This is a genomic window from Halomonas llamarensis (assembly GCF_023555005.1).
In the GTDB taxonomy this organism is placed as follows: domain Bacteria; phylum Pseudomonadota; class Gammaproteobacteria; order Pseudomonadales; family Halomonadaceae; genus Vreelandella; species Vreelandella llamarensis.
In genome coordinates this window covers 1-55,700 of record NZ_JAMJPJ010000004.1, presented here as the reverse complement: position 1 = coordinate 55,700, position 55,700 = coordinate 1, and the positions used below count along the sequence as shown (strand labels likewise).

At 55.6% G+C, this 55,700-nt stretch carries 58 protein-coding genes and 1 other RNA gene (1 of these 59 running past the window's edge); 30 read left to right on the top strand and 29 right to left on the bottom strand.

Features of this window, described 5'->3' with window-relative positions; genetic code table 11:
• Window positions 1-688, bottom strand: the 5' portion of a protein-coding gene (gene paaF, locus M8006_RS04220; RefSeq protein WP_250080217.1) for a 2,3-dehydroadipyl-CoA hydratase PaaF. 86 nt of this gene lie to the left of the window's left edge; only the first 688 of its 774 coding nucleotides appear in the window; it begins with the start codon at window positions 686-688; its stop codon lies off the left edge, out of view.
• A gap of 356 nt (window positions 689-1,044) precedes the next feature.
• Between paaF and paaN the strand changes: the two genes are divergently transcribed.
• The 5 genes from paaN (at window position 1,045) to M8006_RS04195 (ending at window position 8,005) form a co-directional block, all read left to right on the top strand.
• Window positions 1,045-2,724, top strand: coding sequence for a phenylacetic acid degradation protein PaaN (paaN, locus tag M8006_RS04215; RefSeq protein ID WP_250080216.1), 1,680 nt, complete (start codon window positions 1,045-1,047; stop codon window positions 2,722-2,724).
• 11 nt (window positions 2,725-2,735) lie between these two features.
• Window positions 2,736-3,350, top strand: coding sequence for a phenylacetic acid degradation protein PaaY (gene paaY, locus M8006_RS04210; protein ID WP_250080215.1), 615 nt, complete (start codon window positions 2,736-2,738; stop codon window positions 3,348-3,350).
• A 177-nt stretch (window positions 3,351-3,527) separates the two neighbouring features.
• Complete coding sequence (locus M8006_RS04205) at window positions 3,528-5,087, top strand: sigma-54-dependent transcriptional regulator (protein ID WP_250080214.1); 1,560 nt, start codon at window positions 3,528-3,530, stop codon at window positions 5,085-5,087.
• 244 nt (window positions 5,088-5,331) lie between these two features.
• The gene (gene hppD, locus M8006_RS04200; RefSeq protein WP_250080213.1) at window positions 5,332-6,423 is read left to right on the top strand and encodes a 4-hydroxyphenylpyruvate dioxygenase; all 1,092 of its coding nucleotides are present in this window, start codon (window positions 5,332-5,334) and stop codon (window positions 6,421-6,423) included.
• Window positions 6,424-6,544: 121 nt separating this feature from the next.
• The gene (locus M8006_RS04195; protein WP_250080212.1) at window positions 6,545-8,005 is read left to right on the top strand and encodes a sodium-dependent transporter; all 1,461 of its coding nucleotides are present in this window, start codon (window positions 6,545-6,547) and stop codon (window positions 8,003-8,005) included.
• A 254-nt stretch (window positions 8,006-8,259) separates the two neighbouring features.
• Here M8006_RS04195 and paaX read toward each other — a convergent pair whose 3' ends face one another.
• On the bottom strand, window positions 8,260-9,186 hold the full coding sequence (paaX, locus tag M8006_RS04190; RefSeq protein WP_250080211.1) for a phenylacetic acid degradation operon negative regulatory protein PaaX: 927 nt from the start codon (window positions 9,184-9,186) through the stop codon (window positions 8,260-8,262).
• A 584-nt stretch (window positions 9,187-9,770) separates the two neighbouring features.
• Here paaX and M8006_RS04185 point away from each other — a divergent pair.
• Window positions 9,771-11,507, top strand: a complete 1,737-nt coding sequence (locus M8006_RS04185; RefSeq protein ID WP_250080210.1) for a methyl-accepting chemotaxis protein — start codon at window positions 9,771-9,773, stop codon at window positions 11,505-11,507.
• Window positions 11,508-11,630: 123 nt separating this feature from the next.
• Here the strand turns inward: M8006_RS04185 and M8006_RS04180 are convergent, their stop codons facing one another.
• Genes M8006_RS04180 through M8006_RS04170 form a run of 3 tightly spaced genes read right to left on the bottom strand, consistent with a single transcriptional unit; the run spans window position 11,631 to window position 14,321 of the window.
• Window positions 11,631-12,272, bottom strand: a complete 642-nt coding sequence (locus M8006_RS04180) for a transglycosylase SLT domain-containing protein (RefSeq protein WP_250080209.1) — start codon at window positions 12,270-12,272, stop codon at window positions 11,631-11,633.
• Window positions 12,273-12,299: 27 nt separating this feature from the next.
• On the bottom strand, window positions 12,300-13,838 hold the full coding sequence (locus tag M8006_RS04175) for an FAD-binding domain-containing protein (RefSeq protein WP_250080208.1): 1,539 nt from the start codon (window positions 13,836-13,838) through the stop codon (window positions 12,300-12,302).
• Between the two features lie 24 nt (window positions 13,839-13,862).
• On the bottom strand, window positions 13,863-14,321 hold the full coding sequence (locus M8006_RS04170) for a copper chaperone PCu(A)C (RefSeq protein WP_250080207.1): 459 nt from the start codon (window positions 14,319-14,321) through the stop codon (window positions 13,863-13,865).
• Between the two features lie 159 nt (window positions 14,322-14,480).
• Between M8006_RS04170 and hmuQ the strand changes: the two genes are divergently transcribed.
• Window positions 14,481-14,783, top strand: coding sequence for a heme-degrading protein HmuQ (hmuQ, locus tag M8006_RS04165; protein ID WP_250080206.1), 303 nt, complete (start codon window positions 14,481-14,483; stop codon window positions 14,781-14,783).
• 176 nt (window positions 14,784-14,959) lie between these two features.
• Complete coding sequence (locus tag M8006_RS04160; RefSeq protein ID WP_250080205.1) at window positions 14,960-18,019, top strand: bifunctional diguanylate cyclase/phosphodiesterase; 3,060 nt, start codon at window positions 14,960-14,962, stop codon at window positions 18,017-18,019.
• Here M8006_RS04160 and M8006_RS04155 read toward each other — a convergent pair.
• The 5 genes from M8006_RS04155 to M8006_RS04135 all read right to left on the bottom strand — a co-directional run bounded on the left by M8006_RS04155 (window position 17,994) and on the right by M8006_RS04135 (window position 22,952).
• The gene (locus M8006_RS04155; protein ID WP_250080204.1) at window positions 17,994-19,046 is read right to left on the bottom strand and encodes a CobW family GTP-binding protein; all 1,053 of its coding nucleotides are present in this window, start codon (window positions 19,044-19,046) and stop codon (window positions 17,994-17,996) included. The two genes, M8006_RS04160 and M8006_RS04155, sit on opposite strands and share 26 nt — an antisense overlap.
• Window position 19,047: 1 nt before the next feature.
• Window positions 19,048-20,055, bottom strand: coding sequence for a GTP 3',8-cyclase MoaA (gene moaA / locus M8006_RS04150; RefSeq protein ID WP_250080203.1), 1,008 nt, complete (start codon window positions 20,053-20,055; stop codon window positions 19,048-19,050).
• A 121-nt stretch (window positions 20,056-20,176) separates the two neighbouring features.
• Window positions 20,177-21,457 (bottom strand): molybdopterin molybdotransferase MoeA, encoded by a 1,281-nt coding sequence (gene moeA, locus M8006_RS04145; protein ID WP_250080202.1) that lies wholly within the window; start codon window positions 21,455-21,457, stop codon window positions 20,177-20,179.
• A complete protein-coding gene (mobA, locus tag M8006_RS04140) occupies window positions 21,454-22,053 on the bottom strand; it encodes a molybdenum cofactor guanylyltransferase MobA (protein WP_250080201.1) in 600 nt (199 codons plus the stop codon). Before mobA ends, moeA begins: the two co-directional genes overlap by 4 nt.
• Window positions 22,050-22,952 carry a formate dehydrogenase accessory sulfurtransferase FdhD gene (locus M8006_RS04135; protein WP_250080200.1) on the bottom strand — a complete coding sequence of 301 codons (903 nt, stop codon included), beginning with the start codon at window positions 22,950-22,952 and terminating at the stop codon, window positions 22,050-22,052. Before M8006_RS04135 ends, mobA begins: the two co-directional genes overlap by 4 nt.
• A 135-nt stretch (window positions 22,953-23,087) precedes the next feature.
• Here M8006_RS04135 and M8006_RS04130 point away from each other — a divergent pair, with 135 nt between their 5' ends.
• The 11 genes from M8006_RS04130 to M8006_RS04080 all read left to right on the top strand — a co-directional run bounded on the left by M8006_RS04130 (window position 23,088) and on the right by M8006_RS04080 (window position 33,773).
• Window positions 23,088-23,528 (top strand): DUF3305 domain-containing protein, encoded by a 441-nt coding sequence (locus M8006_RS04130; RefSeq protein ID WP_250080199.1) that lies wholly within the window; start codon window positions 23,088-23,090, stop codon window positions 23,526-23,528.
• Entirely contained in the window at window positions 23,525-24,157 is a 633-nt protein-coding gene (locus tag M8006_RS04125; RefSeq protein ID WP_250080198.1) for a DUF3306 domain-containing protein, read from the top strand. Before M8006_RS04130 ends, M8006_RS04125 begins: the two co-directional genes overlap by 4 nt.
• A gap of 140 nt (window positions 24,158-24,297) precedes the next feature.
• Window positions 24,298-26,055: a 4Fe-4S binding protein gene (locus tag M8006_RS04120; RefSeq protein ID WP_250080197.1), complete on the top strand. Its 1,758-nt coding sequence runs from the start codon at window positions 24,298-24,300 to the stop codon at window positions 26,053-26,055.
• Window positions 26,056-26,058: 3 nt separating this feature from the next.
• Window positions 26,059-26,718 (top strand): TorD/DmsD family molecular chaperone, encoded by a 660-nt coding sequence (locus M8006_RS04115; protein WP_250080196.1) that lies wholly within the window; start codon window positions 26,059-26,061, stop codon window positions 26,716-26,718.
• 63 nt (window positions 26,719-26,781) lie between these two features.
• Window positions 26,782-26,982 (top strand): twin-arginine translocation signal domain-containing protein, encoded by a 201-nt coding sequence (locus M8006_RS04110; protein ID WP_250080195.1) that lies wholly within the window; start codon window positions 26,782-26,784, stop codon window positions 26,980-26,982.
• Window positions 26,983-27,005: 23 nt separating this feature from the next.
• Window positions 27,006-29,858 (top strand): formate dehydrogenase subunit alpha, encoded by a 2,853-nt coding sequence (locus M8006_RS04105; protein WP_250080194.1) that lies wholly within the window; start codon window positions 27,006-27,008, stop codon window positions 29,856-29,858.
• 60 nt (window positions 29,859-29,918) lie between these two features.
• Window positions 29,919-30,533 (top strand): formate dehydrogenase FDH3 subunit beta, encoded by a 615-nt coding sequence (gene fdh3B / locus M8006_RS04100; protein ID WP_179931114.1) that lies wholly within the window; start codon window positions 29,919-29,921, stop codon window positions 30,531-30,533.
• An 11-nt stretch (window positions 30,534-30,544) separates the two neighbouring features.
• Window positions 30,545-31,600, top strand: coding sequence for a formate dehydrogenase subunit gamma (locus tag M8006_RS04095; RefSeq protein ID WP_250080193.1), 1,056 nt, complete (start codon window positions 30,545-30,547; stop codon window positions 31,598-31,600).
• Between the two features lie 119 nt (window positions 31,601-31,719).
• The gene (locus tag M8006_RS04090) at window positions 31,720-32,052 is read left to right on the top strand and encodes a DUF1244 domain-containing protein (RefSeq protein ID WP_250080192.1); all 333 of its coding nucleotides are present in this window, start codon (window positions 31,720-31,722) and stop codon (window positions 32,050-32,052) included.
• Between the two features lie 4 nt (window positions 32,053-32,056).
• Entirely contained in the window at window positions 32,057-32,578 is a 522-nt protein-coding gene (gene moaB / locus M8006_RS04085; protein ID WP_250080191.1) for a molybdenum cofactor biosynthesis protein B, read from the top strand.
• Window positions 32,571-33,773, top strand: a complete 1,203-nt coding sequence (locus M8006_RS04080) for a molybdopterin molybdotransferase MoeA (protein ID WP_250080190.1) — start codon at window positions 32,571-32,573, stop codon at window positions 33,771-33,773. Before moaB ends, M8006_RS04080 begins: the two co-directional genes overlap by 8 nt.
• A 138-nt stretch (window positions 33,774-33,911) precedes the next feature.
• Here M8006_RS04080 and M8006_RS04075 read toward each other — a convergent pair whose 3' ends face one another.
• On the bottom strand, window positions 33,912-34,853 hold the full coding sequence (locus M8006_RS04075; protein WP_250080189.1) for a DHH family phosphoesterase: 942 nt from the start codon (window positions 34,851-34,853) through the stop codon (window positions 33,912-33,914).
• A gap of 127 nt (window positions 34,854-34,980) precedes the next feature.
• Between M8006_RS04075 and M8006_RS04070 the strand changes: the two genes are divergently transcribed.
• From M8006_RS04070 to M8006_RS04055, 4 genes are read left to right on the top strand one after another with little or no spacing between them, the layout of a single operon-like run.
• Complete coding sequence (locus M8006_RS04070; protein WP_250080188.1) at window positions 34,981-35,919, top strand: ABC transporter ATP-binding protein; 939 nt, start codon at window positions 34,981-34,983, stop codon at window positions 35,917-35,919.
• Window positions 35,916-36,677 (top strand): ABC transporter permease, encoded by a 762-nt coding sequence (locus M8006_RS04065; RefSeq protein ID WP_250080187.1) that lies wholly within the window; start codon window positions 35,916-35,918, stop codon window positions 36,675-36,677. Before M8006_RS04070 ends, M8006_RS04065 begins: the two co-directional genes overlap by 4 nt.
• 29 nt (window positions 36,678-36,706) lie before the next feature.
• Window positions 36,707-37,705 (top strand): nucleoid-associated protein, encoded by a 999-nt coding sequence (locus tag M8006_RS04060; protein WP_250080186.1) that lies wholly within the window; start codon window positions 36,707-36,709, stop codon window positions 37,703-37,705.
• Window positions 37,706-37,745: 40 nt separating this feature from the next.
• On the top strand, window positions 37,746-38,330 hold the full coding sequence (locus tag M8006_RS04055; protein WP_250080185.1) for an exopolysaccharide biosynthesis protein: 585 nt from the start codon (window positions 37,746-37,748) through the stop codon (window positions 38,328-38,330).
• Window positions 38,331-38,404: 74 nt separating this feature from the next.
• On the opposite strand, the gene M8006_RS04050 is transcribed toward M8006_RS04055, so the two are convergent.
• Window positions 38,405-38,710, bottom strand: a complete 306-nt coding sequence (locus tag M8006_RS04050; protein WP_250080184.1) for a hypothetical protein — start codon at window positions 38,708-38,710, stop codon at window positions 38,405-38,407.
• A gap of 211 nt (window positions 38,711-38,921) precedes the next feature.
• Here M8006_RS04050 and M8006_RS04045 point away from each other — a divergent pair, with 211 nt between their 5' ends.
• A complete protein-coding gene (locus M8006_RS04045) occupies window positions 38,922-39,200 on the top strand; it encodes a peptidylprolyl isomerase (protein ID WP_250080183.1) in 279 nt (92 codons plus the stop codon).
• Window positions 39,201-39,476: 276 nt separating this feature from the next.
• Window positions 39,477-39,728 (top strand): tellurite resistance TerB family protein, encoded by a 252-nt coding sequence (locus M8006_RS04040; RefSeq protein ID WP_250080182.1) that lies wholly within the window; start codon window positions 39,477-39,479, stop codon window positions 39,726-39,728.
• A 980-nt stretch (window positions 39,729-40,708) separates the two neighbouring features.
• Here the strand turns inward: M8006_RS04040 and M8006_RS18235 are convergent.
• The 14 genes from M8006_RS18235 to smpB form a co-directional block, all read right to left on the bottom strand.
• Window positions 40,709-42,547: a ClpP-like prohead protease/major capsid protein fusion protein gene (locus M8006_RS18235; protein WP_250080181.1), complete on the bottom strand. Its 1,839-nt coding sequence runs from the start codon at window positions 42,545-42,547 to the stop codon at window positions 40,709-40,711.
• A 2-nt stretch (window positions 42,548-42,549) separates the two neighbouring features.
• Window positions 42,550-42,774 (bottom strand): hypothetical protein, encoded by a 225-nt coding sequence (locus tag M8006_RS04030; RefSeq protein WP_250080180.1) that lies wholly within the window; start codon window positions 42,772-42,774, stop codon window positions 42,550-42,552.
• Window positions 42,775-42,868: 94 nt separating this feature from the next.
• Complete coding sequence (locus M8006_RS04025; protein WP_250080179.1) at window positions 42,869-43,237, bottom strand: hypothetical protein; 369 nt, start codon at window positions 43,235-43,237, stop codon at window positions 42,869-42,871.
• Window positions 43,234-45,183 (bottom strand): replication endonuclease, encoded by a 1,950-nt coding sequence (locus M8006_RS04020; protein ID WP_250080178.1) that lies wholly within the window; start codon window positions 45,181-45,183, stop codon window positions 43,234-43,236. Before M8006_RS04020 ends, M8006_RS04025 begins: the two co-directional genes overlap by 4 nt.
• On the bottom strand, window positions 45,180-45,374 hold the full coding sequence (locus M8006_RS04015; protein WP_250080177.1) for a hypothetical protein: 195 nt from the start codon (window positions 45,372-45,374) through the stop codon (window positions 45,180-45,182). Before M8006_RS04015 ends, M8006_RS04020 begins: the two co-directional genes overlap by 4 nt.
• A complete protein-coding gene (locus M8006_RS04010) occupies window positions 45,364-45,618 on the bottom strand; it encodes a hypothetical protein (protein ID WP_250080176.1) in 255 nt (84 codons plus the stop codon). The genes M8006_RS04015 and M8006_RS04010 overlap by 11 nt, the downstream gene beginning before the upstream one ends.
• Window positions 45,615-46,049 (bottom strand): hypothetical protein, encoded by a 435-nt coding sequence (locus M8006_RS04005; RefSeq protein WP_250080175.1) that lies wholly within the window; start codon window positions 46,047-46,049, stop codon window positions 45,615-45,617. The genes M8006_RS04010 and M8006_RS04005 overlap by 4 nt, the downstream gene beginning before the upstream one ends.
• On the bottom strand, window positions 46,046-46,372 hold the full coding sequence (locus tag M8006_RS04000) for a hypothetical protein (RefSeq protein WP_250080174.1): 327 nt from the start codon (window positions 46,370-46,372) through the stop codon (window positions 46,046-46,048). The genes M8006_RS04005 and M8006_RS04000 overlap by 4 nt, the downstream gene beginning before the upstream one ends.
• Window positions 46,369-46,575, bottom strand: coding sequence for a hypothetical protein (locus M8006_RS03995; protein ID WP_250080173.1), 207 nt, complete (start codon window positions 46,573-46,575; stop codon window positions 46,369-46,371). Before M8006_RS03995 ends, M8006_RS04000 begins: the two co-directional genes overlap by 4 nt.
• A gap of 278 nt (window positions 46,576-46,853) precedes the next feature.
• Window positions 46,854-47,072 carry a helix-turn-helix transcriptional regulator gene (locus tag M8006_RS03990; protein ID WP_250080172.1) on the bottom strand — a complete coding sequence of 73 codons (219 nt, stop codon included), beginning with the start codon at window positions 47,070-47,072 and terminating at the stop codon, window positions 46,854-46,856.
• A gap of 141 nt (window positions 47,073-47,213) precedes the next feature.
• Window positions 47,214-47,906: a hypothetical protein gene (locus M8006_RS03985; protein ID WP_250080171.1), complete on the bottom strand. Its 693-nt coding sequence runs from the start codon at window positions 47,904-47,906 to the stop codon at window positions 47,214-47,216.
• Window positions 47,899-49,140 (bottom strand): tyrosine-type recombinase/integrase, encoded by a 1,242-nt coding sequence (locus tag M8006_RS03980; protein WP_250080170.1) that lies wholly within the window; start codon window positions 49,138-49,140, stop codon window positions 47,899-47,901. The genes M8006_RS03985 and M8006_RS03980 overlap by 8 nt, the downstream gene beginning before the upstream one ends.
• A 165-nt stretch (window positions 49,141-49,305) precedes the next feature.
• Window positions 49,306-49,684: a transfer-messenger RNA gene (gene ssrA / locus M8006_RS03975) on the bottom strand.
• A gap of 44 nt (window positions 49,685-49,728) precedes the next feature.
• Window positions 49,729-50,223 (bottom strand): SsrA-binding protein SmpB, encoded by a 495-nt coding sequence (gene smpB / locus M8006_RS03970; RefSeq protein ID WP_250080169.1) that lies wholly within the window; start codon window positions 50,221-50,223, stop codon window positions 49,729-49,731.
• 121 nt (window positions 50,224-50,344) lie between these two features.
• Between smpB and M8006_RS03965 the strand changes: the two genes are divergently transcribed.
• Window positions 50,345-50,779 (top strand): type II toxin-antitoxin system RatA family toxin, encoded by a 435-nt coding sequence (locus M8006_RS03965; RefSeq protein WP_250080168.1) that lies wholly within the window; start codon window positions 50,345-50,347, stop codon window positions 50,777-50,779.
• On the top strand, window positions 50,769-51,089 hold the full coding sequence (locus M8006_RS03960) for an RnfH family protein (protein ID WP_250080167.1): 321 nt from the start codon (window positions 50,769-50,771) through the stop codon (window positions 51,087-51,089). Before M8006_RS03965 ends, M8006_RS03960 begins: the two co-directional genes overlap by 11 nt.
• 30 nt (window positions 51,090-51,119) lie before the next feature.
• Here the strand turns inward: M8006_RS03960 and M8006_RS03955 are convergent, their stop codons facing one another.
• Window positions 51,120-51,548 carry an outer membrane protein assembly factor BamE gene (locus tag M8006_RS03955; RefSeq protein WP_250080166.1) on the bottom strand — a complete coding sequence of 143 codons (429 nt, stop codon included), beginning with the start codon at window positions 51,546-51,548 and terminating at the stop codon, window positions 51,120-51,122.
• 72 nt (window positions 51,549-51,620) lie between these two features.
• Between M8006_RS03955 and fur the strand changes: the two genes are divergently transcribed.
• Window positions 51,621-52,076 carry a ferric iron uptake transcriptional regulator gene (gene fur, locus M8006_RS03950; protein WP_250080165.1) on the top strand — a complete coding sequence of 152 codons (456 nt, stop codon included), beginning with the start codon at window positions 51,621-51,623 and terminating at the stop codon, window positions 52,074-52,076.
• A gap of 51 nt (window positions 52,077-52,127) precedes the next feature.
• Here the strand turns inward: fur and ilvY are convergent, their stop codons facing one another.
• On the bottom strand, window positions 52,128-53,021 hold the full coding sequence (gene ilvY, locus M8006_RS03945) for an HTH-type transcriptional activator IlvY (RefSeq protein ID WP_250080164.1): 894 nt from the start codon (window positions 53,019-53,021) through the stop codon (window positions 52,128-52,130).
• Between the two features lie 175 nt (window positions 53,022-53,196).
• Between ilvY and ilvC the strand changes: the two genes are divergently transcribed.
• Together ilvC and pssA are read left to right on the top strand one after the other, a co-directional pair.
• Window positions 53,197-54,213: a ketol-acid reductoisomerase gene (ilvC, locus tag M8006_RS03940; protein ID WP_250080163.1), complete on the top strand. Its 1,017-nt coding sequence runs from the start codon at window positions 53,197-53,199 to the stop codon at window positions 54,211-54,213.
• Between the two features lie 146 nt (window positions 54,214-54,359).
• Complete coding sequence (gene pssA, locus M8006_RS03935) at window positions 54,360-55,217, top strand: CDP-diacylglycerol--serine O-phosphatidyltransferase (protein ID WP_250080162.1); 858 nt, start codon at window positions 54,360-54,362, stop codon at window positions 55,215-55,217.
• Window positions 55,218-55,482: 265 nt separating this feature from the next.
• On the opposite strand, the gene M8006_RS03930 is transcribed toward pssA, so the two are convergent.
• Window positions 55,483-55,700, bottom strand: a 218-nt coding sequence (locus M8006_RS03930) for a hypothetical protein (protein ID WP_250080161.1), incomplete at its 5' end; no start/stop codon positions are given.

The following is a 55,700-nucleotide window of genomic DNA, read 5'->3' as shown; positions in this document are numbered from 1 at the left end:
ACGCATGGCGTTCAAAGCGCAGGCCGGTGGCCAGGTCGGTATCCATCGCTTTGTGCAGCGATTCCCGCGCTAAGCGCACGGCCAGCGGTGCCTTGGAGGCGATGCGCGTCGCGATGTCTATGGCGCGTTCAAGGGTCAATTCGGGTTGGGTGATTTCGCTTATCAGGCCAGCTTCGAGGGCGCGGCGCGCGGAAATCGGTTCGCCAGTGAGTACCATCTGAGTGGCCAGGGATTTCCCCACCGCTCTAAGCAAGCGTTGGGTGCCGCCAGCGCCGGGCATGATGCCCAGGTTGATTTCCGGCTGGCCAAACAGGGCGTTTTCACCGGCAATGATGATGTCGGCATGCATGGCCAGTTCACAGCCACCGCCTAACGCATAGCCATTGACGGCGGCAATGATGGGTTTGCGAAAGCGCGTAATGGTGGCCCAGTGGTGCTGTCGTGGGTCTTCCAGCATGCCGACCAGATCGCGTTCAGCCATTTCGTTAATATCCGCACCTGCGGCGAAGGCTTTCGCACTGCCGGTAATCACTACGGCACGAACGGTGTCGTCACAATCAGCGTCGCTCAAGGTGTCGGCGAGCTCGCCGAGGAGCTGCGTATTAAGCGCATTCAGTGCTTCCGGGCGATTCAGCGTGATGCATAAAACGCCTTCCAGGGGCGTGGTTATTTTTAGAGTCGTGAGCATTGTTACCTCGGTTCGGCCTGTGGCGCACAGGAGGAATACCTGTCGAGTATAGGTTTATTTTGATACGCATCAATATTGATTGATTGTTATTAATGTGTCGCTTGTCGTCGTTTTTTATAATTTATGCCTTTTAACAACAGCTTGTATGTGGTTGGTGCGAAGAAAAAAGGGGTGTTAGACCATGGTATGAAAGACGGTTATGTAGCTCAATAAAGGGATTTATAGCCGGTATACATCGATTTTTTTGTAATCCTTAAGCAAGCAGCAACTGGGAAAGCGTTTGATGTTTTGTTACGGGAAAGATAGTCTTCAAAATAATAGCGTATCAAAAAAATAAGTGAGTGCAGGAGCGCCCCATGACGCAATCAGCGCAGCAGATGTTTGACCTTCATCGTGAGATTCTTGATCAGGCTGTCGACGCTATCGCTAGCCGTAATTTCTGGACGCCCTTTCCAGAAAGCATGCGCAAGTACCCCGAGGATGCCGTTAAAGCGGCGCCGTCTAAATTCGAGTCACTGCTCAATCAGCCATTTACGCTCAATAGTGGCGGCGGCAGTGCCCAACAAGTGGGTGATGAAGTGTCACCCTATGGCTTTGAACTCGGCATTACTTATGACCAGCCAGACCCCAGCGAGCTGGTAGCGGCCATGCAAGTGGCCATGCGCGACTGGCGGGATGTCGGGGCGCAAGCGCGTGTGGGGGTATGTCTGGAAATCCTGTCACGTCTTAATGCCATGAGCCCAGAGATTGCCCAGGCGGTGATGCATACCAGCGGGCAGGGGCCGATGATGGCATTTCAGGCGGGTGGGCCGCATGCCCAGGATCGTGGTCTTGAAGCCGTGGCGTATGCCTGGCAGGCAATGGCGCAGGTTCCCGCTACCGCGCAATGGGTTAAGCCCCAGGGCAAGCATGACCCTATCGTGATGGATAAGCGTTTTCACATCGTGCCTCGCGGTATCTCGTTGGTAGTCGCCTGTTCTACGTTTCCTACCTGGAACACCTATCCTGGCCTGTTTGCCAGTTTGGCGACGGGCAACCCGGTCATTGTTAAGCCGCACCCCGGCGCTATTCTGCCGCTGGCGATGAGCGTACGGGTGGCTCAACAGGTGCTTGAAGAGGCAGGCTTCGACCCCTGCCTGGTCAGCTTAATGCCCGACAGCGTCGATGCGCCGCTCACCAAGACGTTGGCGCTTGATCCTGCGGTTAAGCTGATTGATTTCACCGGCTCGAACGCTTTCGGTGATTGGCTGATACAAAACGCCACTCAGGCCCAGGTGTTTGCTGAGAAAGCCGGTATTAATTCGATCATTATCGACAGTGTGGATAACCTTAAAGCCGTCACGGCGAACCTTGCCTTCTCGCTTAGCCTTTATTCTGGGCAGATGTGCACGACCCCTCAGGCTATTTATGTGCCCAGGGATGGTATTGAAACGGCGGATGGCCATTTAAGTTTTGACGACGTAGCGGCAGCGCTTGCGAAAGCTGTTCAGGCATTTCTAAGTGATAACGACCGCGCCTGCACGGTGCTGGGGGCTATACAGTCGTTGGAGACGCAAGCACGCATTGATGAGTGCCGTGGCTTAGGCGACATAGTGCTGGACAGCGAGCAACGCGAGCACGCGCATTTTCCTAACGCCCGTATCCATACGCCGCTGATTCTTAAGGTCGACGCAGAGCAGAAGGCTGCCTATAGCGAGGAGCGCTTTGGCCCCGTTAGCTTTGTTATCGCAACGGATAACACCGCGCACAGTATTGCGCTAGCGCGAGACGTCATCGCAAAAAAAGGCGCGATAACCCTAGGCGGCTATACCACGGACGAGGCAGTGGCCGAGCAGCTCGAAGCGCTGGCGATGGACGTAGCGGCGCCGCTCTCGCTGAATCTGGATGGGGGAATATTCGTTAACCAGTCGGCGGCTTTCAGTGACTTTCACGCCACAGGCGGTAATCCGGCGGCGAATGCTTCTCTGTGTAATCAAGCCTTTGTCGCCAACCGCTTCGTGGTGGTGCAAAGCCGTCGCCACGGCCAATCCAACTAACGGAGAGCGTGATGCCTTGCTATCGACTTGAAGGGGTGACACCGGTGGTGCATCCGACAGCCTATGTTCACCCGACGGCGGTGTTGATTGGAGATGTGATTGTGGGCCCCGGCTGTTATGTAGGCCCTGGCGCGGTGATGCGCGGCGATTTCGGCCGTCTTGTGCTGGAAGAAGGTTCAAACCTTCAGGATACCTGCGTGATGCACGGCTTTCCGGGGTGCGTCACCAAGGTCGAGAAAGATGGCCATATCGGCCATGGCGCGGTACTCCATGGCTGCGTAATTGGGTGTGATGCCATGGTGGGCATGAACGCCGTGGTGATGGACGGTGCCAACATTGCTGAGCGGTCTATCGTGGCGGCAGCCGCCTTCGTTAAGGCAGGTTTCGAATGTGAGCCCCAGTCGCTGGTGATGGGGGCACCTGCAAAGGTTAAGCGCCCGTTGAGTGATGAGGAGTTTGCCTGGAAACAGCAGGGTACCCAAGAGTATCAGCGCTTAGTGACTCGTTGCCGTGACAGCCTGGAGCCGTGTGAGCCGTTAGCTGAAATTGATGCTGACCGCCCAACCTTACTGGCCGGTGATACGCAACCTAAACAGCAGCTTGGCTCCAAAATAAATCAGTCCTGATGCGTTATGCCGGGTAAAAAGCTTTACGCTGATAGCACGTAGCGCCTCCTGCTGAGCAGGGGGCGCTTTTACTTGAAATTAGCTTTTAAAGCCTCTAGCCATGTGTGTTTGGTACGGTGAAGTGTCAAAATATCGTTACACGAATGCCGCACGCTTGTTTTGCGCCTTGAGGGATCTATGCGCCTTAAGTTTCACTGCCAGAATCGAATCGGAATTCTTCGCGATATCGTGGCCCAGTTCGCCGACTACCGCGTCAATGTGGCGCGAGGAGAAGTGGGCGGAGAACACGGCAACACCATTTATCTGCATGTGCCACAACTGCTCAATGCCCAGCTGGCTACATTAAAACCGGCCTTGGAGGCGACTCCTGGGGTGTTCGGTGTTAAGCGTGTCAGCCTGATGCCCAGCGAGCGGCGCCATCTGGAGCTGGATGCGCTGCTTTCATCACTTTCCGACCCGGTGATGTCGATTGATATGCAGGGGCGTATCGTCGCTGCCAATCGCACGGCGGTACAGATGCTCGGCGTGCGCATCGACGAAGTGCCGGGGCTGTCGCTGGATCGCTACCTGGAAGACCTGAACCTTCCCGATCTGATTCGGCGCAACAACTCGCGGATCAACGGATTGCGCATCAAATTGAAAGGCGATACCTACCTTGCCGATATCGCCCCGCTGCATACCGAAAATAATGATGTGGCGTCGTTGGCTGGCGCGGTGGTGACCTTGCACCGTGCCGACCGAATCGGTGCGCGTATCTATCAGGTACAACGTCAGGGGTTGCAAGGCTTCGAAGCTATCTTTCAGTCGAGTCCATGTCTGGAAGCCTTGATCCATGAAGCGCGACGCATGGCGCCGTTGGATGCACCCTTGTTAATCGTGGGTGAAACCGGTACCGGAAAGGAGCTGGTCGCCAGAGCCTGCCATCTGGCAAGCCCGCGTGGGCAAGCACCGTTTATGGTGCTCAATTGTGCCGGGCTTCCTGAATCGATGGCCGAGACCGAATTGTTTGGTTACGCACCGGGCGCCTTCGAAGGGGCTCGGCCCGAAGGCAAGCTGGGTCTTCTGGAGCTTACCGAAGGCGGCACCATCTTTCTCGATGAAGTCGGCGAAATGAGCCCGCGCTTACAGACTAAATTACTGCGATTTCTCCAGGATGGTGGCTTTCGCCGCGTGGGTAGCGACGAGGAAACCTATCTTGATGTCAGAGTGATTTGTGCTACCCAGCAAAACTTGCCGCAACTCTGTGCCGAGGGGTTGTTTCGACCTGATCTTTACCATCGACTCAATGTGCTCTCGTTGCAAGTGCCGCCCTTACGCGAATGCCTCGATGGTATCGAGGAGTTGGCGGCCTACTTTCTGGATCGTGCCGCGCGTCAGATCGGCTGCCCTTTGCCCCGTCTTGCGCCGGCGGCACTGGAAAAACTCGCGCACTACGATTGGCCGGGCAATGTGCGCCAATTGGAAAACGTCCTGTTTCAGGCAGTGTCGCTGTGCGAGGAGCAAGTCATTCACCCGGTGCACCTGCGGCTTCCGCAAAGTGGCGGTGCCCCTGAACTTTCCGGCATTCCACTGGAAGGAAGTCTGAGCGATATTTTGGGAAGTGTGGAGAAACGCATCCTGAGCAATCTGTATCGACAACACCCTTCCAGTCGTCAGTTGGGTAAACGCTTAGGGGTATCGCACACCACCATTGCCAATAAACTCAAGCGTTATGGCATTGAGGCACAGAATGACTAAATTGACTGTCAATTTTTCTTTACGGGGTGTCAGTAAAACACAACGACAAGTCGCCATTACTCAGCACTTAGGCTCAGGTGTAACGTTTTCTTTACGTTAATCGCGCGTCGACACGGCCGGTGCTGCCATGAAAGCGCTTTAATACCATTCTCGGAGCATGGTTAGCCCCCTAGACTCTTTATCACTGGCTTGACTGCAGTTGGTCGGCCTGATTGAAAAACAATTATCTGTCTAGAGGTTTATTATGAACGCCCCAGCAACCACATCTCTGTCTACGCATAACCCCATTGGTACCAATGGATTCGAATTCGTTGAATATACCGCGCCGACCAGCGAGGGTATCGAGAACCTACGCACGCTGTTCAACCAAATGGGGTTCACCGAAACGCGCAAACACCGTTCCAAGCAGGTTTTTCTGTTCCAACAGGAAGGCGTTAACTTTGTGCTCAATGCCGAACCGGGAAGCCATGCCGCGACATTCGCTGAAGTGCATGGGCCTAGCGCCTGTGCCATGGCCTGGAAAGTGGCCGATGCGCAACAGGCCTTCGAGCATGCTGTGGCTCAGGGCGCCGAGCCAGTGGAGAACTCGGTCGGCCCTGATGAAGTGGGTATCCCCGCAGTGCGTGGTATCGGTGGCTCGCTGCTGTATTTCGTCGACAACAAGGTCGACGACCAGGGCCGCACCATCTATGACATCGACTTCGAGGCGATCCCCAATCGTTCGCCCAGCGATAAGAGCGTCGGCCTCAAGGTGCTAGATCACCTGACCCACAATGTTGACCGAGGACAGATGGATGTTTGGGCCAATTTCTACATTGATGTCGCCAACTTTCGTGAGAACCGCTATTTCGATATCAAGGGCAAAAAGACCGGTCTGCACTCCCGCGCCATGACCGCGCCTTGTGGAAAAATGCACATCCCTATCAATGAATCCGCCGACGATAATTCTCAGATCGCCGAATTTCTGCGTGAGTATAACGGCGAGGGCATCCAGCACTTGGCCATGTCCACCGATAACATTTATGCCACAGTGCGTGCGCTGCGCGAAAATGGCATGACGTTCCTTTCGACCCCGGACACCTACTACGAGAAGGTTGATAAGCGCGTACCCAATCACGAAGAAAACGTAGAAGACTTGCGTAAACTGAGCCTGCTGGTCGACGGCGGCCCAGATGAAGGGGTGTTGCTGCAGATCTTCACGGAAACGGTAATTGGCCCGATCTTCTTTGAAATCATCCAGCGCAAGGGTAATGATGGTTTCGGAGAAGGCAATTTTAAGGCACTGTTCGAATCGATCGAGGAAGACCAGATCCGTCGTGGTGTACTCAACGATTAAAAAACAAGGCCACCCGCCCTGCGTGGGCGGTCTTTTTATGCAGCCAAACCGGCTTTTCATTGGCCGGTTGTGCTGTTCATAATCAATAACCTAAAACAATTAAATCTATAAGGTTTCCTCAATGTCGACAACAAATATACCCACCAATACGCTGTGGTTAGGCCGCTGGGGGTTTGTACTGGCTGCCACTGGTTCCGCAGTGGGCCTGGGTAATATCTGGAAGTTCCCCTACATCACCGGTGAATTCGGTGGTGGTGCCTTCGTACTGGTCTATCTGGCATGCATTCTGGCGGTAGGGGTCCCCATCATGATGGCTGAAATCAGTTTCGGCCGTCGTGGCAGGGGTAGCCCGGTTGACGCTATCCGCCGTGTGGTGAATGAATCTGGCCATGGCGGGTTCTGGTCGGTCTTCGGCTGGATGGCCATGCTGTGTGGCTTCATGATTCTGTCTTTCTACGTGGTGGTCGCCGGCTGGGCGTTTTCCTATCTATGGAAAATGCTGAGTGGTGGGCTGGCAGGAACCAGTGTCGATGACATGGCAGCGATTTTCGCGGCCAATAACGCCAACCCTTTCAACCTGGGCGCCTGGAGCACACTGGTCACCGTGTTGACCATGCTGATCGTGGGCAAGGGTGTGCAAGCTGGTATCGAAAAGAGCGTCAGTTGGATGATGCCGGGCATGGTGATCATGCTGGGTATTCTGATCGGCTACGGCGCCTTTTCCGGTGGCTTTGGTGAGGCCTGGTCGTTCCTGTTTTCCTTCAATACCGAAGGCCTTAGCAGTGAAGGTCTGTTAGCGGCGCTGGGCCATGCCTTTTTTACCCTGTCGCTAGCGTCCGGGGCGATCCTAACGTACGGCTCTTACCTACCGTCGGGTCACTCCATCGCACGTACTACGTTCAGCGTAGCAATTGCTGATACCGTGGTGGCGCTGATGGCGGGCTTAGCCATTTTCCCGATTATTTTCGCCAATGGAATGAGCCCAGGTGCAGGGCCGGGTCTGATCTTCATGAGCCTGCCACTGGCCTTCCAGGCCATGCCGTTTGGTACTTTATTCGGTATCCTATTCTTCTTGATGCTTGCGATGGCGGCTCTCACCTCTTCGATTTCGATGATCGAAGCTACAGTCGCCTGGCTCACTGACAGTAAGGGCATGACACGCAAGCAAGCTTCCTGGGGTGTGGGTATCGTGCTGTGGCTGGTCAGTACCCTGGCGATGCTGTCGTTCAATCTGGGTGCCGATTGGACGCTGGCGGGACGCAACTTCTTTGACTGGTTGGATTACCTGACTTCTCGCTGGATGATGCCGTTAGGCGGTTTGGGAACGGCCTTGATGGCGGGCTTCTTGCTTCGTAACGAAGTCTTTAGAGAAGAGTTGGGACTCTCCCGCACCCAGCATGCGTTGTGGCTGTTCATGGTGCGTTATGTGAGCCCATTAGGCATCGTATTAATTTTCATCGATGCGCTGGGGCTTGCCACGCTAAAGATAGCAACGCAGTGGCCTTGGTTGTTGGCTCTTCTGGTGCTGATTACCGTGGTGGGCGAGTTGGTTAGCCCACGGCTGCGCCAGCAAGCCTCTTGAGCCACCTTGGCTGAAGCGCTCCTATACACTCTCATGAGGAGCAAAGCGAAAAGTGAGAGCCGCTGTGCTGTTTCCTCTTACCGGTGGGAGCAGTGCAGCCTCTTTGATGATGTGAGGTATCTTTTACGTGGCGTAACATGTGCGTCTTTGTTGCCAACGCTTTAACGCCCCCAGAGTTGCTGTATGGATGGGATGTGTAAGGAACATTCCCGGTTTTTTGGTGGCCGGGGCCTCGCATTGAATCGATTCTGAAGTCAATCTAGACCGCCGAAGCGTTGATAGAAACTGGGGCCAGGGGCTGGAAGCGGGCCTTCGGCAGTTTCTAGTTGGCGCTCGAGCCAAAGCTCGGCGCGCTTGTAGATAGTGCGATAGATATTGCGACAGAGCTGATGGGCGTTGCGTCCCTCCCAGGCGGTGGGGAGCAGCTCGTCGGGCAGTTGTGGGTCGCGCAGTTGCACTTTACGATATTCGTGGATCAGCAGCGTTCGGGCAATGAAGCAATCCTCCTCGCCAAGATGGTTCTCTTCATTAAGTGCTTTCCACAGCGGTCGAAACTGAATTAAAAAACGTTGATAGTCATCTGCCAGGGTGTCGAGATTCCAGCTCTCGCGAACCTGCAAGCGCAGTGGCTTGCTGGCAAGAGGTTCGACAGCCTCGGTCTGCATGACAATGCTCTCTTCGGCTGCACCTAGCTCCTGTAAAGCCGCATTAGCTTCGCTGGGATTAAGGGTGGGGTGGGCGAGAACACCAGAGGCAAAATGCCCAAAACCAAGCCACTCGAGTTCATCGCGAACCTTCTGTCGACGAGCCGTATCAAGTTGGGTGAGCAACACCAAGGTCCACTGACCTGACCAAGGAGGCTGAGTGCCGTAGTAAACTCGTTTAAAGGCTTGCTCGAAACGGCGTCGCCCTGGTCCGCTCAGGCTATAGTAACTGCGACGGCCAACCTTTTCCCCTTGCAGCCAGGTCTCATGTGTTAATCGATAAACCGACGTGCGCACAAGTCGCTCGTTGATACCGATGGGCTTTACGAGTTTTGAAAGGCTGCCAAGCCATACAGTACCGCCTCGGGGGACGATGGCGTCGCCATAAATAGTAATGATAAGAGAGCCAGCCCGAATGGGCCGGTGCTTCTGGAAGCGGTCGACGAGATTGGCGACACAATCGGTAGCAGACGACATGATGAGGCCAGTCTCTTTGATTGATGTTTGATGGCCAAAGGCCAATCAAATGAGTAAGCAATAATGATCGTGACAACGTGCTGCAATATACCACATTCGTAATCAAGCATTCCATGGCAGGCAATCGCACGTAAATAAGTTTTCTCATTCCCAACCAAGCAAATGAGCGCGTTAGTTATCTGACGTGGCGCCAAGGATTCGCTTCGTTTTGAAACTCGCTTTGCTCTTTACAGAATCCAAGCGAATCAAGTGACGTGTCAGGCGCTTGAGAATGGCCAAATCATGGTCATTTCTTCAAAAGTATCGGTACCCACGCGGACGCCGCAGACCGTCACCGCCAGCACTTCCGGTAACGCGTGAAATACGTTGCTTAGAAAACTCTGCTATTCAAGGTATAGGATTTTTGCGAATCGCTTTGATAAGCCAGCGTGCCAAAATCATGAGGTCTATTGATATATGTCAACTAAGCGGACGAAATGTAATTTGCAAAGAAAGTACAATATTTACTAACAACGTATGAGATTACATGAGTCGAAAGGCTGAATGACCACCCCATTGCCGCCCTATCGGCACGAGGAGTAAAAATGCGCGTAACAATCAAAGCGCGTCTGATCACTGTGATCAGCGTGATGTTGGTATTGATGGTGTTTATTGGTGCCATGGGCTTTAGTGGCATGATGTCATCCAATCGCTCAGTCGATAACATTTATCAAAACAACCTCCGTAATACCCAGCGTATTTCTGCCCTGAATGAACATGCCAAAGACATGATCATGGAGTTAGCGCTGGCAGGGCAACACGACCCGATTCTACCGGTGAGCGACCTGCACGATCATAGCGTACAGATGCACATGGATAATATTGTAATGAACTTGTCAGCCGTCGATTCTAATTGGCAAGAGCTGACAGAAAATGAGTTGTCGCCAGAAGCACAAGTAATTGCCGAACAGTTCCGCGCAGATTATCGCCAACTACTCGGTTCTATCGCGCCCGTTATGCCGATGTACTCCGTCGGTAATTACGAGGCTGCCAACGAAAAAGCCTTTACCGAAGCGTTGCCCGCCTACCGTCAAATGGACGAAACCCTAACGGAACTTATTGAGCTTGAAGAGCAAGAAGCGCAGGCCGAGTATCGTAACGCCGAGTCTCAAGCGAGCTTTATGCGTAATCTGATGATTGGCGCGCTCGTGATCGCCGTTATCTTGGGCTGTGTCATGGGGTGGTTACTGATTCAGCGTATTACCCAACCGCTCGCCATGGCGCGCCGGCACTTCCACGCCATGGCGGAAGGGGATCTTAGCCGTTCAATTGATGCCTCACATCAAGACGAAATTGGCGATATGCTGATCGAGCTTGGGGATATGCAGGCCAAGCTTCACGCGTTGATCGGTGATATTAAATCGTCAGCCGATGCTATCTCGACCGCGTCCTCACAAATCTCTACAGGCAATATCGACCTATCGCAGCGTACCGAGCAGCAGGCTTCTAGTTTGCAAGAAACGGCAGCCAGTATGGAGCAGGTGGCTGCGACGGTGAAAAACAATACTCAGCATACCGGTGAGGCTAACCAATTGGCCCATACTGCCAGTACTTCAGCGAGCCAAGGCGGCGAGAAGGTGACTGAAGCCGTAGGCAAAATGCACGAGCTAACCGATAGCTCGGAGAAGATCAGCGGTATTGTCACGATGATCGACGGTATTGCCTTTCAGACTAACATTCTGGCGCTTAACGCCTCGGTCGAGGCCGCCCGTGCCGGCGAGCAAGGGCGTGGCTTTGCTGTGGTCGCCCAGGAAGTACGCAGCCTAGCGCAGCGTAGTGCCGATGCGGCGAAGCAAATCCAAGAGCTGATCGTGCAAAACGATGAGATCGTCTCGGAAGGAAGCACGGTGGTTGAAGCCGTAGGCGACTCCATGAAGCAGATCGTCACCAACATTGGCAAGGTGTCTGACTTGATGGAGGAAGTGAGTCAGGCGTCTACTGAGCAAAGCTCGGCTATTGAGCAGATGAATACGGCAATTAACCAGATGGACGATGTGACTCAGCAAAACGCTGCCCTGGTAGAGCAGACGGCAAATGCGTCGGCCTCAATGGAAGAGCAGGCACGCGACTTGGCTAACGCGGTGGCGTTCTTTAAATTAAGCAGCACCGAATCACGCCCTGGTCTAGCACAGCCGTCAGCTAACAGCGCAATGAAGCGCCCTGCACTGGGTGAAAGTGGAAGTCAGTCCAACGCGCCCGCTCGTTCTGAAGGGACGCGTCACTCCCAGCCTAAGCAACAAGCTTCCACGCAAAATGACGATGATGATTGGGAAACGTTCTAAATGACGTTATAGCGTCACCCAACGTGGCTAGGCGAAACGCCGTCATCATGTGAAACGTAAAACGCCGCTGGCTACGTTATCGTAACCCGCGGTGTTTTACTGTGCGGGGCTGTTTCTTTTCAATTACCCTTTACGACAAAACGGCCAGACTTGATAAAACTTGCGGCATTGAAACTCCGCTTCGCAGCTTGCTAACTGCGAACGGTAACGATTGGCGCGACTTGCGACTTGGCGCGCAGCACGTTGTACTGCCGGTTTAGCGCGATAGCTGCCGCGTTGATAGCCGCCTGCACCTTCGTGATAGGCGAGATAAAGGTGCTCAGGGTTGTTGAGCGAAATACCCGTTTGCGCGCGAGTGCGGGTGTTGTACCAACCGATAAAATCGGTGGCGTGCTTCATATGTGTGCGCCGGGCGAAGGTGCTGCCAGCTTGGTCGCGGTACTCCCCCCAGACTGGGTCTTGAGCCTGAGCATACCCTTTGGCTGATGACGGGCGTGGGCCGGGAATAAAGCCAAGGTAGCGTTTGCGCGGCGGACGAACGTGACTACGAAACGACGATTCTTGTTGGATAAAAGACATTTGCGTTTCTATTGGTGTGCCCCATTTCTCTTCAGAGTCACTTGCGTAGTCGTACCAACTGGGCTGTTCACGGAAGATTTCACAGATATTGCTTTGATCTTGCGGTGGATTGGGCGCGAAGACCGCGCAGCCGGAGAGAAAAAGCATCAGCATCAGCGCTGTGGCAAAAGGCGTGTGTTGAGGCATGGTGATTCCCTTGTTGGTGTTGGTATTTTATTGATCGAACAACGATAGCTGATTTGGCGGCGTTTTTTGCCGTTTTCCGATTTTGGGACGGCGTTGACTGGCAAGCTTTGTTACCAGCTTCTGACTCGTGTCGCGCGCCTCTGGCGTGCGCCTTAGTTGATAGAGCTTTGCTTTCCAGTGGCGTGCTTCGGCGTCAAAATCATGAGGTAAGGGGTAATCCTTGCCGGGGTGAAAGTCAAAGCGCTGACGCAGCGATGTTGGCAGCGCCCACGGCATGCTGCGCCATTCCAAGGGTAGTCGTGCAAGCTCGGGAACCCAGCGCGCCACAAAGGCGCCATCCGGGTCGTTGTCCGCCGCCTGTTTGATGGGGTTGTACACTCGCAGTGCGTTGGTGCCGGTTGCGCCGGACTGCATCTGTATCTGCGGGTAATGAATGCCAGGCTCATAGTCGGTAAATAGCCGTGCGAGATGCAACGCGGGTTCTCGCCAGTGCAGCCCCAATCCAAAGGTGGCGTAGGAGATCAACATGGCGCGCATACGAAAATTCAGCCAGCCGGTTGTGATCAAACTACGCATGCAAGCATCCACCAGTGGCACCCCGGTTTGGCCGTGCTTCCAGGCAATTAGATTAGCATGTTCGGGATCGCGTTCCCGCAAACCGCGCAGCGCCGGGTGCAAGGTTTGGTGCTCCATGTTCGGTGCACTCTCTAGCTTTTGCATGAAGTGGCAATGCCAGTAAAGCCGAGAAGTGAAGGCGCGCAGCGACGCGGCCCACTGTGCGTCATCTGTGTGTTTTTGCCGCTGGCGGCGGAGCGATTGCACGATTTCGCGCATCGAGAGGGTGCCCCAGGCCAGATGAGGCGAAAGCCGTGAGCCAAACTCCCAGGCCAATAGTGGTTTGGAGAGTGAGCCACGGTAGCGTCGCCCGCGGTGGGTAATAAAGCTTTGCCACAGCGCGTGACCTTCACGACGGCCGCCGGGTTGCCGCTCAGGGCAGGGCGTTCGATCGAAACCGAGCGCTAGGGTGGCGAGCTGCTCGCTGGGCACATGGTGAAACGCCTCCCAGCCGTTTGCCACGTGAGCGTTTTGTGGCGCCGGGTAGCGGGGTTCGGCCATCAGCGCTTCCCACTGGGCTTCCCAGCGGTGGCGCTTTTTCAAGCCGCGCACGATGCCGTGTTGGCGCGGTTGATGCCATGAAATGCCGTGATGACGACACCAAGCGTTTACGCGTTGGTCGCGGGAATAGCTCCAGGCATTGCCGGTCTCTTGGTGGGAGTGCAGCTCAAAAATACCGTAGTGGGTTTTGAGTGCTTCCAGCAGCGTCAAAATATCCCCCTGCCAGCAGCAAAGCGGTAAGTGAAGGCTTGCGAGCGCTTGGGATAAATCGCTTAGCGACTCGGCGGCAAACTGCCAATGGCGTAGAGCACTGTCTGGCGTTTGCCACTGTTCAGGCTCAATGGCGAAAACCGGCAGCACCGGTCCGGCCGCTGCCGCCAGGCAAAGGGGCGCATGGTCGTGAATGCGCAGATCGCGCTTAAACCAGACCACTTGAACGCGACGGGGCATCAAGACGCACCTAGGCTGTCGTGCTTAGTGGCTCATCGGCATGATGGGCCGCACGGGAGCTGTCACGTCGAGGGTTTCGCCGTTATCAAACGTGAGCGTCAGCGCCACTTCATCGCCTTCGCTCACCGCGCTTTCCAGGCCGATCAGCATTAGGTGCAGCCCGCCGGGTGCAAGGGTGACGTTGCCATTTGCCGGTACGTCGATGTACTCAATTTGGCGCATCTGCATAACGCCGTCAACATCCACGTGATTGTGCATTTCGGCGTGGGCAGTGAGGTCGTTCTCCGCATCAATTAAGCGAACCGGCGAGTCACTTGTGTTGTGCAGTGTCATGAAGGCCGCAGTGGCGGGGGAGCCTGGGGGCACTTCGCGCACAAAGGGGTTGTCGGCATTGATAGTGTCGGTATTGATAGTGTCGGCGAGTGCTGCGGTGGAAAGCATTAGGGCGCTGGTCGCGGCGGTAAACAGTATTGATTTCAGCATGAGTCAGTCTCGTGTGATGATGGATAACGACAGGCATCATACAATGTTTTCTTGCGCCGCCGCCAAGCGTGCGACACTGCGTCCCGTTGTCTTATTGGCCTATTTGCAAACGCGTTTGATCGCGGTAGCGTGAGTCACTCAATCATGAAGGAGAATGCTATGTATATTGCCATGAACCGTTTTCGTATTGCGCCCGGTCGGGAAGAGGACTTTCTTGACGTCTGGCGCAACCGCGACAGCCATCTCGATGAGGTGCCCGGGTTTAAGCAGTTTCAGATGCTGCAGGGTGAAAAACAGGACGATTACACGGTGTTTATTTCGCACAGTGTTTGGGAATCCGAAGAGGCGTTTCGTGCCTGGACAAAATCTGACGCGTTTCGTAAGGCGCACGCTAACGCCAAGGCGCCGGAAGGCATCTATCTCGGCCCACCGCAGTTTGAGGGGTATCAGGTTGTATTGTAGGCGTGGTGATGGCCCTTAGTCTTTTGATGCCCCATCGGTTAACGCCAAGCGGCCAATAAATGATATACATCAATAACGTGTATAAAAGGTGCACAAAAATACCTTAAAAAATGTGCCGAATCAGGCATCCTTGGGCAGCCAAAGATTCCCGTTATAACGATAAGGTACGCGGCGCTATGCCAGATTCTCCTGAAACATTGGCGGCTGAAGCGCGTTTATACCGACGCCTAAGGGTCAATGCCATCGCGATTTATGTGTTTGCGCTGATCGCGATGGCCGTTATTTTTACTTGGCTTTTGAGTGACCAATATCATCAAGAGATAGACGCGGCGCATGAGCGTAATTCCACGCGAGCCGATTTGATCGCTGAGTGGGTGAATAGCACCTTTGCGTTAAGTGAATACGCGTTGAGAGATATTGCACAGCGTTTAGAGCCCCCCTTGCTGCCCCGAGTAGGCGAGTACCATAACCTTAAACAGTTGCTGGTTAAGCGCCGCGATAGTCTACCGCTGGTAAGTGAAATCGTCGTGATCGACGAGCAGGGCAGTGTTCTGATCAGCTCAAACGCTGCTCGTTCCGCCGGGTTTGATGTTAGCGACATGCCGTTTTTCCGTGCTTTTAAACAAAACCCCCCGCTTGATGACTACGTGACGCCGCTGTTTTGGTCGGCGGTTGAAAGTGATTACCTCATGTTTCACGCGCGCCGATTACGTGGCGTAGACGGCCATTTTGAGGGTCTCGTGGCCGTGCGCATTGACCCACAGTTATTTGACGATACCTTGCAGCGTTTAACGATGCGCCGTGGTGAAAGCATGGCGATCATGGATAACGACGGTAAGTTGCTTGCTCGACGCCCTGATGACCAGGTAGAACTCGGTGAATTGGCCAGAAACGATGAAGTTGAGCACTTTCTCGCCAGTGATACAGGAATGCAGGCGGTACGTATGCACTCGCTGGTGGATGGTAAAGAGCGACTGTACAGGATGCAGTACCTAGATAATTTGCCTTTTGCTGTGGTGGTAGGCGATAGCATTGATGCGCTGCTAGCGCCCTGGCGCCAGCGGCTGATAATTTTAATGGTAATCGCCGCTATTATGACGCTGCTGGGTATTTGGTTCGTGCGTCACTACTTGAATCGGTTGAGTATGTCGCAGCAGTTGCATACTCGGGTGCTGGAACGCGAGGAAGCGCGAGCGCAGGTGCAAATGCGCGAAGCGCGTCTTGACGCGCTGGTGCGCTCGATTCAGGACATGATTTTTGTCTTTGATGAGTATGGCCGTTTTACCTATATTCACGCCTTGGATGAGGCACAGCTACTGCGCCCTCACCATGAGGCCATCGGCCTCCATTACAGCGAGGTGCTGCCCGAAGCTGTCGTTCAATTGCTGACGGGGACTCTCTATCGTGTGCAGCATAAGCGTGAGATACAAGAATTAGAGTATTCGCTGCAGGTCAACGCGCAAATACGCTATTTTAACGCCATTTTAAGCCCGCTGGCCGATGCGACGGGTTTATTTAACGGCGTGTTGGTCGCTGTACGCGATGTAACCCAAGCCAAAATAAACGAAGCAGAACTGCGCATTGCCGCGACGGCGTTCAAGACGCATCTGGGGATGATTATTACCGATGCGCGCGGGCGGATTCTCAAAGTTAACGACACCTTTACGCGTATTACGGGTTACGAAGAGAACGAAGTGCTCGGTGAGAATCCGCGCATTTTTAGTTCTGGCCGCCATGACGCCGAGTTTTATCAACAAATGTGGTCGAAAGTGAAAGAAACCGGCAGCTGGGAAGGTGAAATCTGGAACCGCCGCAAAAACGGCCAGGTGTTTCCCGAATGGTTGACCATTAGTGCCGTTAGCGATGAGAAAGCGCGACTGACGCATTACGTCGCCACGCTGAATGACATTACCGAAAGCAAAGCCGCCGAGCAGGAAATTCATCAGCTAGCGTTTTATGACCCGCTCACCGGGCTTGCCAATCGGCGTTTGTTTCTTGATCGCATGGCGGCTGCCCTTAAAGACAGTGAGCGTCATGCCCAGCACGGTGTGCTGTTGTTTATTGACCTGGATAACTTTAAGCAGGTGAACGATACCTTAGGGCATTATGCCGGTGACCAGCTGCTGCAAAACATGGCGCGAGAGCTGTCGCAAATGCTGCGCGACACCGATACGCTCGCGCGCCTGGGCGGTGACGAATTTGCCGTGTTGATTCATGCGTTGGACCGTGATGTCGAGCAAGCCGCCCGACTCGCAGAGGGCATCGCGTTGAAGTTGCTCACCGCGATTCGGCGACCGATTGATATCAATAATGAAACCGTACTGGTGACGGGGAGTATCGGTATTACGCTGATGGATAACAGCGTGGATGGCGTCGATGATTACTTGCAGCAAGCGGATATGGCGCTTTTTCAGGCCAAAGAAGCCGGCCGTGACACGCTAAGTTTCTTCGACCCGGGTATGCAGGCCGCGCTAGTATCGCGGGCACGGCTTGAGAAGGATCTGCGCCAAGCGTTAGCCAATGATGAGTGGCGGCTGCTTTATCAGCCGCAAGTGGATAATGAGAGCCACGTCACCGGTGTGGAGGCGTTGCTACGTTGGCATCACCCTGAACGCGGTATCGTCTCGCCAGGAGATTTTATTCCCCTATTGGAAAGTACCCGGTTGATTAACATTGTCGGTGCCTGGGTGTTAGAAACCGCCTGTAAACAGCTGGTCGAGTGGCAGCATTGCCCGGATACGGCGCACCTCACTGTGGCGGTCAACATTAGCCCAGTGCAGTTCCGCGAGGACAATTTCGTGCCCAAGGTGAAATCGATATTGCGCCGCACCGGTGCACCGGCGGATAAATTAAAGCTTGAAGTGACCGAGACACTGTTTGTCGAGGCGCAGGACGATACCCAACGCAAAATGGAGCACCTACGTGCGCAGGGCATACACTTTTCTCTCGACGATTTTGGCACGGGGTACTCCTCGCTTGCCTACCTAGCGCACTTGCCGCTTGATCAGCTCAAAATCGACCAGAGCTTTGTGCGCCAGGTGCTTGATAGCCCCGCTAACGCCGCGATTGTGGAGAGCACCATTGCGCTGGCGCGGAGTTTGGGACTCTCGGTGATTGCTGAAGGCGTGGAAACCAAGGCACACCAAGACTGGCTAGCACGCCACGCTTGCCACGCCTTTCAGGGGTTTTTGTTTGGTCGGCCGATGGCGGTCAAAGAGGTCGAGGCGATGCTGTAGCACAGGCGTTGAGCCGTGCTAAAAGCGGCTCAACCGTGAGCGCCTCTTCGCTGGGGTGAATCACCTCTAGGCGTGAATCCTGTCGCCACGACGTGCTCTCCAGCTGAAAGGTACCGCCTGAGCGATTTAACCGCTTCCAGCCGTTTTCGGTATGAAATACACCTTTGATACGCGCCTCAACGGGGAGCTCACCTAGGGTGGCCGCGAGTCGATCGAGTTCAAAGCACGTATCCGGATGCCAGCGTATCCCGATGCTGGTGTAACCCAACGATGTGCCGACCTCCACTTGTGGCTTACCAGGGGCGGGCGGGAAGTCAAAAAAGCCGCCGTCTACGCTTGGCACGGTATTTGAGACGGTACTTGAGACAGCACTTTGTCCCTGTGCCTGGTGCGCGTCGGGCATCGCGCCACTTACCGCCTCGCTGGCATGGCTTTCTACCAATAGCGAGATCGGCAGTTCACCGTGGGTCGCATCACGCACCCATTTGCGCGGCGGCCAGTGTGCGCCGGCATGTTGGTGGGCGGCGTCGATTTGCTCGGCGCTGCTGTGGTCATGCATGGTGATGGCAATGGCGTCGGCAATGGCAAGTTGGTCTTGAAAGGTTTCATGCTCGCGGGCGCGCGGCTCATCTAAACGGCGCGGGTCGAGCGTGGCGATAATGTCGCGCACTTCAAGTGAGTCCGCGAACGCTTCGCTGCGCAGCAAATCGATCAGCCCCGCCGGGTGGCCAAGGCCTGAGGGCTCAATAATCAATCGATCAGGCTGGGTGCGGGCGAGCAGGCTAACAAGCCCTGCTTGCAACACAAAGGCCAGCTGGCAGCACAAACAGCCGCCAGGAAGCCCTTTCACCGCCACGTCGTCGCGCTGCTCAAACATTGCTTGATCAATGCCGATCTGGCCGAATTCGTTGACCAGAATCGCCCAGGTTTCCTCCACAGGCTTCTGCGCAATCAGGCTGTGGATAAGCGTGCTTTTGCCGCTGCCCAGAAAGCCGGTGATGATATGCACCGGCACGCGTTGTGCCACGTTAACCTCCGGTCATGTTCATAAAACGCACGACTTGCACGTCGCCGTCGGTGGTGAAGTGGTGGCGCTCGGGCTTTTTCGGCAAGGCGTTGATAATCGCCTCTTTTAGCGCGTCCATGTCGCCAGGGTAGCGGCGCAGTACGGCGCGCAGATCCACCGAATGCTCATTGCCTAAGCACAGCAATAGCCGCCCTTCGACGGTGACGCGCACGCGGTTACAGCTGGAACAGAAGTTATGGCTATGGGGTGAAATAAACCCAATACGCGACTCGCTGTCGGCCATTTTGAAGTAGCGCGACGGCCCCGGTGTCGCCTCGGTGGTGGGGATGAGCGGATAGCGACGCTCGATGTGCGCCTGTACCTCGTCACTGGAGCAGTAGGTTTCATCGCGGTTGTGGTCGGAAACATCACCCAGCGGCATTTCCTCGATAAAGCTGATATCGAGCCCTTCATCGCGGGAAAAATCCACCAAATCCAAGACTTCGTCGTCGTTGCGGCCTTTGAGAATCACGGCGTTGAGTTTGATGCGCTCAAAACCGGCTTCTTTCGCCGCCTGGATGCCGTCGATCACCTTGGCCAGCTCACCGGTGCGTGTCAGGCGCTTGAAACGGCCCGGGTCGAGGGAGTCGAGGCTGATGTTCAACCGCGTTAAACCGCCTTGGCGCAGGCGCTTAGCATGTTTACGTAGGCTGGCGCCGTTGGTGGTCATGGTGAAGTCGTTAAGCCCCGGTAGCGTGCCGATTTCATCGACGAGCTGCTCGACGCCGCGACGCACCAGTGGCTCGCCGCCGGTTAAGCGGATCTTTTCCACGCCCATTTCGGTAAACGCGCGGGCCACCATGCCCATCTCTTCTAGGGTGAGCACTTGCGCGCGCGGGAGAAAGGTCATCTCTTCGCTCATGCAGTAGACGCAGCGGAAGTCGCAGCGGTCGGTGACCGATAGCCGAACGTAGTTGACCCGACGGCCAAAACTGTCGATGAGTTGTTGTGTTTTTACGTGCTCTGTCATGGTCAATTGAGCCTCTTTTCTCTATCTATGCCGTTCGTTTCGACTGTGCCGCTCGTTTCGACTGTGCCGTTCGCCCTGAGCCTGTCGAAGGGAGCTTGTCGAAGGGTGAGCTCTGATGGCTTTATCTATTGACGCTATCAAGCGGTTGGATCGTTACCGTCTCGCCGGGGGCGGCACCTGCGCGCTCATCGGGCAGCTCGATCAGGCAATTAGCGGCGGCCATTGAGGTCAAAATCCCCGACCCTTGCGCGCCGGTGCTGCGTACGTGAAGTTGTCCGGCAGCGTCACTTTGGTACACGCCGCGAATAAAATCGCAGCGATTTAGGCGACTTGAAAGCGGCTCATCGGTGACGGCGGTGAGCCGCCTCGGTGATGCCACCGGTTGGTGTTCTAAGCGCTGCAAAAGCGGCACGACAAACTGTAAGAAGGTGACCATAACCGCCACTGGGTTACCCGGCAATCCCACCAGAGGGGTACGCCTTTTGCCCAGTTGCCCGCAGGCAAGCGGTCTGCCAGGGCGAATCGCCACGCGCCAAAACGCCAGTTGCCCGAGCGCTTGTAGCGCGTCGCGGGTAAAGTCAGCTTGGCCGACGGAGACACCACCGCTGGTGAGTACCAGGTCGCTCGTTTCGGCAGAGTGAGCCAGCGCCTCACGAATCGCGTCGGCGTCATCGGGCAAAATGCCGAGATCGATCACCTCGGCGCCGTGCTCTTGCAGTAACCCGGTCAGGGTGAAGCGGTTGGTATCGTAAATCCCCGCGGCGGGAAGCGACTCGCCAGGGGCGGTCACTTCGTTGCCGGTGGAAAATACCGCCACCTGTGGGCGGCAGTAAACGCTCACTTCAGCATAGCCGAGCGAGGCGAGAAGCCCCAAGCGCGCCGCATCAAGCCGGGTGCCTGCGGTAAGCGCCATGGCACCCTCACGAATGTCTTCCCCGGCCTGGCGTACGTTCTGGCCACGTTTGACGCGCTCGGGGGCATTAATGATGACGTGATCGTCGTGCTCTTCTAGCTGCTCGCGCATAATAACCGTGTCGGTGCCCGCCGGTAGCGGCGCGCCGGTGGTAATCGTGACGCAACGGCCCGCTGGCACGCGGTCATCAAAGCACTCGCCAGCAAACACCGTGCCGGAAAGCGCCCAGTACGTCTGCTCGGCGTTTTCCCAGGCGAGCGCCACGCCGTCCATCGCGGCATTGGTATTTTGCGGCACGTTAATGGGCGCGTGAATGGCGTCTGCCAGACGCCGTCCGTGAGCGCGGGTAAGCGCTATGCGTTCGCTGCCCACTGGCGTTTCCACCAGCGTGGCAAGTGCAGTACGTGCTTCGTCGACGCTTAACATCTGCTCGCCGAGATCAAAGCACGAAAGCGAAGCGGGAGCGCGTACGGAAGAAGATTGTGTCATAAAGCGCCTTCCTTTAGGGCCGCTTCCAGGCGTGCTTTTTCTTCATTGGTATTCAAGTTGGCAAAGGCCGATGCGGCGTCACTCATGTCGATGCGACACCACGGGTGGCGCGCGTACCAGCGATCGATTTTACGTTCACCAGCCGCAAGTGCGGTGTGAAGGTCATCGGCGAGCTCGGTGCGGATGAGCGCGACCACCGGGTGCAGGCGTTCGCCGTCAAAGGCGACACCGATGTCATTACCTCTCACGCCTTCGACCAGGCGCGCAACGAGATCGCGCGGCAGCGCAGGGGAGTCGCAGGGGGCGATGAGCAGCCACGGCGTTTTTGCCGCGCGCAGGCCACTGTAAATGCCCATCAACGGGCCTTGGAAGCCGCCCTCGGCGTCTTCGATTACGCGGTCGGCGTAAGGGCGGTAGGCGTCGAGATTACGGTTAGCGTTGATGAGTAGCTCCGCCACGTGGCCCCGAAGGCGCAGGCTCACATGCTCGACCAGCGGCGTGTCGGCAAACGGTTCTAACCCTTTATCGCGGCCGCCCATGCGGCGGCCCTCGCCACCGGCGAGAATCATGCCGGTGATATCGCTTGCGGGGATCATGAGCGGGCCTCCGTGGTGGCGTCAGCGCCCTTCGCGGCGGCTGGCGCTGAGAGCTCTTTTGAGCTGCGCGCTTTAGGCGGGCGTGGCGGAATGGCGTCGAGCGTCAGTCGGTTGTCGGCGTTGAGCGCTTGAAAATTTTTGCCTTTAGCGCGGGCGATCAGCATCACGCCGAAGCGCTGGGCAAGTTCGACGCCTTTTTGCGTCACGCCCGAACGCGATACCAACACGCTGATGCCCATCTGTGCAACTTTGAGCACCATCTCCGAGGTTAAACGCCCGGTAGTGTAGAAGATATCGGCGTCGTTGCTTTCGGCTTCATGCAGCCATTGGCGCCCGGCGAGGGTATCCACGGCGTTGTGGCGGCCCACATCTTCGACGAAATCGAGCACCTCGGCCTGACGGCACAGCGCGCAGCCATGCACGGCACCGGCGCTGCGGTACGTTTCGTTATAGGCGTTGAGGTTTTGCAGTAACGCATAAAGCGTTGATTGTGCAAGCGGCGTTTCCGGCAGTGCGCTCAGCGCGGTTTGATCGAGCAGCTTGCCAAATACCGTCCCCTGGCCGCAGCCCGTGGTCACGGTCCGTTGGCCCAAGCGCTCGTCAAGGTCGTCGGGCAAATGGCGCGTAGCGATGACCGCAGCTTCCACGTCCCAGTCTACTTGCACGGCAATCAGGTCTTCCGCTTGGCGCAAAAGCCCTTGATTGCGCAGGTAGCCAACGACTAGCGCCTCTGGGTCATCGCCGAGGCTCATCAGCGTAACGATTTCGCGCTTATTGAGGTACACCGTCAGCGCACGCTCGGCGGCAATCGCCTGCTCGCGGGTATCGCCGTAGGCGTCGAGCACCTCCACCTGCGTGGTGGCGGGTAAGCGGGCATGGCTTAACGCAATCGCGGGCATCCGGCATTCCTCGTTTTTCTAGTACTTGAATTTAGTACCTGAGTAAAATTGTCGATATTGACGATGATGGCGCCCTGCGTGCTTACTTGTCTAGCCTAGCGTTTGATTTCACTTGCCGACGGGAGAGACCGCGTGATGTCTGACAATACACGGCCGCTAAGCGTAACGCTTGCGGCAGAAGAGAAACAGGTGGGCAAGTTTCGCTTGCGCCAATGGCGAATTGATTCGCTCACGCCTGGCGAAGAAGGGCCGTATACGCTGTGGTTGCAGCTGTCGATGACCGAGCGCGCCGCTTACCGCTTCAACCTTACCTCGCAGGCGCCGCGTTTGTTTGTGCGTGCCGGGTTTACCGGGGAGGACCCATCGCCTGATGCCATCAGCGCGAGCCAAGACGTTGCCGCGAGCTGGATGGACGGCGAGCAGCAAGTGTTGGAAGCACCGATGCCGATGGCGATTCAGGTGTGGATTGAAGGCTACCTCGCGCGCCACGGTGAGGCCCCACCCGAGGGACGCAAGAAAAAGCGCAAAGGGGCTGGCCGTGCTAAAGAGTTGCCGACCAAGGAGAACCCGCAATGAGCCGTTTTGAACGCTGGTCGCGGGCCAAGCGGGGCCTGCCCGCGGTGTCTGATGAAGACACGCCGTCCGTTGAAACACCCTCGGTTGAGAAGACGGCCACGTCCGCAGACGATGATAAAGCCCACCTTGATGCGTCTGAACACGTTCGTCAGCAGGCAGAGGGTGACGAAGTAGGTGGCGCGGCCGATGAATCACGCGATGCCCTCGAAGCGCCGCCTGAACCGGGAAGCTTGGATCACACGCTGCCCGACCCCGACACGTTAGCCGCGGGGAGTGATTTCAGCGCTTTTATGTCACCAGGCGTGAGCTCGGCGCTGCGGCGAAAAGCGCTTAGGCGGCTGTGGTCGACCGGTGATTACAACGTGCGCGATGGCCTTAACGATTACGATCACGACTTTAAGGCACAAATGAAGCCCATGGCGGCAGAGATGGTCGACAAAGTGCGCCAGTGGACCAAAAAAGTCGAGGATGCGCTGGATGATAAAACAGCAGATCAAGCGGACTCCGAGCTCAAGCCGACAACCACCGAGCCGTCTCTGGAAGACGACATGGCGATGGAATCGCAAGAAAAAGCCAACGATAACAACAGCGAGAATCGCCCAACCGTTGAACAGCATGACCACCGTTGAAAATAGTTTGGCAAGTCAGACGTTTTCACCATACGCTAAGTAACAAGGTTAAGTCAGCGTGATATCACCAACGGCTTATATTAAAATAGAAAAAACATAATTCATAAAGATAACAAGAAGACACCTGACCGTGAGAACGCATGAACCAGCATATACAAGTGGCGTCCATTGATGACGCGCGTAACGCCCAGGCGAAAGAGGCGGTGCGTCAGCGCATCTCCTGGCCGGTTAATCTAACGCCCGCGAATGTGACGTATCACAGTCGCGGCCATGCGCTACTGCTTGGCAGCGAGCGCGACACCCGACAAGCCGCACGTGCCTTGCAAGGGCGCGGTCTGGCGTCATTGACGCTGGTGTTTACCGCGCCCAACGCGGCCCAAACGGGCGAAGCTCAAGTGGATCAAGTTCAAGCGGGGGGAAAAAATAGCGATGATGATCTGCTCGCAGCCACCGAGGCGCTCACCACCCAGGCGTTGACCCGCGCTCAAGCTGACAAGCTCCGTATCAGCGGTCATCTGGGTGCGTTCAACGTAATGCTCGATGACGATGAGCCGCTTGACCTTGCCCGGGCGCTGATTGAGCGTGACGCGTTCGACATGATTTTTGATGTGAACACCACGCCTTGCCTGTCGGTGGATTTGCCGCCACCCGGTTACGTGGTGTTTGACTGGCAGCAAGCAGAGGCACGTAGCGACGCGCTTGAGCAGTTTACCGAACTGGTGGGTGAGTTCGACAAACCACGCTATTTCCAAGTCAACAGCGACCTTTGCGCTCACTCGTCTAGCGGCAATATCGGCTGTACGCGCTGCTTGGATGTTTGCCCGGCCGATGCGATTTCAAGCCACCAAGGGCGCATTGAATCGCAAATTGAAATCGACCCTTTCCTCTGCCAGGGCGTGGGCAGCTGCACCAGCGCCTGCCCTACCGGGGCGATTGAATTTCGCTTGCCCGAAACCCGTCGTCAGCAGGAAACGCTCTCGACGTGGCTTGCCGCGTACCGCGATGCCGGTGGCAGTGCCCCTGTGTTGCGCTTTGTGACTTACGACACACTGGAGGCAGAGCAGCAAACAGGCACTTATGTCGCCGGGCACGTGCTTGATGTACCGCTTGAAGAACTCGGCGCTGCTGGGCACGACCAGTGGTTGACCGGGTTGGCTGCCGGTGCTGGCGAGATTCGCCTGCAGTATCACGCCAATATGCCCGCCAGGTTAACCGCGTTTCTCGACCAGCAGATCGCCCAGGCGCGCACGCTGCTCGAATCATTAGGGCTCGACGCGGATCGCATTCAGCCGCTTGCCGCCGATGACACCCAGGCGCAAAGCGCAATGCCCACGCATTTACCCCTCACTGATGAGCCCCTCACGCTTAACGCCCCGGAAAAGCGCGCCCGTTTGAACCAGGTGCTGGCCAGGTTGTCGGCGCTAGGCGAGCTCAGCGGAGAGCGTCACCGCATGCCAAGCGGTGCGGCGTATGGGGCCATCAACGTGGATAGCGACGCCTGCACCCTGTGCATGGCGTGCGTGAGCAATTGCCCGACCCCCGCGCTGAAAGCCGGGGCCGATCAGCCAGCGCTGAGTTTTCTGGAGGCGGACTGCGTGCAGTGCGGCCTGTGCGAGGAGGCATGCCCGGAAAACGCCATCACGCTAGAACCTGGCTTTTTCGCCGCGCCCGAACGCACTGAACGGCACGTTTGCCATGAAGAAGCCGCGTTTGCGTGCATCGCTTGCGGCAAGCCGTTTGCCACGGTAAGCACCGTTGCCACGATCAAAGAAAAGCTGGCGGATCACCCCTATTTTGCTGGTGACGCCATGGCGCGCCTGGAAATGTGTGAAGACTGCCGGGTAAAAGACGTGTGGCAGACCTTGGCCCGTGACCCTAACGTGCAACTGAAGGTGTAAGCGATGAGCGATGAGACGCCGTTATCCCACAACACTCTCTACAACACGCTGCCTGAAGAGCGCGCCCTTAGGGCCGATATTTATGCGCTTCTCGCGGCGCTTTTGCGTCAGGCGCCCAATGCCGAGCTGCTTGAGTGGCTGGCTGAACTTGAGATTGAGCGCGATGGCACGCGCCTCGCTGCCGCTTGGCAAGGCTTGGCAGAGGCTGCCGCGGCGACAACACCCGAGGCGCTTGAACGCGCGCACTTTCGTCATCTGGTCGGTGTGATTCAGGGCGAGATCACACCCTATGCGTCGTGGTACCGCCAGGGCGAGCTAATGGAAGCCGCGTTGGTCGAACTGCGCCAAGATTTGAAAGCGCTCGGCATTGAACGCAGTGAACATACCCGCGACCCGGAGGACCACCTGGCGGCGCTTTGTGAAGTCATGGCCATGTTGGTCAATACCGATCAGAGGGAAGCGGATGAGCACGAGCAAGGACGGTTTTTTTACCACCACTTAGCGCCTTGGGCCGCCAGCTGTATGGGTGACCTGGCGCAGGTGGATACTGCTTTCTATGCAGCGCTAGGCGAATTAGGCAGCGCTTTTATGGAGAGCGAACAGGCGCGTTTGCGCGTGGCGGCAAGTGAGGCGCCTGTGCGTATCGTTGAGCCGCAACCCTAGCGTCTCAGCCAGTCGCGCCCACCATAATATTATAAGAGACCTGACATGAAAGAGGAGAGCCCCATGCAGACGTCACACAACCCTGAGCGCCGCCGGTTCATGAGAACCGTAGGTTTAGGCACCGCCGCTGCCGGTGCGGCCGCCGCGGTGGGTCATGTCACCCTGGCGAATGCCGACACCCCCACCAAAGAGCGCGATAAAGCATCGGTTAACTACCGTGAAACCGACCACATCCGAGCCTTCTACGCGACGCTGCGTGACTGACGGCCAACGCCAGGAGAATTGCCATGCGTTTAACTCGTAAAACAACCGCATCTAAGGCGAGCGGTCTGGGTATCAGCCGTCGCCAGTTCTTAAAGCGTAGCGGGGCGGCTACCGGCGGTGTCGCTGCGGCTGGCTTTATGGGCGCACCGATGATGCAGCGCGCCGAATCGGCGGATAAAACCCCGGTGCTGGATTCGCCGGTGGAAACTAAGCGCACGGTTTGCTCGCACTGCTCGGTGGGCTGTGGCGTGTACGCCGAGGTGCAAGAAGGGATCTGGACCAAGCAAGAGCCTGCGTTTGACCACCCGATTAACCGTGGCGCCCACTGCGCCAAGGGGGCGTCATTGCGCCAGCACGGTCACTCCAGCCGTCGTTTGAAATACCCGATGAAGCTGGTCGGTGGCGAATGGCAGCGCATGAGTTGGGACGATGCCATCGAAGAAATCGGTAATAAGGTGCTGGCGCTCTCCGAGCAGTACAGCCCGGATAGCATCTACTGGCTCGGTTCGGCCAAGTTTAATAACGAGCAGGCGTATTTGATGCGCAAGTTCGCCGCGCTCGCTGGTACCAACAACACCGACCACCAAGCGCGTATTTGCCACTCCACGACCGTTGCCGGTGTGGCCAATACCTGGGGTTACGGGGCGATGACCAACTCGCTCAACGACATGCAGAACTCGAAGTCGATCATGTTTATCGGCTCTAACCCGAGTGAAGCTCACCCGGTGGCGATGCAGCATATTTTGCTCGCCAAAGAGCGCAGCAACGCTGAGATCATCGTGGTGGATCCGCGCTTTACCCGCACGGCGGCTAAGGCCGATAAGTTTGTGCGTCTTCGCCCAGGTTCTGACGTTGCTTTTATCTGGGGGCTTTTGTGGCACATCTTTGAAAACGGCTGGGAAGATAGCGAATACATCAACCAGCGCGTTTATGCCCTCGACGAAGTGCGCGCCGAAGTCGCGAACTTCACGCCGTCAGAAGTGGAGCGCATTACCGGGGTACCCGAAGAGGCGATGTATGACACGGCCAAGCGGCTAGCGGATAACCGCCCCGGCTGTATCGTTTGGTGCATGGGCGGTACGCAGCACACCACCGGTAATAACAACACCCGGGCTTACTGCATTCTGGAGCTGGCGCTGGGTAATATCGGTAAATCCGGTGGCGGTGCCAACATCTTTCGCGGTCACGATAATGTGCAAGGCGCAACCGATTTGGGCCTGATGTCGCACTCGCTGCCGGGCTACTACGGCCTCTCGGAAGGTGCCTGGAAACACTGGGGACGCGTTTGGGGGTTGGATTATGAGTGGCTACAAAGCCGCTTCGATGACACCGAATACGTTGACGGCAAGCCGATGCACTCAAGCGGTATCACCGTCTCGCGCTGGATTGATGGGGTGCTCGAAGATGACGACAACATCTCGCAGCGTTCCAAGCTGAAAGCGATGTTCTACTGGGGGCATGCGGTTAACTCGCAAACCCGCGGGCCGGAAATGCAACAGGCAATGAAACAGCTGGAAATGATGGTCATCGTCGATCCGTACCCCACGGTGGCTGGCGTTATGCACGACCGCACCGACGGCGTTTACCTGCTGCCCGCCGCCACGCAGTTTGAAACCACCGGCAGCGTGACCGCGACCAACCGCTCGATCCAGTGGCGCGATAAAGTCATTGAGCCGCTGTTTGAGTCCAAGCCCGACCACGAGATCATGTATCTGTTGTCGCAGAAGTTAGGCTTTGCTGAAGAGCTGTTTAAAAACATCCGGGTGGAAAATAATGAGCCGGTGATTGAAGATATCACCCGCGAATTCAACGCCGGAATGTGGACCGTGGGCTACACTGGCCAAAGCCCGGAGCGGTTGAAAGCGCACCAGAAAAACTGGCACACCTTTAGCTTTAGTAACTTGCAGGCGCAAGGCGGCCCGGCGGACGGTGACTACTACGGCTTACCGTGGCCATGCTGGGGCACTGCCGAGATGGGTCACCCCGGAACGCCGATCCTCTATGACACCAGCAAACCGGTGGCTGAAGGCGGCCTGACGTTCCGCGCCCGCTTTGGCGTTGAGCGCGATGGGGAAAATATCCTGGCGGATGATTCCTTTAGCGCCGGGTCCGAAATCGAGGACGGCTATCCCGAATTTAACGCGCAGATGCTTCAAGATCTGGGCTGGTGGGATGATTTGACCGCTGAAGAAAAAACCGCGGCTGAGGGCAAAAACTGGAAGACCGATCTTTCCGGCGGTATTCAGCGCGTGGCCATTGAGCATGGTTGTGCGCCGTTTGGTAACGCTAAAGCACGCTGCAACGTCTGGACGTTCCCCGACCCGATCCCGAAGCACCGCGAGCCGCTCTACACCAGCCGCCGCGACTTGGTCGAGGATTACCCGACGTGGGACGACGTGGCCTCGCACTACCGCCTGCCGACGCTCTACCAGAGCATTCAGGAGAACGATGTCACCGACCATTATCCGGTTATTCTGACCTCGGGCCGCCTGGTCGAGTACGAAGGCGGCGGTGAAGAGACACGCTCTATGTCGTGGCTTGCTGAACTGCAGCAAGAGATGTTCGTCGAGATTAACCCGGCACTGGCTAACGATATCGGCATCCGCGATGGCGATATGGTGTGGGTTGAAGGGGCTGAAGGCGGTCGCGTGAAAGTGAAAGCGTTGGTAACACCGCGTGTCGCGCGGGAAGTCGTCTTTATGCCATTCCATTTTGGCGGCATGTTCCAAGGCGAAAGTCTGCACGACCGTTATCCCGACGGTACAGCGCCCTACGTGCTAGGGGAAGCGGCTAACACCGCAACCACTTACGGCTACGACACCGTGACACAAATGCAGGAAACAAAATGCACCCTGTGTCGTATTGAGCTCGCCTAAGCTCAGACCTGACGCACCGACGGCGCGGTTGCCATTTCCGCGCCGTTAAAGGAGAACACCATGGCTCAAATGAAATTTATGTGTGACGCCGAGCGCTGCATCGAGTGCAACGGCTGTGTCACCGCCTGTAAAAACGCCAACGATGTCGAGTGGGGTATTCAACGCCGCCGCGTGGTAACCCTAAACGACGGCGAAGCCGACGAGATGTCGATTTCGGTCGCGTGTATGCACTGTGATGATGCACCCTGCATGGCGGTCTGCCCGACCGACTGCTTCTACAAAACCGATGACGGCATCGTGCTGCACGATAAAGACCTGTGCATCGGTTGCGGTTATTGCCTCTACGCCTGCCCCTTCGGCGCGCCGCAGTTCCCGCAGCAGAACGCCTTTGGTGAGCGCGGCAAGATGGACAAGTGTACTTTCTGCGCTGGCGGCCCGGCGGAAAGCAAAGAAGAAGAGTACGAAAAGTACGGCGCCAACCGCATTGCCGAAGGCAAGTTGCCGCTGTGTGCGGAAATGTGTTCCACCAAAGCATTGCTCGCCGGTGATGCTCAGGAAGTGGCTGACATTTTCCGTCAGCGCGTGGTGCACCGTGGCCACGAAGACGGTGCCTGGTCCAATAATCAACGGGCTAGTGCGGACAACCTCGCCTATGATGCTGCCCGTAAAGGGTAAGGAGGTCCATCATGAACCTGATACGTTCAGACCTATGGCGGTGGTTGTGTTTGGCGCTCGCGCTGGTGGCAACGCTGGGTTTTACCCAGCTTGCGATGGCGCAGGCCGACCCTGAGCGCGAGATGACCACTGCGGCCCCGGCGATTGATGCCGACCAGTGGCGCCAAGTGCGCTCAGGCGAAACCGGCGCCAACTACCGTGATTCGCGTGCTGAGAGTAATTACAACCTGATCAACTCAAGCGGAGAATCCTGGCGCCAATGGCGTAACCGCTGGGTGTCACCTTTCGGGTTGATCGTGATTGGTGGCATGATCGGTATCATTGTCCTGTTTTATCTGATCATTGGTCGCAAAGATCTGGAGGAGCCGCGAACGGGTCGCAAGCTGTTGCGCTGGCCGCTATTCATGCGTGCCCTGCACTGGTCGGTCGCGTCGCTGTTTATCGTGCTGGCGCTTACCGGTCTCAACCTGCTATTCGGCAAGTTTGTCTTCCGCGGTCTATTCGGGGATGCCTTCTGGGGATGGATGGTCTCTTCCTCAAAGCTGCTGCACAACTACCTCGGGCCGATATTCGGCATACTGCTAGTGGTACTGCTGGTCAGCCTGATCAAGGATAACCTGCCCAAAAAGCACGATCTGGAATGGTTTAAAAAAGGCGGCGGCATGGTCGGTAAGGGACATGTCGATGCAGGCTTTGCCAACGGTGGGGAAAAAGCGTGGTACTGGTTATTGGCAACCGTCGGGTTGCTGGTGATCGCAAGCGGCTTTGTGCTTGACTTCCCTAACTTCGGTCAGGGCCGCGACACCATGCAATGGGCAAACATCATCCACGCCGTCGGTGCCTTGGGGCTGACCGCTGTGTCATTTGGCCATATTTATATCGGTACCTTGGGCACAGAAGCCTCGCTGGAAGGGATGACCACCGGCTACGTCGATGAGGCCTGGGCCAAAGAACACCACAATCTGTGGTACGAAGAGGTCAAAGATCAGGCGCTTTCCGAAGAGGAAGTTGCCGCACAAAAAGGCACTAAGGGATCGGGTGACGCAGCGCCCTCGCAGCCAAGCTAAACGGCCTCCCTTAGGTATGATTTTGTTGACCTTTGACACCGCCTACGGGCGGTGTCTTTTGTTATGCTCTGCATAGCTTATGCACAGCGCCTTAGCCTTTATTAATCTCAGGAGTCACCATGCAACAATTTGACGATGCGACCCGTACTGAGCTCGAAGCCGCCGCTTTTCGCCGTCTGCTCCAACACCTCGACGACAATAAGGATGTTCAGAATATCGACCTGATGATTCTGGCTGATTTCTGCCGTAACTGCCTGTCCAAATGGTTGGTAAGTGCTGCCGACGCGCGCGGCGAAGCGCTCGACTACGAAGCGGCGCGTGAGTACGTCTACGGGATGCCCTACAGCGAATGGAAAGAAAAATACCAAACGCCCGCAACGCCCGAGCAATTAGAAGCGTTCGATGCCCGCCAAGCGCAGAAAAAAGCCCGTTCTCAAGATCAGGAGGCGTAACGACATGAGCGAGGCAATGATCCCGTTAAGCGTGGCGGTGTTGACCATCTCAGATACCCGCACCGAAGAGACCGACCGTAGCGGCCAAGCACTGGTCGAGCGGGCCACGAGTGTCGGCCACCGTGTGGCGGAAAAGCGTATCGTGGCGGACGATGTTTACCAGATTCGCGCGCTGGTGTCGGCGTGGATTGCCGACTCCGAGGTGCAGGTCATTATCACCACCGGCGGCACCGGCTTTACCGGCCGCGACTCGACGCCCGAGGCGGTGTCTGTGCTGCTAGACAAGCGCATCGAAGGGTTTGGCGAGCGGTTTCGCTTGCTCAGCGGCGAGGAGATCGGCAGTTCCACCATCCAAAGCCGCTGCCTTGGCGGGTTTGCCAACGCCACGGTGATTTTTTGCCTACCAGGCTCCACCGGCGCCTGCCGTACCGGCTGGGACGGCATTCTCGCCGAACAGCTCGACAGCCGTCATAAACCCTGCAATTTTGCCAACCTGGTGATTCCCGAGCGGGGTCAGCATGGCTGAGCTGGCTTTGGTAGGCGATGCGCTTTCTGCGCTGCTGGCGGATATTTATCCGCTTAAAAGCGAGTGCATTGCGCTTACGGACGCGCCTGGGCGTGTATTGGCCGAGGATGTTAGCGCTCAGCTTGACGTGCCGGGGTTTGATAACAGCGCGATGGATGGCTATGCGCTGCGCGCCGTTGACGCTGGCAAGCGGCTACCGGTGAGCCAGCGCATTGCCGCGGGGGTGCTGGCCACGCCGCTTGCCCCTGGCACCTGCGCGCGGATTTTTACCGGCGGTGAAATCCCACCGGGTGCGGATTGCGTGGTCATGCAGGAGCGCGTTGAGCGCGACGGCGACGCCGCTAGTGTTCCGGCGAATATTCCGGCAGGCGACAACATTCGCCAGCGTGGGCGTGATGTGCAAACGGGCGCGATCCTGTTGACCGCTGGCACCCGCCTGGAGGCCGCTGCCCTTGGGCACTTGGCGGGGCAGGGCGTCGTAAAGGTCGACGTGCGCCAGCGCCCTAAAGTGGCGTTGCTATCAACCGGTGATGAGATTGTTGACCCGGGTAAGCCACTGGCGCCGGGGCAGCTTTACAATTCCAACCGCCCAATGCTTAAGCGCCTGCTAGAAAACTTCGGCGCTGAGGTGGTTAGCCTTGTCAGCGTACCCGATGATTTTGCTCAGACCGTGGCGTTGTTGCAGCAGGCTGCGGAAGACGCCGATGTGGTGGTCAGCACCGGCGGCGTTAGCGTCGGCGAGGAAGATCACGTTAAAGCAGCGCTGGAGCAGCTTGGTGAGCTTAACCTCTGGCGGCTGGCGATTCGTCCCGGCAAACCGCTGGCGCTCGGGCGCTTACCCAATTCTGGGGGCGAGGCGCGTTTTGTGGGGCTGCCGGGAAACCCGGTATCGAGCTTTGTGGGCGCTTGGCTTTTTCTTCGGCCGTTGATAGGGGCGCTTTTGGCAAGCCCTGCGCTTGCGTCGCTACCGGAGATCACCGCCTGCGCAGGGTTTGCTACCTCAACCGGCCCGCGCCAGCACTATATGCGGGTGCAGCTTCGCTTCACGCCGGAAGGTGCGCGGGCAGAGGCATTTGAGGATCAAAACTCTGGGGTGCTATCGACCTGCATTACGGCGAATGCGTTTGCGGTGATACCGCCTGATGCCCAGGTTAAAGAAGGCGATCAGGTGAGGTGTTTATGGCTGGACGGTTAATCCGATAGGTGCTGCGCTGCTACGCATGACGCACGGTAAACCGAAAGAGGTTAAACTGAGCCAGCCACTGCACTGGGTTGGAGGGCGCCACTTTTTAACCGCGGCGCTACACCGTATCAGCGCCGCGTGAGAAGACCTTCAGCCGTCGGCGTTGATTCTGACGATGATGCCTTTAAGCGTGCTTTCGGCCTTATCGTTGTCAATTTGGCAGGTGCCTGCGTTGAGATGGCCACCGCCGCCGTATTCAAGGCACAGTTCGCCCACGTTCGTTTGGCTAGTGCGGTTCAAAATCGATTTGCCAATCGCCAACACGGTGTTTTGCTGTTTTAAACCCCACATGACGTGGATGGAAATATTGCACTCGGGGTAAAGCGCATAGACCACAAAACGATTGGTGGCGTAAATGGTGTCTTCGTCCCGCAGGTCGAGCACGACGAGATTGCCGTTAACCTCGGCGCAGTGCTTGATTTGTTCTTTCGCTTTGTCTTCATGGTCGCGGTACAGCTCGACGCGCTCGCGGACGTCGTCAAGCGCTAAAATCTCCTCAATGCTGTGCTCGCGGCAGTAGTCGATCAGCTTCATCATCAGCTGATAGTTGGAGATGCGAAATTCGCGGAAGCGGCCAAGGCCGGTGCGCGCGTCCATGATGAAATTAAGCAGCACCCAGCCCTGCGGGTTAAGAATTTCGTCTTTGTTGAACTGCGCGGAATCGCCCTTGTCGACGGCTTCCATCATGTCGTCCCAACGCGTGGGGAAGGCGTCATAGCCACCGTAGTAGTCGAACACCACGCGTGCTGCGGAAGGCGCGTCGGGGTCGATCACGTGATTGTCGGCGCGCTCGGTGTTACGCACGGTTTCGCTTAGGTGGTGATCAAAGGCCAGATGGCAGCCGGGCACGTAGGGGAGATTGGTGGTGATGTCGCGTTCGGTGATCTCAATCTTGCCATCCTGCATATCCTTCGGGTGGACGAAGGTGATGTCGTCGATCAAATCCAAGTGCTTGAGAAGTGCGCCGCAAACCAGGCCGTCAAAGTCACTGCGAGTGACAAGCCGGAACTTGTGCGAATCAGTAGAAGCCATGAACCATCCTCAACATTATGTTCAATTTAAAAAGATATAAGACGATACCAGCCCTTACTACATAGGGGAACGGGAGAAATATGAGTACAATCGAGGTCTCATCCATTTTTGGTGCCAGGAGTAGGCGGTGAGCGATTCCATCATTCGTATCGACGGCCTGAGTAAGACCTTTGCCGGTGGCTTTCAGGCGCTGCGCCAGGTGGATCTATCGATTCAGCGCGGCGAGATTTTTGCGCTGCTCGGTCCTAACGGAGCGGGCAAAACCACCCTCATCAGTGCCGTGTGTGGGCTGGTATCGCCTTCGCAGGGCACGGTGTGGGTGGATGGTTTTGATAACGTTAAAGCGTATCGCCCCGCCCGTGAGCGAATAGGGCTGGTGCCCCAGGAGCTCACCAACGAAGCGTTTGAAACGGTTTGGAATACCGTTAGCTTCAGCCGTGGCCTGTTTGGTAAGCCGCCCAACCCGACACACATCGAGCGAGTGTTAAAATCGTTAACGCTGTGGGAGAAGCGTAATAACCGCCTGATTACCCTCTCCGGCGGGATGAAGCGCCGGGTGTTGATAGCCAAGGCGCTCTCCCATGAGCCACGCATTTTGTTTCTCGATGAGCCCACCGCCGGCGTGGATGTGGCGCTTCGCCGCGAAATGTGGGACGTAGTGCGTGAACTGCGCGATCACGGTGTCACCATCATTCTTACCACGCACTACATTGAGGAAGCCGAGGAGATGGCTGACCGTATCGGCGTGATCAATCACGGCGAGATCGTGTTGGTAGAGGAGAAACACGCGCTGATTGAAAAGCTCGGGCGTAAGCAGTTGACCGTGCAGTTGTTTGAGCCGTTGCAGACGCTGCCACCCGGGCTTGCCACCTTCGCGCTGACACAAAATGACGCCGGTGATGAGCTGATTTATAGCTATGAGAGTGCCACGCAGAAAGCGGGTGATGGCGGTATTTCGGCGCTTTTAGGCGCGCTCAATAAGGCGGGTGTCGGCGTGAAGGATCTGCATACACGGCAGAGCTCGTTGGAAGATATTTTTGTTGACTTGGTTAAGGAGCGTGCATGAACGTCTACCCTGTCCGCGCTATTTATATGGCGGAAATGATGCGTACCCGCCGCACGCTGCTGCAAAGCGTGGTGTCACCGGTGATTTCTACGTCGCTGTATTTTGTCGTGTTTGGTGCGGCGATTGGTTCGCGCATTGATGAGATTGGTGGCGTTAGCTACGGGGCTTTCATCGTTCCCGGTTTGATCATGTTGATGCTATTGACCCAAAGCGTTTCCAACGCCTCGTTCGGGATTTTCTTTCCTAAATTCTCTGGCAGTATTTATGAGCTGCTTTCCGCGCCGATTTCGTTTCTTGAAATTGTCATTGGCTACGTTGGGGCGGCCGCGACAAAATCGGTGGTGCTGGGATTGATCATTTTGGCGACCGCTCGGCTGTTCGTCCCCATGGAAGTGGCGCACCCTGCCTGGATGTTACTCTTTTTACTGCTGACCGCGGTGACGTTTAGCATGCTCGGCTTTATTATCGGTATTTGGGCGGATGGCTTTGATCAGCTTCAGCTGGTGCCGCTTTTAGTGATTACCCCGCTGACCTTTCTGGGGGGCAGTTTCTACTCCATTGATATGCTGCCGCCGTTCTGGCAAGGCGTGACGCTCTTTAATCCGGTGGTCTATCTGGTGAGTGGTTTTCGCTGGAGTTTTTACGGTATTAGCGATGTCAGTATGGGGGCCAGTCTGGCGATGGTTCTGCTCTTTTTGTTTGTGTGTTTGGCCGTCATTGCTTGGATCTTTCGTACCGGTTACCGCCTTAAGCCTTAAAATCGCTACACCTGGGAACGCTTTACGCTATGCCGCTATTGCAAAGTATTGTTCATCATCTCGAGCCCGCGATCGAGGGTGGGCGCCTGACCGTCTCCGCTGCGGATGCCCCGCACCCGCAAGAAAATGCGGCGATGGATACGTTGGTCAGCGAGTTAAATGACACCTATAACACCAAACCCAAGGGTTGGGGGCGCTTTACTGACGCCGAGGGGTCAGGCTTTGTTCGTGAGTTGCGGGCGTATCTTGCCGAGGAACAGGGCTTTGCGGCCATCACGCAGACACTCACTGAGCGTTTGGCCCTAGCGCTTGCCGAGCATCTGGCCGTGAGTGGCTACATAGTATTTGCCCATCAACAGCAAGGCGAGACGCAAACATTACTGTTGGCCTTGGTACATCAGCGTGAGGGTATCGGGATCAATGCGGCGCACCATGCCGAGCCGGCCGCGCAGCTCAATACGCGTCAGCTGACGCTTGCGGCACGCATCAACCTCACTCAATGGCAGCAGGGTGACGCGCAATCGCAGTATGCCTCGTTTCTGAAAGACCGAGGTGGCAAGAAACTCTCTGAGGTGGTGGCCGAATGGCTGGGCGTTGAGGAGGGCGTGGATGCCCCGACTGAGACGCGCACGCTGCTTAAAGCATTCAGCGACTACGTAGAGAAAGAAGACTGTGATGATGAGTCGAGCCGGGAAAAAACCGATGCGTTAGTGGGCTACGCTAACGACCAGCTGCGCCGCGGCGAGCCGATGACGCTCGATGAGCTCTCGGCGGTCGTGGATGAGAAGCAGCCGAAGGCATTTTACGAGCATATTCGCCAAGCCGATTACGGTCTCGCCCCGGAAATCCCACCGGATAAGCGTACACTCAACCAGTTCAGGCGTTTTACCGGCCGTGCAGGTGGTGTATCGATCAGTTTTGACTCGCACTTGCTGGGTTCCAGCGTGGAGTATGACGAGAACGCCGATCGTCTGATCATCAAACAAGTGCCCAAGCAGCTCAAAGAGCAGCTTAAACGCCATGATTGAGCGTTAAGTTAAGGCTTGCCTTGATTTAAGAGGCGTTTACATGACGCGAGCTTCCAGCCTGACGCATCTACTGGAATCTTTAGAGAAAATAGAGCGTAGTAAATCTCAGGTGAGCGTTGAGGATGTGCTCACCGCTGCGGGGAGGCGTTCGTTCGGCCCTATGCTGTTGGTGGCGGGGCTTATTACGCTCGCGCCACTGATTGGCGATATCCCCGGTATGCCCACGCTGATGGCGGCTATCGTGCTGTTGACCGCTGGGCAGTTGTTAGCAGGACGAGATCGATTTTGGTTGCCGCAGTGGCTGTTGCGGCGGCACATGGCGCGCAAGACGTTTGGCAAAGGCTTGCAGCGGATGAAAAAGCCGGCACACTGGATTGACCGGTGGCTGCGGGTGCGCTTGCCGTGGCTGACGGGTTATTGGGGCAGCCGCCTGACCGCGCTAACGGCGCTTATCATTGCGCTTGCCATGCCGCCAATGGAGTTTATTCCCTTCTCCGCTAACGGGGCGGGGCTGGCGCTATCGCTTCTTGGCTTAGGGCTGGTTGCCCGCGATGGAGTGGTGTTATTACTGGGCGTCGGCATCATGGTTACCACCATTATTGTGGTGGCGGTAAATCTTCTCTAATAACGCCAAGAAGTGCTTCCGTTAACCGCAAAACGCCACCCGAAGGTGGCGTTTTAGTGCGGACAGCTAATGACTTAAGCGCAGTCAGCAGCCCCTTCGCCGAACATATCAAACATCATCTCGCGCCCCATGCTGGTCAGCACAAAGCGGCCATACTCGTTGAACGTAGCGGCCTCGCTGGCTTCTAGCACTTGTTGGCAGGTCGCCCATTCTGATGCGCTGGTTTTCAGCGCCGACAAGTCACGGCGGGCTAAGCCACGATGCGGCAAGGTAAGGGTTTCTAAAACGTGGCCGTGGTTGTAAAGCAGCTCGGCAACGGTAGCAAGGCACTGGCGCAAGCTACGTTGCACATGCGCTGCGGTAGAGGTATCGGGAGGCATACAATGTTCTCCTGCAAACAGCCCAAATCGGGTTTGTTGCGGTGCATTATAAACGAAAGTCGTCATAATACCAAGGTCGTAGTTCCGGCGATGGGTGTATGCAACGGTAAGAGGAGCGTGAGGGGAAATAATAAAGCGATAAGAATCGTTCCGCCTCTTTACCCGCATAATAAACTGACGCGCTGTTTTGGTTTTTAATAAGGAGTTTGTTATGGCACGCGCCAGCGCCCGCCATATTTTGGTAAGCAGTGAAGAGCAGTGCAACGCACTGAAACAAGAGATCGAAAACGGTCGAGATTTCGCTGAAGTGGCCAAGGGGCACTCTAGTTGCCCCTCTGGGCGTCAGGGCGGCGATCTTGGCAGCTTTGGCCCGGGCCAGATGGTGCCGGAATTCGATAAAGTCGTCTTTAATGATGAGTTAAACAAAGTACACGGGCCGGTACAAACCCAGTTTGGGTATCATCTGCTTGAGGTTACTAGCCGCAGTTAATGGCAGCTAAAAGACGTTAAGCACCGCGGCCTAACGGTCGCGGTGTGAGACGCGCGCCTTGCCTCCTTCCGGCACAAATCCTGATATTCGTTCGTAAAAGACTGACGTCATAACAGATCAGTGCAGCAACAGCGAACAACGTGCTGGATGCGATTACTCATTTCTTCCAACAGGCGCTGGCGGCGCCAGAACAGCGCGATAACCAAACCGTAACGCTAGAGCTTGCTTCGGCGGCGTTGCTCTGCGAAGTGATGCGCGCTGATTATGATAAAAACGATGACAAGCGCCGCGCTCAAGCAGATGTTAACCCGCCGTTACCACTTAAGCGACAGCGCGGTCAGCGAGCTAATAACGCTGGCGGAAGCGGAAGTGGATGATGCCGTCGATCACTACCAGTTTGTCAGCCTGATTAAACAACATTACGTTTACGAGCAGCGCTGTGAGCTGGTGGCCTTGATGTGGCAGCTGGCCTGGGTAGACGGCAATATCGACCCACTCGAAGAGCACCGCGACGCCGACGACCATTAATCTGCTGAAACTAACCGTGAGGTGAGGGTAGCGGCCTGCTGGTCAAGCGCTTGTAGCGCGCATTGCAACACCTTGATCGTTTTCGCGGTGGCGGGTATTTGGGAAGAGAAAAACAAAAAAAGCACCCGTAGATGCTTGATTTGCTTGCTAAGGTGGTGGAGGCGGCGTCCCGCTTAAAGTAAATATAAGCCATTGTTTTTATTTTACATTAAGCAATTTTATTTTTAAATATGCCCCCAATTATGCCCCCATTTATACAGTGCTGCCTTTATTAACCCATGCTTTGAACCCGTGTACTGTTGTTATGAGCAAATAGCTCTACTGGGTGCCACTCCCTTAAGTGCATTTTAACCCCTTGTTTGGCAATGAAAGGGGTGGCGGTGCTTGTGGCTGGGTGGTGGACGTTTGACCAACAAGCCGCCGCGTTTATCTTGCATTGTCGTTACCGCTTCGCTCCATGGGGCTTCGCCCCATCCCCCAGGTAGTGAAGTACGCCAGCAGCCTAATTGCCTTCATTATAGCGTGACAAAATCACAGCAACGCCAGCACCGCGCCGCGCATGACCTTTTTGCGCCGTTTGGTTGTGTGGGGTTGTTGTATCGCGTGCCTATGGCCGGGGTGATTTATTGGCCACCTTAGCGGATGGCGGGCACCTTTTCGGCTTCGCGCCAGCCTGATTAAAGGCCAGCTAAAACAGCGTGATAGCGCATTGATTGGGGCATTTATGAGGCGGTGGCCACGGTATACCGGGCATGATGCCAGCGACGGCTTGATGGCTTGATAACAAAACAACAACCAACCTCTGAAAATTTGCCGTGCATAGGCGAATTCCGGGACTGTTTGCCCCCGTAGCCGTGGGGGCGGGTGGGGGAGTACCTTTTATTTTTTGGCGTGTCTGAGCGCCAGCACCAGGCACAAAAAAGCCGTGAAAGGATCGCTCCCTTCACGGCGTTGACTGCTTGCGATAATGCCCCTAAGGGTTATGCCTTGCTGCCGCGAACCATGCCGCGATAGTCCAGCGGTGCAACGCCTGCATCAATGCGGCACTTGTAACTTACACCGTCCACGCTCCACCCCTCTTGCTGCTCAAGGTAAGGGGTATCAACGCCGTCCAAGTAAGCCACCTCTACCGTGTCGCTTCCCAGCTCAGCCGCCACGTACCAATTATCCGGGGAGTGTGCATCAAGACGGCTTTCAACCACCAGTTCCCCCATGCTGTTGACCGGGTTCATGATGCCGCTATTGGTCTCAGCGCCCGGCACTGAGGTACTGCTTAGCACCTGCATGGCGATAGATTCAAGGGCGGCGGGCACAATCACGAAGGCGGGCGCGATGTTCAGCGTGTTGCCGTGTCTATCCTTCTGCATGCGCATTTGCTTACGGGCCTCACCCAGCGCATTAGGTATGAAACCTTCAGAGCTGGTGATGATGTTGCCATGGTCATCATGAAACAACGGCTTGCCGTCTGTGAAGGTGTTGTTGCTCATCAAGATGGCGTAAACCAAGTCACCAATGGTACGGCTTGCCGCTCGCCCCATGTTGGCGGGGATCGCTTGAAAGGCACTCATATCATCGTTAATGATTGCCTGTCGTGTGATGCTGAACAGTCCGCCGTATGTCGCTAAGGCAATCGGGGCGGCGCGGTCGTCTGCCGTGACATAGTTGTACTCTGCCCCTTCTTTCACTTTGGGTAGTGAGGGGAAGCCGCCCAGGCCTGCACGGTGTGCCGTGTGGAAATTGCTTAACGTGCCCTTCTTAGTCCAGCGCGGGAAGGTTTCGCCGCTGTTCTCCCAGCCTCTTAGCATGGCCTTCTCACTCACGTTCTGTAGCACATGGCCAAAGTCACTAGAGGTATGAGTGAAGGCAGCGCCCACCATCTGCATCTTGGAGCCATAGGCGCTGACACTGACGCCCTTCTCGGTAAGAGAGGCCCGCGCCATTTCGGCTAAGCTCATGGTGCGGAAGTGGTTGCTCTTGTCCTGTGACTTGGCAACACCTGCACGATCTAATAGCGCTTCAATCATGCCATCCTGTACGGCGTTACCATTATCAGCAAAGGCGCCAACGTCTTTGCGTGGTGGGGCTGTGGGTGTGGTGCCTTGGCCTAAGGCGTTCATGGTAGCGGCGCGGATTTGTTCGGCTGACATAGTCTTAATGTCCTGACTGTTTTTAAGTTGGGCCACGGCGGGCAGGTCTGGAAATTGATTTAGGGCGGCTATTTGCGCTTCACGGCGCTGGGCGGCTATCTGCATTTCCCGGCGCTGGGCGGCTGCCTCGGGTAGGTTGGTGATGTTGGCCAAGTAAGCTATGGCCACCGCTGACATACGGGGCTTGTCCTGTTCGCTGGCTTCAACCCGCTGGGCAAACCCGGCGGCTACCGTTTCCTCAGCGTTGTACCAAGTCTCAGCTTCCATGATTGCCGTGATGGCTTCGTCACTCTGCCCGGTGCGCTCGGCATAGAGCGTGACCATTTCGTCGGCGGCTTTATCAAGCGTGTCTGCACTTCTGCGCATCGCTCTTGCGTCGCCCATCACCACAGACCACGGGTTGTGCACCATGATGAAACTATGCTCAGCCATTACCACTTCATCGGCTGCCAGCATTACCAGGGTCGCAGAGCTTGCCGCTAGGCCATCCACAAACGCAGTCACGTTGCCAGCATAGGTACGCAGGTTATTGAAGATCGCTAGAGCATCGGTGACGCTGCCACCGGGGCTATTGATATGCAGCGTGATAGGTTCGTTGCTGCCGCTGGCTAACAGGCGCTTGACGGTGGCAGCGGTCACACCGTCGATCACATCATAAATCTGAATATCCACGGTTACGCTTCCTCACTCTCTTTACCTAGCCATGGGTGCGGTACCGGGGCGGCTTGATTGTCACACCACTTACGGATCGACAAACGCGCCAGCTCAGCCATGGAATAAGGCGGTGCTGCTGGGTGACGCTCTGCATCAATTTGGCGCTTTAACTGCGCCAGCATGTATACCGTCTGTTCATCAAGGTGAACGGTAAGGTGGTTGTTTTTAGTCTGTGATTTAGGCATTGCGTTAACTCCAAAGGGCTTAATGAAAATGCTGAATTTTTATACAGAATATAATAGATATTATAGAAAATATAGCCTCACAACTTTCTGATAATTAAGGATTTATTTTTTTATCTAGCTGTCGCTTAAGCCAAAGATTAGCCGCTTGACGGCCTGCGTTGCTCTTTACGTGGGCGAGCTGTTCTTGCATGGCTGCCTGTTCCCAGGCGGCGCAATACCCTTTAGCAAGTCGCATTGCTTCGCTGTTTTGTTGTGTGGCCAGACGTAGGCGAATAAAGCGGCGATCCTCAGCCAGCAGGGCACACCGTTTCTCTATCAGCGCCAGCCACGATTCCACGCGGCTGGTCACGCTCGCACGGCGTGGGCGTTGTTGGGGGCGGGTGCCGGGCTTGCCTTGCGACCGGGAAGCGCCAGCAGCGGCTTGCATCTGAGCAATGCGTGTAAGTAGAGCGTCACCGTTCATGCAAATACTCCCGGTGGAATATCAGCGAGTGACAGCTCCCCATCCAACAGCCAATCAAGTACCAGTTCACGGCCTTCATCCAGTGAGGCGCGCAAACGCTCACGATCTTCGTGTTCAAGGCGGCGCCTAACAGAATCGATGCGGCATTGGTGGGCGTCTACCTTGGCTTGTTGCTGGATACGGTTTACCTGTTCGCGGGGTAACGGTGGGCACATGCGCCTAAACCACTCGGACTCGGTAACGCCCCTTTCAAATAGGATTGATTTCTCCCATGGCCATAGCGGGCGCTTAGGTTTTAGTTCGCCCATGTACCGGAAAGCTTTTAATGGCCCTTTTGCTGCCAGTTCCCTTGCTTCTCTCTCATGCTTAATGGCGCTGTGCGTACAGTTAATGACACCAGTCCAAGGCGCTGCGGCTTCGCCTACGCGCTTAAAATCAAACCCGGCCGCTTCACCTTTGCGTTCAAACGTCCAGCGGTAGTACCGGGTAAGGTATTCCGTTTCGCCTAGCTGACTGCTAACCACCAAGCCCCAGATGCCCGCCATCGGCTCCCCGTAACGGCCAAGCGTGTCGCTTGACCATTCCCCGGTCATAGGGTTGATGTTGGCCGCGTCAACGGTTTGACGCACCACACGCCACGGGCGAATAGGCGCGGCGTCACGGGGCTGCATGGGGCCGCCCATCAAGTGAAGGTACTTATCCCAGGCGCCAGCATTGGCCGCTTGGCGTAACTCTCCCAGGATCGCGGCGGCTTCTGGCTCTGGCCGTGTGGCCGCTTCCCAATCAGCTAAGCGCTGTTCATCTTTGAGGCGGCGCAGCTCACGCCACACCGTGACGGAAGGCAGGCCCACAAACTGAAACTGACGAATACCCCAGCAGGCCGCCCACGCTTCGATACGCGGGGCGCTGGTTTCTAGTGGCTGGCCGTAGTGGTCGAGGTTATCGCTCGGTACGCCTTGGCGGGTGTGTTGCTTGCCGTTGATATTTTTCGCCACGTACTTGGCCACATACCCGGCAGCGCTTCCCTTGCTTCGATCAATGGCCACGGGCTTGAATCTAACGTTGGTGTTTCGCTTAACCTCACCCGGTGAATCTTCCAGCGAGTAGCGGCGTAATATGCTGGTTACCTTGGGTTCATCTTCGGGGCGCATCCATATCAGCAAATGCCAGTGAGGCGTTCCATCGTGATGAGGCTCGGCAACACGGATCCCGTAAATACCTAAACCGTCTCGCTTGAATTTAGCGCGGGCTTTCGCCCATAGGTTTTGCAAGTAGGCCTGTGCTTCACGCGGGTTAGCGCCAGCATATTTGTGGTTAATGCTGGCGTTCTGTCGTACCGGATGAAAGCGGCTAGGAGTGGTGATGGTGTAGAACATGCCGCAATGCCCGGCCCGGTCGGCTTCCCGCTCAGTGTCGGCAATGCGCAACATTAGCTCTGCCCGCCGAAACTCAGGGTTTGCTAAACCAAGCTCGGCCAGCTCTGCAAGGGTGTACTGGTCGCCGTCCTGGTTGGTGGCCGTGATGGCTTCCAGTAAGCGGGCGTTGCGGGTGGTTTGGTCAATACGGCGGCGGTAGCCTTCGTTGCTAACGTAAATGCCTGCCCGCTTCTGTGTTCGGCCTAAGATGCGCTGCCTCTGCTCACGGCGGCGGCTGGTGAGTCGTCTAAGCTGACGGCGCCACCACATTGGGCATGCAAGGCGTAAGAGTTCCCCGGCGGTACTATGCCCGGTGGGAAGGGGTAGGCAATGCAAAGCGACACGGCGGCGGGCACGTTGTAGCGCGTAAACAGGATCGCCCAGGCTGGCGGCTTCCAGTTCAATGGCGCGGGCTTGGGCGGTGGCGTGGTCGATCAAGGCTTGATCATCGCTGCAGCACTTCCACGGGCCACAGTTCAGCAGCGAATCAGCAAGGGCTTGTCGATCAATAAAGGCGGCGTGGCTGGTCATACCACCCCCTTACCACTTACCGGGCGTGGCTTCTCAGCGCCAGCACCAACCCCGAAGGGTTGGCATTGATCGATAAGGCATAGGCGCGCCCCATACCGTGTGCTACTCTCAGGTTTAGCGTTTGCTTTGGTCAGCGGCGCGGAGAAGGCCCAGCCATTGCGCTGGGCTTTTTCATGGGGGCTAGTCAGCATCGCGGCCCCCTTCCTGATCAGCGCCAGCGGGGTCAATGCTTTCATCAAGTAGGTCATTGGCTAACGTGGTGGCGCGCTCCCCCATGCACCGGAAAGCCGTTGCCCATGCAAGCGCCTGCTGTTCCGTTACTCCCTGACTTAGATAAGCGGTATCACCCAGGGCGGTTGCTAGCGTGCTTTGGGCTTCGCCGATGTCGCGCAGCTCGACCAGTTGCTTTACGGATTGATCTTGTGGGCGGCTCATGAAATAGCCCTCCATGTATTACCGCTGAGAACTTCAAGTTTCACGTCTGTGAGTGGAATGGCGACGGGCACAGCAAACCACTGCTTGGGATCGCCTCCCCGCTTGCGGGCTGCGGCTTCCAGTTTCCGGCGCTCATTTCTGGGTAGGCACGCGTAATTGCACGCTTCGCGCCATGTCATTAGGCGGTTATCGTCGGCAGGTAGTGCAAAACGAACGCAGCCGAACAGGTCGCGGTATTCCCAAAATTTGAGGTTAACCAGCGTGCCACCAGTCCAGCAGGGCTTTGTCGCGGTAGGCTCCCAAAACGGGTGTGCTGAAAACCACAGCAAGGGCGTTTCAACGTGGGTATCTGCATGGGGCAGTAGCTGGCCGCTGTTCAGAACCGGCGGCAGCTTTTGCACAAGGTTGGAATAGTGGAAGACGCAACTCATTCAGCCACCACCCCTGGAAGCAGCGCTTCCAGATCGCGGGCAATGGCTTGCAGCTCTTCAAGGGCGTTATGACCAGCCAAGCGCTCTAGGCCAGGAAGGTAAACAGTGAAGGATTGGTGGGCTTTGAAATTATCTTTAGCCAGTTCACTGAACAGCAGCACGTTGACGCGAAATCCATGGCCAACGCCTGTGTATTCAGCACTTACGCAATAGATGCCTTGAAAGCTGATTGTTATGGCCAGGTCCTGGATGTAGGCCATGGCGTCGCGGTGGGCTTGGGTAAGCAAGCTGGGGGCTGGAATGTGGTGGTTAGCGTTATTCATGCTGCACCGCCTACGCTGCGCTTGGCAGTTTCTAGGGCGCGGGCTTCTAGCTGTTGGGCTTTTTCGATGTGGTGGTTGTAACGCTTAAGGCGGGTGCGCGTGCTGGAATCGGCAAACAAAGCGGCCTTGGCCATTTGTCTATGCGCTTCGGCCCGGCGGGATAAACTGCGGGTAATGAGGTTTGAAAGGCGTAATGATGCCATTGGGACGGACTCCTGTATCTTCGGAGTCGCCACTACTGCGGCCAAACAGTTGGAGGCGACTGCATGCGGGTTGGCCGACCGGAGATACAGGATTCCGGCACGCTCGAAAGCGTCCCACATGCAGCCACCACATACGCGGATGATGGGCACAAAAAAAGCGCCATTATCGCGGTGGGCGCTGATGCGCCTGTATCTTTCAGACCGGCCAAGGTCTGTAGTTGCTGACGATTTTGCGCCAGCCGTTAGAGCATAGCTGGGAGCGGGGTAGCGGTCAAACATTATGCTGCCCCCTCTTGGCGGCTCGCTTCAATGCGCTGCTGAATCCACTCGTCTATTTCCGACTCTACCCAGGCCACGGCGCGCGGCCCAATGCGAACGGGTTTCGGGAAGTCACCGCGCTCCATGCCGCGATAAACACCGGTCGTACTCATCCCGGTTTTTTCGCGGACGACAGGGAATCGGATTAGGTTGGACGTTGGTTTGGTAGGGGTAGCCATGCCTTTAGCTCCTTTGGTTGCTTATGGGGCATGGCTGAAAGGATGGATGGCGGCATATCTCAAGTATTGCTGGATTTCACGGCGAAATTCAGAATCTATCTGCTTTCGCGTCGCTTTATTTTTATTTTGGTAACTATGTACCTACTCTGAGCTACGAATTCCTTTTGCTAACTCCTTAAAATCTTTATATTTTTTAACTCCATCGTCGTTGTAATAAAAGTCCTTAAGAGTTCCTGGCTTGATGTTCCAGCGCTTAGCAATTAACTCAAAAAGCCCATCATCTATAGGAGTTTTATTTTGCTCTTGGGCATAGTAGACATCCATTGCGCCTATCATCTTCCAAGTATATTTATTGTCGACATAACCATCTGTCACAAGCGGTGGCTTTGCTGGCTCATTTTCTTTTGTTTTACGAGGCCTAGTTAACGGCAATCCTAGCGACTGGCCAACCCACTTAGATCGCCCCTCCATAAAGTCATTAGCCATTACGCTCAATAGCTTCAGTTCATTGTGGCTAGGCACAATCAGTGTGTTAGACAGAGCATCAAAACAAGCCAATAGTGTTCCTAGTCGATTGCCGTGCACTTCTATAAAATTGGCCTTTTTAGACGCCTGTTCCTCTTTATGAACTAAGAAAATTTCTATCAAGCTATTAAGACTCTTTGATATTTTTTCTTTATTTGAATAGAGCAACACAACAGCGGCTGCATCCTCAAGATCAACCTTTTCTCTAACGCTTATTTGAGAGCATTCGCTTTTGCTATTCATGTGCTTAGCGAGGCGCTCCAATACGTTATCTAAGTCAGCCTGAATAGCTTGCAATTCTTCATCCATGATTGGCCGCTCCCTTGTAGATCGGCACCACATTACTTGCACCATCGCGCAGGGCGTCGAGGTAGTCGGCCCAGCTTTGTAGCATTTCCCGGCGCTGTTCTAAGTGCGTGGTGCGGTTATAGGCGCGCCCGTTGCTGTCTTTCACCTTGTGGGCTAGCTGCTGTTCTATGTACTGTTCTGGGTAGCCAAGGCGCTCAGCCAAAATAGTGCGGGCCATGGCCCGGAAGCCGTGGGCGGTCATTTCCCCTTTGAAGCCCATACGATCCAGCGCGGCCTTTATCGTGGCGTTACTCATTGGGCGTTTGCTACTGCGGGCACCGGGGAACACGTATTCACCCCGGCCCGTTAGGCGGTGAAGCTCTGCCAGCATGTCGACCGCTTGACGGGGTAGGGGCACCACCAACGGATCAGCGTTTTTGCTTGGCTGGAAAGCCCATTCACCGCGCTCTAAATCGAAGTCTGCCCACTTGGCTTGGCGTAGCTCACCAGGGCGAACGAACACCAGCGGGGAGAGCTTGAGCGCGACGATGGTAACGGGCATCCCGCCGTAACCGTCGATAGCATGCAGCAGTGGAGGCAGCTCTGCCGGGTCGGTGATGGCTGCATGGTGGTTTGTCTTAGGGGTGCGTAACGCGCCTCTAAGGTCTGGCGTTAAGTCACGTTCGGCGCGGCCCGTGGATATGGCATATCGGAATACTTGCCCGCACAGGGTTTTTACCCGGTGCGCTGTTTCAAGGTGGCCGCGCTTTTCAATTTTGCGCAGGCATTCCAGCAGTTCAGGCGGCGTTATATCGGTAATAGGGCGATGGCCCAGCGCTGGAAAGGCGTCACGGGTTAAGCGTGACTTGTTGCGCTTGTAGTGGTCGGGCACCACTTCATGGCGGTGGATATGCTCAAGCCATTCTGTGGCCACGGCTTTAAAGGTATTTCCCGCCGTCGTTTTGCCAAGCTCTTTGGTAACGCGCTTTGTGGTGCTGGGGTCTAGCCCTTGCGCCAGTAGCTTTCGGGCCTGTTCGCGGGCCTCTCTAGCAGCGGAAAGACTGATTTCGGGGTAAACGCCAATGGCTAAGCGCTTTTCCTTGCCGTGGAAACGGTACTTCATGCGCCAGTAGGTGCCCCCAGTTGGGGTAACTTCAAGATACATGCCCCCACCATCGGTAAGGCGGTAGGTTTTCTCTTGGGGCTTGGCGCTGCGCACGGCGGTAGCTGATAGCTTATTGCTAACGTGGGCCATATTGGGGGCACCTCATCGGTGAAGGCTCATAGTGCCCCCAGATATGCCCCCTATAGTGGGGTTGTGTCAAGAGTTTCCACCCAATGCCAAGACAACAAAAAAGCGCCCTGAGGCGCTTTTTTGCTGGTTTCTTGGGAGGTTTTGAGAACTCTTGAAACCTTTGTGTGGTGGAGGCGGCGGGAATTGAACCCGCGTCCGCCGGCACTCGCCCATTGGCTCTACATGCTTAGATTTCGTCTTTTGCTTTAACGCGACTGGCTCCGACGATCAGGATCCAGCCACGCGAGCCTTCTTAAGTTTAACGATTGACGAGAAGACACCGCCAACCGCGGTCCTATCAGCTTTAGCTCGTATCTCCTCAGTGATGAATAGGCACATCACCTTGGAGCCGGACAAGAAGCTACCAGCTTTACGCTGCTAGCGCGCCCTGAGCATAGTTTTCGTCGTTTGCGACTATTTTTCGTGATGTTGGATTTACGAGATACATCACGCTCTCGGCATGCACCGCAGGGTTTGTCACCAGCGTCGAAACCATGTCGCCCCCTTAGTGAGACGCGCATTCTAACGCGCTTGTAATAAATTGACCAGTTATGCCTTGTTTTGTTCCCGCATAATACGGCCTTTTTGACGTTGCCAGTCGCGATCTTTTTCAGTGGCACGTTTGTCGTGGGTTTTCTTGCCGGTGACTAGGGCGAGTTCGCACTTCACCTTGTTGCGCTTCCAGTAAAGCTTAAGGGGGACGCACGTGTGGCCCTTATCCTGGGTTACCGAGAAAATTTTGGCGATTTCTTTGCGGTGCAGCAGTAATTTTCGCGTCCGTGTGGGGTCAGCGATTTCATGAGTGCTCGCGGTGTTTAGCGGCATGATATGGCTACCCAGCAGCCACGCTTCGCCATTGCGAATTAAAATATACGTGTCTGTTAACTGTCCTTTGCCTGCGCGAAGGCTTTTGACTTCCCAGCCAGCCAGCGAGAGACCCGCTTCGAAGGTTTCATCAATATGATACTCAAAGCGGGCCTTCTTATTTTGAGCGATGACGCTGCTGCTAGGACCTTTTTTGGTTTTTCCTTTCTTTGTGGCCATGAGACCTCGTCATTGATCTGTTGGTTGCCTCTTCGCGGAGAAGAGAGCCGTGATACTATTTGTGCGTTAAGATTAGCCCCCATGATACGCCTTGGGCACTATGAAGTCAGCGGAGAGGTCAATGCCAACCGTGAATCGTTCCGCCTTGGTGCGGCACACTCCTAAGCAAATGTTTGAACTGGTGAACGATTTCGAGTCCTATCCGGAATTTTTGCCGGGTTGTCGTCGTGCGCGGTTGATTGAGCGCGATGATGCACATCTTATCGGTGAAATGACTTTAGGGCGCGCAGGTATCGAACAAACCATTAAGACGCGTAACGAGCTGTATTCGCCCGAGCGAATTGAAATGTCGCTAGTCAGTGGACCATTTAAACGCCTGAAAGGGCGTTGGTGCTTCGTACCGATGGGTGAAGATGCTTGCCAGGTCAGCTTGGAGATGGAGTTTGAGTTTGCTAACCGTCTGTTAAGTATGGCGTTCGGTAAGATATTTCAACAAATTGCTGGGCAGTTGGTGGATTCGTTTACTAAGCGTGCCAACGAGTTACATGGCCGTTGAAAGCCATATGAACTCGCTGTTTGTTGAGGTGGCGTTCGCATTGCCGCAAAAACAACGCATCGTTGCCCTAACAGTGCCTGATGGAACCACGGTGCTTGAGGCGGTGGAAAAAGCAAATTTGCCGTTACTCTTCCCCGAGGTTTCGCCCGAGACATTTCATCAGGCGCCGCTTGGCGTCTTTGGCAAAGTAATACGAGAGCCGTCTGCGTACCCGCTACGCCAAGGTGATCGTGTCGAAGTGTATCGCCCGCTAGAGGTGGATCCTAAAGTGGCTCGCCTAGCGCGTGCGAAGCGCCAGGCAGAGCACTAGTTAGGGACGAGGCGTCGGTTACGCTCTGACTCAGGGGGCTGCTTGCGTACTGTCACTCGGAAGTGCGTCCATTGGGTCGGTGCCTTCTGTGGCAGGCCCTAAGCTAGTTTCTGTGCCTAACGGTAGACCCTCGGAGAAATCCCCTTCTTTATCAATCTTGGTAAGTTCCCCTTGTCGATCGAACGTTAGCGTGACGCGCCGGGTTTCGACGCCGCTGTAGGCTTTATCTAGCCGAGAAACATAGTCCCACTCGCGCGAGTCGAAGGGCGCCTCAAGTAGAGGGCGGCCCATGACATACGTGACCTGTTCTTGCGTCATGCCGGGCTTAAGTTGCTCCACCATATCTTGCGTGATGAGGTTGCCTTGCGGGATGTCGCGTTTATAAACGCCGACATAACTGCAACCGCTAATGAGTGCGAGCGTGGCTGAGAACGTGATAATTCGAGTCAATTTTTGCATTTGCGCCTATTCTTCACTATCGTGGTTTCGGTCGATCATACCCGACCTAACCTGTTACTGCGAAGAGCAACCATGGCCGATCAGAACCATGAACTGCGTAAAGCCGGGCTCAAAGTGACCCTGCCGCGCGTTAAAATCCTGCAAATCCTCGAAAATGCCTCTGGCCAACACCATTTAAGCGCAGAAGAAGTGTATAAAACACTGATTGATGCGGGAGAAGATGTTGGCTTGGCAACGGTCTATCGCGTGTTGACTCAATTTGAGACAGCGGGCCTCGTAATTCGTCATAATTTTGACGGCGGGCATGCTGTATTCGAGTTAACTCAAGAAGATCATCATGACCACATGGTCTGCCTTAATAGCGGTGAGATCATTGAATTTGTCGATGAAATGATCGAGCGCCGTCAGCAAGAGATTGCTGAAGAGCATGGCTATGAATTAGTGGATCATGCGCTGGTACTTTATGTGCGTCCTAAGGATGACACTCCATCGCGCGCTGATAGTCACTTACCTAGACCCCGACGTTGATGCGTATTCAATAAGTGATTTCGGCAGGCATTACGCCTGCCGTTTTACTTTTTAGGGGCGTCGCTCACTAACTGCTTCCCAAAGTGCCTGAATCCTAGGCCGCTTTAGGCGCCGATTGAGCACACATAAGCCCACATCGTAATAAGGCAGTTCTGGCTTGACGTGGAGTATCTTGACACTCTCAGCCAGCGGGCTGTTATCCAGCACAATTTTGGGTACCACGCCGACGCCAAACCCTAGACCCACCATGCTGACAATAGCCTCGTGCCCTGCCACCTGAGCATAAATGCGCGGTGTGACGCCAAGTGCTCTAAACCATGTATCGGCGTATTCGCGCGATAAGCCCGCCTCCGACAAAATCATCGGCACTGTCTCCCACTGCTGCGCTGTTGAGCTTTCGGGGGTGTGGGGTAGCCACTCAGCTGGGCTCGTGGGGGCGATGAATACAAGCGATGAGCGTGTGAGTGATTTAAACGCCAGTGCTGGCGGGGGCGTCCGTGGGCGAGGCGTGATGGCCATATCGTCATCACCCGATAATACACGGTTCATTGCATTTGCGGGGTCGCCGGTATGTAGCTTGAACTCGATGCCGGGGTGTTGGAGGCGGAAGTCGCTAAGCAGTTCGTACAAAAAACTGTAGCTCGCAGTAACGGAGCAATAGATGCTGATGTCGCCGGTTAGTTGTGCCGCTTCGTCTGCCAGCGTTCGTTTGATGGTTTCCCACTGATCTAGCGTATCCCGCGCGTAGCGCTGGAAGTGCATCCCTTGTGGCGTCAACGAAACATGTCGGTTGTCGCGTTCAATAAGCGTCGTGGCGAGTTCGTTTTCTAACTGCTGAAGCGAACGGCTAAGGGTAGAGGGGCTTGTGTGACACAGCTCACTAGCGCGGCCAAAGTGGAGGGTGTCAGACAAAGTGATGAAGTGCTTAAGTAGTCGAAAGTCCATGAGAGCCCCGTGTTTCACTATGTGCATTGTTGTGTTGCAAATATAGCGTTTTACGCAATAGGCGTCATCGCGTAAGGTGACTTCATTGCTTGAAGCGAGTGCTGCATGAGACAGCGCCAGTGGCTTTCAACGCTGATATGACGTTTTATTTCAAATACTTAATGGAGTTCCTGCTATGCACGTTTATTACGATAAAGATTGTGACCTGTCTCTTATCCAGGCGAAGAAAGTCACTATCGTTGGTTATGGCTCTCAAGGGCACGCGCATGCCAATAACTTAAAAGAGTCTGGCGTTGATGTAACCGTGGCGTTGCGCGAAGGGTCCTCTTCTGCAGCAAAAGCAGAAGCTGCTGGTTTGAAAGTTGCCACCGTGCCAGAAGCGTGTAAAACCGCTGACGTAGTGATGATTCTTGCGCCGGATGAAAACCAAAAAGCGATCTATGAGCAGGAAGTTGCACCGAACCTGAAAGAGGGCGCGACGTTGGCTTTCGCCCACGGATTCAACATTCACTACAATCAGATTGAGCCACGCAAAGATCTCGACGTGATCATGATCGCGCCGAAAGCACCGGGCCACACAGTTCGTTCTGAATTTGTGAAAGGCGGCGGTATCCCCGATTTGATCGCAATTCATCAAGATGCGTCAGGTAAGGCCAAAGAGCTGGCGCTTTCCTATGCAGCAGGTGTTGGCGGCGGTCGTAGCGGTATCATTGAAACCACGTTTAAAGATGAAACCGAAACAGATTTGTTCGGCGAGCAAGCGGTGCTGTGCGGCGGTGCTGTGGAATTGGTGAAAGCCGGTTTTGAAACGCTAACCGAAGCGGGCTACGCGCCGGAAATGGCCTACTTCGAGTGTTTGCACGAGCTCAAGCTGATCGTTGACCTGATGTACGAAGGCGGTATCGCCAACATGAACTACTCCATCTCTAATAACGCGGAGTATGGTGAGTACGTGACGGGTACCGAAGTGATCAATGAGCAATCACGTGCCGCCATGCGTAACGCCTTAAAGCGTATTCAAACCGGCGAATACGCCAAAATGTTTATCAATGAGGGTAACAGCAATTATCCGTCGATGACCGCACGTCGTCGCTTAAACGCTGAGCACGAAATTGAACAGGTAGGCGCTAAGCTGCGTGGCATGATGCCGTGGATTGCCGCTAATCAATTGGTAGATAAGTCGAAAAACTGAGTCTGGGTTGCTTGATGGATTGGGGGCGCTATGTCGCGCCCCTTTACGTATGGCGCCATCACGCTAACGGGCTGGCTGAGTGAGGTTCTCCGTGTAGAATGAAGAGAACGCTATTTATGTGACTTCATTTCAAACGGATGATACTTATGACTCAGGATGCTCATGACCCAGAGCGAGCAAGTTCTCCTTCGCCGGAAGAGGAAGAATCCTCTAAGCGAGTGAGTAGCGAGGACTTGGCGAGTACTTTTTTGCGCGAAACCGAAGTCATTGAAGAGTCGGTTGAAGATGGTCAGAAAATTCGCCGCAAGGGTATTTATTTACTGCCTAACCTATTTACCACCTCGGCGCTGTTTTCGGGTTTTTTCGCGGTGGTGGCCGGGATCAACGGTGATTTTACTGCCGCAGCCGTCGCTATCTTCATTGCCATGGTGCTTGATGGCTTGGACGGCCGTGTTGCACGAATGACCAACACGCAAAGCGCGTTCGGCGCTGAATATGACAGTCTGGCCGATATGATCTCTTTTGGTATGGCGCCCGCCTTGGTCGCCTTTACCTGGATTTTGCAGGATATCGGAAAAACCGGCTGGGTGGTGGCCTTTCTCTACGTTGCCTGTGCCGCGCTTCGCTTAGCACGCTTTAACGTGCAGATTGGTAGCACGGATAAAAAATGGTTTATCGGCTTGCCTAGCCCTTCTGCCGCCGCATTAATTGCCGCAAGCGTATGGACATTCCATAGCTTTGATGCTGATGCGCTGGGGTTTAAGTTGTTGATGCTATTTATGGTGGCAGCCGCAGGAGTGTTGATGGTCAGCAATATTCGCTACTACAGTTTTAAAGATTTCGATTTTAAAAAGCCGGTGCCCTTTGTTGTGCTGCTGGCAGTTGTGTTGGGGTTTGTTATGATTTCCGTAGAACCCTCCGCAATGTTGTTATTGTTGTTTGGGGTCTATGTGCTTTCGGGGCCTGTGCTGGCTGTCATGCGTAAGGCAAAGCCCAAGAGTTAGAACTTTTTCGCACAACCCCTTGCGAACCCGTCATTGAACCCGTAGAGTACGCATCCGCTGCCGGGGACGCACAGCGTTACCAGCGGTGATTAAGGTGTAAAAACCTTGGTTTGTCAGAAGGTTAGAGGCTTGATTGAGTTGTCAGTTTGTATCAATCGCTCGACTATTGCCTTCACACGTTTATCGCCATCTTAGCGAAAAGCGAGTTGACAAACATCACGGAATGCGTAGAATACGCCTTCCTCGCTGAGGCAAGCCATTCAGGTTATCGAATGACTTCCTTCAACGACATGCTCTTTAATAATGTGATCAGGTAATTCATGTGGGCGCTTGCCGATGAGGGTGATAAATCACCGATTATCAAGGCAAGCGACTCGACCAAGGTCTTCGGATCTTGAGAGAACGTTTGAAAACCTTGAGCCAAGTTTGATGCACTTATGTGACTTTCGAGTGACATGTAAGCATCACAATGATTGTAAACTG

Coding starts and splice junctions, on each gene's coding strand:
- fdh3B (WP_179931114.1), top strand. CDS start 29,919: ATGGCTCAAATGAAATTTATGTGTGACGCCGAGCGCTGCATCGAGTGC.
- M8006_RS03965 (WP_250080168.1), top strand. CDS start 50,345: ATGCCAACCGTGAATCGTTCCGCCTTGGTGCGGCACACTCCTAAGCAA.
- mobA (WP_250080201.1), bottom strand. CDS start 22,053: ATGATCCCCGCAAGCGATATCACCGGCATGATTCTCGCCGGTGGCGAG.
- M8006_RS03960 (WP_250080167.1), top strand. CDS start 50,769: ATGGCCGTTGAAAGCCATATGAACTCGCTGTTTGTTGAGGTGGCGTTC.
- fur (WP_250080165.1), top strand. CDS start 51,621: ATGGCCGATCAGAACCATGAACTGCGTAAAGCCGGGCTCAAAGTGACC.
- M8006_RS03980 (WP_250080170.1), bottom strand. CDS start 49,140: ATGGCCCACGTTAGCAATAAGCTATCAGCTACCGCCGTGCGCAGCGCC.
- M8006_RS04015 (WP_250080177.1), bottom strand. CDS start 45,374: ATGCTGACTAGCCCCCATGAAAAAGCCCAGCGCAATGGCTGGGCCTTC.
- ilvY (WP_250080164.1), bottom strand. CDS start 53,021: ATGGACTTTCGACTACTTAAGCACTTCATCACTTTGTCTGACACCCTC.
- M8006_RS04185 (WP_250080210.1), top strand. CDS start 9,771: ATGCGCGTAACAATCAAAGCGCGTCTGATCACTGTGATCAGCGTGATG.
- M8006_RS04095 (WP_250080193.1), top strand. CDS start 30,545: ATGAACCTGATACGTTCAGACCTATGGCGGTGGTTGTGTTTGGCGCTC.
- M8006_RS04065 (WP_250080187.1), top strand. CDS start 35,916: ATGAACGTCTACCCTGTCCGCGCTATTTATATGGCGGAAATGATGCGT.
- M8006_RS04110 (WP_250080195.1), top strand. CDS start 26,782: ATGCAGACGTCACACAACCCTGAGCGCCGCCGGTTCATGAGAACCGTA.
- M8006_RS04135 (WP_250080200.1), bottom strand. CDS start 22,952: ATGCCCGCGATTGCGTTAAGCCATGCCCGCTTACCCGCCACCACGCAG.
- M8006_RS04045 (WP_250080183.1), top strand. CDS start 38,922: ATGGCACGCGCCAGCGCCCGCCATATTTTGGTAAGCAGTGAAGAGCAG.
- M8006_RS04050 (WP_250080184.1), bottom strand. CDS start 38,710: ATGCCTCCCGATACCTCTACCGCAGCGCATGTGCAACGTAGCTTGCGC.
- M8006_RS04040 (WP_250080182.1), top strand. CDS start 39,477: ATGACAAGCGCCGCGCTCAAGCAGATGTTAACCCGCCGTTACCACTTA.
- M8006_RS03990 (WP_250080172.1), bottom strand. CDS start 47,072: ATGGCTACCCCTACCAAACCAACGTCCAACCTAATCCGATTCCCTGTC.
- M8006_RS04115 (WP_250080196.1), top strand. CDS start 26,059: ATGAGCGATGAGACGCCGTTATCCCACAACACTCTCTACAACACGCTG.
- M8006_RS04130 (WP_250080199.1), top strand. CDS start 23,088: ATGTCTGACAATACACGGCCGCTAAGCGTAACGCTTGCGGCAGAAGAG.
- M8006_RS04160 (WP_250080205.1), top strand. CDS start 14,960: ATGCCAGATTCTCCTGAAACATTGGCGGCTGAAGCGCGTTTATACCGA.
- M8006_RS03955 (WP_250080166.1), bottom strand. CDS start 51,548: ATGCAAAAATTGACTCGAATTATCACGTTCTCAGCCACGCTCGCACTC.
- moeA (WP_250080202.1), bottom strand. CDS start 21,457: ATGACACAATCTTCTTCCGTACGCGCTCCCGCTTCGCTTTCGTGCTTT.
- pssA (WP_250080162.1), top strand. CDS start 54,360: ATGACTCAGGATGCTCATGACCCAGAGCGAGCAAGTTCTCCTTCGCCG.
- M8006_RS03985 (WP_250080171.1), bottom strand. CDS start 47,906: ATGGATGAAGAATTGCAAGCTATTCAGGCTGACTTAGATAACGTATTG.
- hmuQ (WP_250080206.1), top strand. CDS start 14,481: ATGTATATTGCCATGAACCGTTTTCGTATTGCGCCCGGTCGGGAAGAG.
- moaB (WP_250080191.1), top strand. CDS start 32,057: ATGAGCGAGGCAATGATCCCGTTAAGCGTGGCGGTGTTGACCATCTCA.
- M8006_RS04030 (WP_250080180.1), bottom strand. CDS start 42,774: ATGCCTAAATCACAGACTAAAAACAACCACCTTACCGTTCACCTTGAT.
- M8006_RS04000 (WP_250080174.1), bottom strand. CDS start 46,372: ATGAATAACGCTAACCACCACATTCCAGCCCCCAGCTTGCTTACCCAA.
- M8006_RS04090 (WP_250080192.1), top strand. CDS start 31,720: ATGCAACAATTTGACGATGCGACCCGTACTGAGCTCGAAGCCGCCGCT.
- M8006_RS04195 (WP_250080212.1), top strand. CDS start 6,545: ATGTCGACAACAAATATACCCACCAATACGCTGTGGTTAGGCCGCTGG.
- M8006_RS04175 (WP_250080208.1), bottom strand. CDS start 13,838: ATGCCCCGTCGCGTTCAAGTGGTCTGGTTTAAGCGCGATCTGCGCATT.
- M8006_RS04105 (WP_250080194.1), top strand. CDS start 27,006: ATGCGTTTAACTCGTAAAACAACCGCATCTAAGGCGAGCGGTCTGGGT.
- ilvC (WP_250080163.1), top strand. CDS start 53,197: ATGCACGTTTATTACGATAAAGATTGTGACCTGTCTCTTATCCAGGCG.
- M8006_RS04060 (WP_250080186.1), top strand. CDS start 36,707: ATGCCGCTATTGCAAAGTATTGTTCATCATCTCGAGCCCGCGATCGAG.
- M8006_RS04120 (WP_250080197.1), top strand. CDS start 24,298: ATGAACCAGCATATACAAGTGGCGTCCATTGATGACGCGCGTAACGCC.
- M8006_RS04170 (WP_250080207.1), bottom strand. CDS start 14,321: ATGCTGAAATCAATACTGTTTACCGCCGCGACCAGCGCCCTAATGCTT.
- paaX (WP_250080211.1), bottom strand. CDS start 9,186: ATGTCGTCTGCTACCGATTGTGTCGCCAATCTCGTCGACCGCTTCCAG.
- M8006_RS04055 (WP_250080185.1), top strand. CDS start 37,746: ATGACGCGAGCTTCCAGCCTGACGCATCTACTGGAATCTTTAGAGAAA.
- paaY (WP_250080215.1), top strand. CDS start 2,736: ATGCCTTGCTATCGACTTGAAGGGGTGACACCGGTGGTGCATCCGACA.
- M8006_RS04025 (WP_250080179.1), bottom strand. CDS start 43,237: ATGAACGGTGACGCTCTACTTACACGCATTGCTCAGATGCAAGCCGCT.
- M8006_RS03995 (WP_250080173.1), bottom strand. CDS start 46,575: ATGGCATCATTACGCCTTTCAAACCTCATTACCCGCAGTTTATCCCGC.
- M8006_RS04180 (WP_250080209.1), bottom strand. CDS start 12,272: ATGCCTCAACACACGCCTTTTGCCACAGCGCTGATGCTGATGCTTTTT.
- moaA (WP_250080203.1), bottom strand. CDS start 20,055: ATGACAGAGCACGTAAAAACACAACAACTCATCGACAGTTTTGGCCGT.
- M8006_RS04020 (WP_250080178.1), bottom strand. CDS start 45,183: ATGACCAGCCACGCCGCCTTTATTGATCGACAAGCCCTTGCTGATTCG.
- M8006_RS04010 (WP_250080176.1), bottom strand. CDS start 45,618: ATGAGCCGCCCACAAGATCAATCCGTAAAGCAACTGGTCGAGCTGCGC.
- M8006_RS04080 (WP_250080190.1), top strand. CDS start 32,571: ATGGCTGAGCTGGCTTTGGTAGGCGATGCGCTTTCTGCGCTGCTGGCG.
- M8006_RS04075 (WP_250080189.1), bottom strand. CDS start 34,853: ATGGCTTCTACTGATTCGCACAAGTTCCGGCTTGTCACTCGCAGTGAC.
- smpB (WP_250080169.1), bottom strand. CDS start 50,223: ATGGCCACAAAGAAAGGAAAAACCAAAAAAGGTCCTAGCAGCAGCGTC.
- paaN (WP_250080216.1), top strand. CDS start 1,045: ATGACGCAATCAGCGCAGCAGATGTTTGACCTTCATCGTGAGATTCTT.
- hppD (WP_250080213.1), top strand. CDS start 5,332: ATGAACGCCCCAGCAACCACATCTCTGTCTACGCATAACCCCATTGGT.
- M8006_RS04005 (WP_250080175.1), bottom strand. CDS start 46,049: ATGAGTTGCGTCTTCCACTATTCCAACCTTGTGCAAAAGCTGCCGCCG.
- M8006_RS04125 (WP_250080198.1), top strand. CDS start 23,525: ATGAGCCGTTTTGAACGCTGGTCGCGGGCCAAGCGGGGCCTGCCCGCG.
- M8006_RS04205 (WP_250080214.1), top strand. CDS start 3,528: ATGCGCCTTAAGTTTCACTGCCAGAATCGAATCGGAATTCTTCGCGAT.